The organism is Janibacter cremeus (assembly GCF_013409205.1).
Lineage (GTDB): Bacteria > Actinomycetota > Actinomycetes > Actinomycetales > Dermatophilaceae > Janibacter > Janibacter cremeus.
This window is the reverse complement of the sequence record NZ_JACCAE010000001.1, coordinates 2,095,527-2,152,580: the sequence shown is the minus strand read 5'-3', so window position 1 is coordinate 2,152,580 and position 57,054 is coordinate 2,095,527. Positions and strand designations below refer to the sequence as shown.

The window sequence follows — 57,054 nt, the reverse complement described above, 5'->3', positions numbered from 1 at the left end:
TGAGGTATGCCATCGCCAGGGCAGGCACCCCGGCGAGGAAGACCCCCTGCAGCAGACGCGCGAGCAGGACCAGCTCGAGGGTCGGCATCCACGCCGAGACCAGTCCCAGGACCGTCGCTCCGACCACGGCGACGAGCATCGCGCGCCGACGGCCGTAGCGGTCTCCGGCGAAGGACCACGGCATCACCGCGACGGCCAGGCCCAGCGTCGACGCGGAGATCGTCAGGGCGGCGGTCTCGGCGCCGGTGCCGAGGTCACGGGCGATGTCGGGCAGGACGCCTTGCGGCGAGTAGAGCTGGGCGAACGTGGCCATAGCCGCGCACACCAGCGCGACGACGAGCCGTGCCTGCCGCCTGGTGGTCACCTCGCCATCAGGCGGCGGGTCGGGAGTGCGCACGCACTCGACCCTAGGCCGCCTCGTTGGGACGTACGGGGCCGCTCAGACGTCGGCGCGGTGGAAGTTGGCGAAGGAGCGGCTCGCGGTCGGGCCGCGCTGCCCCTGGTAGTGCGAGCCGTGGATCGCCGAGCCGTATGGGTTCTCGGCCGGGCTGGACAGGCGGAAGAAGCACAGCTGGCCGACCTTCATCCCCGGCCACAGCCGGATCGGCAGGGTCGCGACGTTGCTCAGCTCGAGGGTGACGTGCCCGGAGAAGCCGGGGTCGACGAAGCCGGCCGTCGCGTGGGTGAGCAGACCGAGGCGGCCGAGCGATGACTTGCCCTCCACGCGTGCGGCGAGGTCGTCCGGGAGGGTGACCGCCTCCAGGGTCGAGCCGAGGACGAATTCCCCCGGGTGCAGGACGAAGCCCTCCGTCGAGTCGACCTCGATCAGCCGGGTGAGGTCCGACTGGTCCTGCGCCGGGTCGATGACCGGGTACTTGTGGTTGTCGAAGAGGCGGAACCACTTGTCCATGCGCACGTCGATGCTGCTCGGCTGGACCATGTCGGGGTCCCAGGGGTCGAGCACGACCCGTCCACCATCGATCTCGGCGCGGATGTCCCGATCGGAGAGCAGCATGGGGCGACCCTAGCGCCCGCCCTGATGTGTGTCGGCAGGAACCGTGCGGGGACCGAAGGCCACGGACACCTGCGACGAGGTGGACGATGGGTCCATGCCAGAACCCGTTGCGCTGCTCGAGCGCACGTCCCGGCGCGGACTGCTCACGCTGACCGCGGTGACACTCGGCTCGGGGGTGGCCCTGCTCGACGCGACGATCGTCGGGATCGCGCTGCCGACGATCGGACGCGACCTGGACGCGAGCCTCAGCGGCCTTCAGTGGATCAACAACGGCTACGTCCTCACGCTCGCCGCATTGATCCTCGTCGGCGGCGGACTCGGCGACCGATGGGGTCGGCGCCGGATGTACCTGGTCGGGATGCTCTGGTTCGCCCTCGCCTCGCTGGGGTGCGCTCTGGCGCAGAGTACGGAGTGGCTCGTCGCCGCGCGGATGCTGCAGGGGGTCGGCGCTGCGCTGCTGACACCGGGCGGGCTGGCGATCATCCAGAGTTCCTTCCAGCCGAAGGACCGGCCCTGGGCGATCGGCACGTGGGCCGGAGTGTCGGGGATCGCGACGGCCATCGGGCCCTTCATGGGCGGCTGGATCCTCGACCACCTCACCTGGCACTGGATCTTCGCGGTCAACGTGCCCCTGTGCGCGTTGGTCATCGGGCTGGCACTCGTCGCGGTACCGGAGTCGCGTGATGTCGAGTCGGTCGGCTCCTTCGACCTCGCCGGGGCGGGGACCACGGTGGTCGCGCTGGGCGCCCTGACTTGGCTGCTCACCAGCGGTCCGACAGCGAAGGGGGCCTCCCTCGCCGTCGCCGGGGCGGCCCTCGTCCTCGCGGTGGCCGGATTCGTCCTCGCCGAGACCCGCGTCGGCCGTCCCCTGGTGCCCTTCCCCTTGTTCACCTCGAGAGTGTTCGCCGCGGCCAACCTGATGACCTTCCTCGTCTACGGAGCGCTCGGGGCGATCATGTTCGTCCTCGTCATCCAGCTGCAGACCTCATCCGGGTGGTCGCCGCTGACCTCGGGTCTGGCGACGCTGCCGGTGACCGTGCTGCTCCTGCTGCTCTCACCCCGGATGGCCGAGCTGGCCGACCGCACCGGACCGCGGCTGCCGATGAGCGTCGGCCCCGTGGTGTGCGCCGTCGGGGTGCTCGTCCTCTCGGGCGTGGGCCCGGGCACGGGCTGGGTGCTCGTGCTGTCGGGGACGAGCGTCTTCGCCCTCGGCCTGACGGCGCTGGTCTCACCCCTGACCGCCGCGGTCCTCGCGGCGGCACCGGACCGGCTGGCCGGATCGGCCAGCGGCATCAACAACGCCGTCGCCCGCACCGGCACCCTGCTGGCCGTCGCAGCGATCCCGCCGCTGGTCGGTCTGACCGGTGACGACTACACCGACCCCACCGCCCTGACGCAGGGCTACCGGTTGGCGACCTTCGTCGTCGCCGGCCTGTTGCTGCTGGGTGGCGGCGTCAGCTGGCTCGGTCTGCGGCCCCCTTCGTCCCGCACCGCGTGACCCTCGTACCCCGGGGTGACCGGGCTGCCCGCTCCTGACCGGGTCGTGACGCGGTCCCCCGAGGGTTTCCCGGCCAACTCGAAGGTTCCCGGGCACCGCGACAGACCAGGACCCCCTGAAACGGCTGGGTCAGCGCACCCCGCTCATCAGCTTCTTGATCGACGGCGTCGCGCCGGCGAGCGCCAGGCCGAGCACGATGGCGGTGACTCCGCTGAACGTGAAGTACCCGACCTCGTCGTTCGGGTCGTAGTACCCCGCGAGCACACCGGCCAAGGTCGTGCCCAGCGAGACCGAGAGGAAGAACAGCGCCACCATCTGCGCCCGGAAGGCTGCCGGGGCGAGTTTCGTCGCGACGGACAACCCGACGGGTGAGAGGGACAGCTCGGCCCAGGTGAAGAAGAGCAGCACGATGACGATGCCGTAGAGCGGGGCGCTGTTCGGCGTGTCCGTCGAGAAGGGGATGAAGAGCAGGAAGGCGATGCCCATCAGCACCAGACCGATCGCGAACTTCAGTGGTGAGCTCGGCTGGCGCGGGCCGAGCTTCGTCCACATCGCCGCGAAGACGGCCGCGAAGACGATGATGAAGACCGGGTTGATCGACTGCACGAAGCTCGGGGGCATCGTCCAGCCGAAGATCGTGCGGTCCAGTCGCTGCTCGGAGTAGATCGCGACGACGGTGAACTGCTGCTGGAAGAGTGCCCAGAACGCGGCCGAGGCGATGAAGAGCGGGATGAAGGCCGCGACCCGGCGACGCTCGACGGCGTTGACGCGCGAGTTGGTCAGGAGCAGGACGAAGTAGCCGATGGCGGCGATGATGGCGGCCCCCGCGACGACGGTGGCGAGGTTGGACGCGTTGACCAGGCCCGTGACCAGGAGCACCACGATGACGACGAGCGCAGCCGCGCCGATCCCGAGCCACTTGCCGCGCTCGCTGCTCGGCAGGGGGTTTGGGACGTCGTGCGACTCTGCGGGCAGGTTCTTGCGGGTCAGGCTGTACTGGACGAGGCCGATGGCCATACCGACGGCGGCGGCGGCGAAGCCGAAGTGGAAGCCCCAGGACGTCTGCAGCCACCCGGTGATCAGCGGACCGAGGAGGCCACCGATGTTGATTCCCATGTAGAAGATCGAGAAGCCGGCGTCCCTCCTCTCGTCCCCCTCGGCGTAGAGCGTGCCGACGAGCGCGGTCGCCGTGGCCTTCAGCCCACCGGAGCCGACGGCGACGAGGACCAGGCCCACGGCGAGGCCGACGGCACCGGGCAGCACGGCCAGCGAGATGTGGCCGCACATGATCATGATCGCGGAGTAGAAGAGCACCCGCTCCGAGCCGAGGACCCGGTCGGCCAGCCAGGCGCCGAGGATCGTCGACAGGTAGACGGCACCGCCGTAGGCGCCCACGAGCCCGGTCGCCACTGCCTGGTCGATCCCCAGTCCTCCGTCGGCCACGGAGAAGTACATGTAGTAGAGCAGGATCCCCTGCATGCCGTAGAAGGAGAAGCGCTCCCACAGCTCCACACTGAACAGGTTGGCCAACATCCGAGGCTGGCCGAGGAAGGATCGGTCTTCTTCTCGCGTGTCCACATCGGGGGAAGAGCTCATGCCGCAATGGTCACATGATTCTTCCGGCCGGTCGCGCGGACCCCGATCGCAGGTCGGTCCGCGCAGTCGTGACGTGTCCTAGGGTTCGATCATGGCACTCGACTGGGCGATGGTGGCTGCGATCGTCAGCTGGGTCATCGTCGCGACCAACCTCGCTCTGCGCTTGATCGCCCTGGGTGTCATCCCCGGCAATCGGAAACCGTCCACCGGGGCCGCATGGCTGTTGCTCATCCTGATCGTGCCCATCCTCGGCTTCGTCATCTTCCTGCTCTTCGGGCGCACGGACCTGGGCAAGGACCGCCACGAACGCCAGCTGCGGGCGAAGGCCCGGATCCGGGAACGCACGGGAACGCTCTCGCACGCACAGCCGCCACCCGGCAGTCCCGAGCTCGTGACCTCGGTCGTCTCCCTCAACGACCGGCTCGGCTCACTGCCCCTGGTCGCGGACAACGGCGTCCAGGTCATCGACGACTACGACGAGGTGATCCGCCTGATGACCGACGCGGTCACCCGCGCGCGTTCCTACGTCTACGTCGAGTTCTACATCACGGCCTGGGACGACCTGACGGGGCCGCTCTTCACGGCCATGGCGGATGCGGCCGAGCGCGGGGTGGACGTCAAGCTCCTCTTCGACCACATCGGCTCACGCGGCATCCCGGGATACCAGCAGATGCTCGCCGACCTGGCTGACACCTCGATCCAGTGGCACCCGATGCTCCCGATCATGCCGCTGCGGGGACGCTTCCGCCGGCCGGACCTGCGCAATCACCGCAAGATCCTGGTGGTGGACGGGGTCGTCGGGTTCATGGGCTCGCTCAACCTCACGGAACGCGGGTACAACAAGCCCCAGAACCACAAGCTCGGCCGGCAGTGGGTCGAGTGCATGGTCCGGGTGCACGGACACGTCGTGGCGGAGCTCGAGTCCGTCTTCGCCATGGACTGGTACACCGAGACCGACCAGATCCTCGCGGTGGAGACCCGTGAGGCGGTCTCCGCCAGCGGCCCCGACGTCGTCGACGGCGTCGCGTGCCAGCTCGTGCCCAGTGGCCCCGGCTTCGTCGCGGAGAACAACCTGCGGCTGTTCACCACCCTGATCTACTCCGCCACTCAGCGCGTCTCGATCACCAGCCCCTACTTCGTGCCGGACGAGTCGCTGCTGTACGCCGTCACCACCGCGGCCCAGCGGGGTATCGCCGTGGAGCTGTTCGTCAGCGAGCTGTCGGACCAGTTCATGGTCGGACACGCCCAGGCGTCGTACTACCGCGCGCTGCTGGAAGCGGGGGTGCGGATCCACCTGTACCCGGCGCCCTACATCCTGCACTCGAAGCACTTCTCGATCGACGACTCCGTCGCGGTCATCGGGTCGAGCAACATGGACATGCGCTCCTTCGCCCTCAACTACGAGGTCTCACTCATGATGCTCGGGCCGCAGATCGTGCAGCGGATGCGTCAGGTCGAGGACCACTACCGTGCCGTCTCCCGCGAGTTGCTCCTGGATGAGTGGCTCAGCCGCAAGCCGAGGCTGCGCTACGTCGACAACGTGATGCGCCTGACCGCGGCACTGCAGTGACGCGGAGGGACCATCAGCCTTTCCGTCCGGCTCTGGACCGGACCCCCCGCATCGCCCTGCGCACGGCCTCGTCGAATCCGACGAGGCCCTCGCTCGGCAGCCCCACGTACTGATCTAGATCCCACTCCCGACGCACAACCTCGTGGACCAGGCTGCCGACCAGCGGCTTGGCGACGTCTGCCTCCACGGGCGTGATCAGCCCCACCCAGTGGCTCGCCAACCATGGCGTGAGCACCGGGATGGGCAGGATGAGGCGGCGGCGCAGACCGTTGACCGCGGCGAACCTCTGGATCATCTCCTCGTAGGTCAGCACGTCCGGTCCCCCGATGTCGAAGGTGCGATTGACCTGCGCGGGCAGGCCCGCCGCGCCGACCAGGTAGTGCAGCGCGTCGTCGACGGCGATCGGCTGGATCCGGTTGCGCAGCCAGTGCGGAGCGACCATCGCCGGCAACCGCTCGGTCAGGTAACGCAGCATGTCGAAGGAGACGGATCCGTCACCGAGGATGACCGCTGCCTGGAGCACCGCAGCGGGCACCGACCCGTCGAGGAACACCTGACCGACCTCGACCCGGGAGGCGAGGTGCACCGACAGATCGGCGCCCTCGGGGTGCAGCCCGCCGAGGTAGACGATCCGCCCGACACCCTGGTCCGCTGCGGCCGAGGCAAAGCCCTCGGCCAGCTCGCGATCCCGCCGGGCCAGATCCCCGCCGCCGTCCATGGAGTGGACGAGGTAGTAGGCGACATCGACCCCGGACAACGCCGTCCGCAGGTCCTCGCCAGAGGTGACGTCACCTTCGACGACATCGATCTCGTCGGCCCACGGTCTGGAGCCCACACGCTCGGCCGAACGACTCAGGGCGCGCACGCTCCAGCCGGCCTCCAGCAGCTTCGGCACGAGCAGACCGCCGATGTAGCCGGTGGCGCCGGTGACGAGCACCGTGCCCCGCTCGGAGGAGGTGGAGGAGGTTGGGTCCATGGGATTCACCTGACGAGGTCGAGGACGAGTGGGAGCAGCAAGAGCATGGCAGTGGACCAGATGACGTGCGTGATGATCGGGGCGAGCACGCCGCCGGTGACCCGGCGCTGGGCGCCGGTGAGAACCCCCAGCACCAGAGCGGCGAAGGCGAGCATGAGGTTGCCCGTGGCCAAAGTGGCCAGCGCATAGACGACGGTCGTCACGGTGATCGGGTGGCGACGCCCGACCGCGGCGAAGAGCGCCCCCCTGAAGAACAGTTCCTCCCCGATGCCGTTGATCACGGTGATGGCCCAGACGAGGGCAAGCGAGCCGTAGCGGGCGTGGTCGAGCACGTTGTTGATCGGGCCGGCGAGCCAGTCGACCTGACCGACGACGACCGCTCCGGCAGTGAAGACCGCGACCGCGAGTGCCGCCAGTGCGAGCGGTTGGACGACAGGCCGGGCGAATCCCTCGCCCCGGGTGTGCGCCCAGCCCACGTGCAGCTGACCGGCGGCCAGTCCACCGGCGATCCAGACCGCAGCGAGAGCGAGCCCCCCGAGATAGAACAGGTCGTCGCCCGGAGGGATGCGCAGCGTCCCGCCCAGGACGAGTGACCCCACGAGAAGTGTCACCGCTGTCACGACGCGGCGACGGCGGAATGCGGCGTCGGGCTCGCTGTGGTCGCGCGGCACTGGCTCCACGAGCGCCGCCGCGGCGAAGTTGCGCAGCTCCCTGACCGGCTGGATCACACTCCACCCTCCCGAGTCGACTCGTACCGGTCGAGCGTCTCACGGCGCTCCTGCGCGTGGTCGACGATGCGCTCGGGATACCCGTGGTCATAGCCGTCGGGGTGATCCCAGGGCGTGTGCGCGGCCTTGCCGCCCAGGTGCGCGAGCTCGGGCACCCAGCGGCGCACGTACGCCCCATCGGGGTCGAATCTCTGCCCTTGGGTGACCGGGTTGAACACCCTGAAGTACGGCGACGCATCGGTCCCCGTGCCTGCGACCCATTGCCAGCCGTGGGAGTTCGAGGCGAGGTCACCGTCGAGCAGGTGGTCGAGGAAGTGGCGGGCACCGACCGGCCACCAGACGTGCAGGTCCTTGGTGAGGAAGCTCGCGACGACCATCCGCGCCCGGTTGTGCATGAAGCCTTCGGCAGCAAGTTGACGCATCCCGGCATCGACGAAGGGAAAGCCTGTGCGTCCTTGACGCCACGCCTCGACGAGTCGATCGGTCTCTGGGCCCTCGTCGTAGGGCAGGGCGGCGAGAGCGTCGCGCAGGTCCTGCCACGCGGAGTCTGGTCGGTGCCACAGGACGTCGGCATAGAACTCCCGCCACGCGAGCTCGGTGACGAAGCGGTGCGCCGCGTCGGAGCCCGCCGCCGGGTGCGCCGCGATGTCCGCGAGCATCGTGCGGGGGTGGATCTCACCGTGGGCCAGGTGGATCGACATCCGGCTGGTGGCATCGAGGTCGGGCCGGTCGCGACCGGCGTCGTACTCGGACAAGTGGTCCTCGAGGAAGGTCCGCCAGCGGACCAGTGCCGCGCGCTCCCCGGCGGGACCGTCGACGGCGTCCTGCGCTCCTGCCTGCAGCACCGCGGCCAGGGCGTCCTCGCCGATGCGCGCCACCGCGGCCGAGTCGGGCCGGCGCCAGATGTCCTCGCTCGGGTGATCTGCAGGCTGCGGCCAGCCGTGCTCGCGCCATGCTCGGGCGAAGGGGGTGAACACCTTGTACGGAGTGCCCTCACCGGTGTGCACCAGACCGGGACCGATGGCATGGGGGGTGCCGGCCGTGACCAGTTCGGCCCCGTCCGTCTGCAGCTGGTCGGCGACGTGCTCGTCCCGCTCTCGCCCACCGGGGGTGGTGTCGCGGGAGATGTGCACCCGCTGCGCCCCCAGCGCGGCGGCGGCCTGCGGGACGACCTCCCGGGGGTCCCCGGAGCGCACGAGCAGGGCGCCCCCGGTCGCCTCGTGCAACGCCGCGACCGAACGGAGCATCCGACGGGCCGGACCACGCGTGTCCGTCAGCTGACCGGGCTCCAGCACGACGAGGGGGACGACGCTCCCTTCGCCGGCCGCCGCGAGCAGCGCCGGATGATCACTCAGCCGCAGGTCCTGCCGGAACCACAGCAGGCCGAGCGTCACGACGATCGGGCCATGCGGGCGGTCAGGGCGCTCCACGCGCGCACCGGCAGGAGCCGGGCGACCTTCATCGTCACGGCCATCCGGCGCGGGAAGACGATCTCGGGCCTGTCCGCCGCCAACCCGTCGGCGATGTCCGTGGCCGCCTCGTCGGCGTTGATGATGAAGGGCATCGGGAAGGAGTTGGTCGCGGTCATGTCCGTGCGCACGAAGCCCGGGCACACGGTGGTGACCGCCACCCCCCTCGTCGACAGCGAGGCGCGCATCGACTCGAGCAGGTTGATCTGGGCGGCCTTGGTCGCACCGTAGGCCTCCGCACCGGACAGACCCCGGTAGCCGGCGACCGAGGCGATGCCCACGAAGTGCCCCCGACGTGCCGTCACCATCTGCGGCACGGTCGCGTCGATGACGTTGTTCAGTCCCAGCAGGTTGATCTCGATGTGCCTCGCGAACTCGTCGGCCTGCCAGTCGGTGGCCGCGAAGGTCTGCCAGTAGCCGGCGCACCAGATGACCGTGTCGATCTGCCCGAGCGCGCTGCGCACGTCCTGCGCAGCTGCGCGGGTTGCCGCGCGGTCGATGACGTCGAGCGGCACCGTGGCGAACCGCCCGCGGGAGACCTCGGCGAGACGCTCGGGTCGTCGCGCGCTGATGGCGACCTGCGCTCCGCGGTGGTGGAGCTCCTCGGCCAGAGCAGCACCAATGCCACTGGAGGCACCCACGAGCCAAACACGCTGACCGACGACGCTGCTCACAAGCTCTCCTGTCGTTCCAGGCGGATCTGGGCAACGTCGATGTAGTCGGCGGCGAACCCGGCCTCGCAGTAGGCGAGGTAGAACTCCCACTTGCGCCGGAAGGTCTCGTCGAAGCCGGCGGCCGCGATCGTGGGCCACTCCTGCAGGAAGGTCCGCCGCCATCGGCGCAGCGTCTCGGCGTAGTCGCGACCGAAACGGTGGATGGCACTCACCCGCAGTGACGTGTGCTCGGCAGTGGCTTCCTGGATGGCCTCCTGCGAAGGGATGAGCCCTCCGGGGAAGATGTGCTTCTGGATCCACCCGTAGGAGTTGCGCGTGGCCTGGTAGCGGTCGTGGGACATCAGGATCGACTGGATCGCCGCGACCCCACCGGGGGCGAGCAGCTCCTCGATGGCTCGGAAGTACGTCGGCCAGTACTCCTCACCGACGGCCTCGATCATCTCGACGCTGACGATCGCGTCGAACCGACCGGTGACCTCGCGGTAGTCCTGCAGCCGGACCTCGATCCGCTCTGCCAGACCGGGCTCGTCGACGTCGGCGGCCGCGATGCGCTCGCGGGCCAGGGCGGCCTGCTCGTGGGAGAGGGTGATCGAGGTGACGGTGGCCCCGCGACGAGCTGCGGCGATCGCCAAGGATCCCCAGCCGGTGCCGATCTCCAGCACCTGTGTCCCAGCGGCGACATCGGCCGTGTCGAGCACGGCCTCGATCTTCGACTGCTGCGCCTCCTCGAGGCTCTGCTCGGCCAGCGGGCGGGTGCGGTCGAAGAGCGCGGAGCTGTAGCTGAGGGTGTCGTCGAGGAAGCCCTCGAAGAGGTCGTTGCTCAGGTCGTAGTGGGCCTCGATGTTCTTGCGCGATCCAAAGATCGTGTTGCGAGTGGCCCGTGGGATCCGACGGTTGACGACAGCACGCATGCGGGCGAGCCCTGGTGGCACGAGGCTGGTCAGGCGCTGCGCGAAGGGCAGGAGCGCGTCGGCGAGGTCGGTGCCGGGAGCCGCGTCCCAGTCGCCGGCCATGTAGCCCTCCCCGAAGCCGATCTTCGGGTGGTGGGCCATCCGCTCGAACAGCGCCGTCGGGTGCAGGATGCGCAGGGTGGGGGCATCGGCGTCCCGGCTTCCACCGAGGGTCGTCCCGTCGGGCATGGTCACCCGCACCGGCGCGCGCTCGAGCACCTTGAACAGGATCGGACGCGCGATGTGGGCGCGCAGGCACCACGGGCGAAGGGCTGGGCGACGCAGGCAGATCGGTTCGTCGACGTGGGGGGCGAGTGCGGTCATCGGACGTTCTCCTGCGAGTGGGGGCGGCGGGGTTGGATCGGGAGTCGACGTGCCCACAGCCAGATGCCGTGGACGCGGATCGCGGCGCTGACGCGCCAGGTCATGAGCAGGTGGCGGGCTGCGGTGCGCGCCACGGTGGCATTGGTGGCCGGGCGCGGGACGCCGGTCGTGGTCGCGGTGAGAACACGCTGCCCTTCGCGCTCGAGACCGACGGTGACGGTGACCCGCTTCGGGACGAGCCGCAGGCTGATCGAGTACTCGCCGCTGGTGTCGTTGAAGGGCGAGACGTAGAAGGCCTTGTCCGTGCGCGCCCGGCCGGCCGCATCGACGTCGAGCAGGTAGGCGTGTCGCTCGCCGTAGGTGTTGTGCACCTCGAAGATGCAGGCCCGCAGGCTCCCGTCGGGCGCGAGGCACCAGAAGACGGTGAGCGGGTCGAAGACGTGGCCGAGCACGCGGGCGTTGGCGAGCATGACGACCCGGTCCTCGGGCGCAAGGGTCACGCCCCGGTGGGCCAGGAAGCGCTCGACGTCACCCCGAATCCCACCGCCCAGACGGCCCTCGTCGAGGTGGTCACGTGCCTCGATCCGCGTCACGGCGCGCAGCGGCCACCCGTGCCGCGGCAGGTCATCGACGTCGACGAGCCACTGGTACTGCCGGTTGGTGAAGGCGTGCTTCAGCGGCGTACGGCGCGTGTGGCTCACCTTGCCGACGACCAGGGCCGGCAGGGTGGGCAGCTCGATGGTCTGCGCGCTCGGGACGGCCTCGGAGGTCACTGCGTCGTGGCTCACGCCCATCACCATTTCACCCCGAAGTGCTCCGCGGCCTGGACGCCGGAGCGGCAGCCGTCCTCGTGGAAGCCCCACCCGAGGTGCGCTCCGGCGAAGGCGAGCCGGTCACCACCGGCACTGCGCAGTCGGGTGGCTGCCGCGACCGCCTCCCGGGTGAAGACCGGGTGGGCGTAGTCCATCCGGGCGACCACGTCCCCTTCGTCGATGGGGGTCGGTGAGTTGAGGGTGACGATGAACTGGTCGCCCTCCTCGTCGAAGCCGTGGAGGCGATTCATCCAGTAGCTGACCCGCGGCTCGGTAGCACCGCCGCAGGTGGCGCTGCGGTAGTTCCACGACGCGCGTGCCCGTCGGGCGGTCGGCAAATGGTTGGTGTCGCGGTGCAGGACCGTCGTGTTGCGCGTGTAACGGATCGCCGCGAGGTCCTCCTTCTCCTGCGCAGTCGCGTCGGCGAGGAGTGCCAACGCCTGGTCGGCGTGCGTGGCCAGGACGACCCGGTCGAAGGGGGTGGTCCCGGCGGCAGTGCGCACGTCGACGCCGTCGGAGTGCCGGGTCACGGACGTGACGGTCGCGCTGGTCCGCACGTCCCCCAGCCGCGCGGCGAGCGCGTCGACGTAGGTGGCCGATCCGCCGGTGACGGTGCGCCAGGTCGGTGACCCGGTGACGCTGAGCATGCCGTGGTGCTCGAGGAAGGCGAAGAGGTGCCGGGCCGGGTAGTCCAGGGAGTCCTCGTCCCCGGACGACCACACGCAGGAGACGAGCGGGAGCGCGAAGTGGGCGACGAAGTAGTCGGAGAAGCCGCCCCGCTGCAGGAACTCGCCCCACGTCTGGTCATCCGGGGTATCCCCTTCCACCGGGTCGGCGAGGACCGCCCTGGCGGCCCGGTGGAAGCGCGGGATCTCGACGAGCATTCGCAGGAACCTCGGGTCGAGCAGCCGCCGCGGCTGGGCGAGGACGGCGCCGGCACCGCGCCCCCCGGCCCAGGACAGGCCGCACCCGTCGCAGGTGATGGACATGCTCATCTCGGTGGGCTGGGTCGGGACGTCGAGCTCGCGGAAGAGGCGCAGCAGGTGGGGGTAGGTCCGCTCGTTGTGGACGATGAATCCACTGTCGACACGCACATCCGCCCCGGCGCTGGTGGGCACGGTGTGGGTGTGCGCGTGGCCGCCCAGACGGGAGTCCGACTCGTAGAGCGTGACGTCGTGGGTGCGCGAGAGGACGTACGCCGCGGTGAGCCCGGAGACCCCGGCGCCGACGACGGCGACCGTCGGCCGCACATCGCTCGACCGGGATGGGGTGTCGTGGTGATCGGTCACGTCGGGCGCTCCTGCGGTGGGTACCTGCTGGGGACGGAAGGGGGAACACCAGTAGTTCGGTGCCGTCCCGCCAAAGGATTGTTTAATCTTTGTCTAAACGATAGAGTCGGCAGCACATTTCTGTCAAACGTTTGTCTAAGGTTGGACCAGCATGCGGATCACCCGAAAGGTCACGGTCGACGGAACGTCCCCGGCGGCCGTGTACGCCTACCTCAAGGACTTCACCACCAGCGAGCAGTGGGACCCCGGCACCATCGAGACGACCTTGGTCGAGGGCGACGGCGGAGTGGGCAGCAGATACCACAACCGCTCGGTCTTCCGCGGCCGGGAGACCGAGCTGACCTACGTGACCGTCGACCTCCAGCAGGACCGTCTGGTCGTCATGCATGGCGAGAACAAGACGGTCATCGCGCAGGACACCATGTCCATCAGCCCCGGCGCCGAGGGGCTGGGCACCGTGCTCGTCTACGAGGCGGACTTCACGTTCAAGGGCATCGCCAAGATCGCCACCCCCTTCCTGCGTGGCCAGCTGACGAAACTCGGCGATGAGGCCAAGGCCGCTCTCGACCGGGAGCTGTCACGGCTCTGAGGAGCCGAGGACGACCAGGATGTACACAATCAAGCGCGCAGCCGAGCTGACCGGAGTGCCGGCAGCCACGCTGCGCGCCTGGGAGCGTCGCTACGACGTCGTGGAGCCCCGGCGCACCGACGCCGGATACCGGATCTACGACGAGGAGTCGCTCGAGCGCATCCGCGACATGACCGCCCTGCTCGAGGATGGCTGGAGCGCGAGCAACGCCGCGGCGGAGGTGGAGCGACGACGCCTGGCCGACCACACGCCGACGCGGCAGCCTCCCCCTTCGCCTGCCGCCCCACCCCTCCCCGGCGTGGACCCTTCACCCGCGACGACCGCCGAGCGTGCCGCCGCGACGAGCCGCCTGATCGAGGCGGCCGCCCGGCTGGACCCGGCAGGGGTCGCTCGGGTCCTGGACGAACAGCTCTCCCGCGCCTCCTACGAGCTCGTCGTCGATGACTGGCTCATGCCGGCACTCGAGGAGGTGGGGCTGGCGTGGGCCGACGGACGGATCTCGATCGCCGGTGAGCACCTCGTCGCGCACGCGGTACTGCGTCGTCTGGCAGCAGCCTACGACGCTGCGGGGAACCGGCCCCCGGGCCCGGCGGTCATCGTCGGGCTGCCCGCCGGGGTTCACCACGAGCTGGGCATCTTCGCCTTCGCCGTGGCCCTACGTCGCCTCGGCGTCAACACCGTCCACCTCGGGCCGGACCTCCCGTCACCGGCGTGGAGTGCGGCGCTCGACGCCCACTCCGCGAGGTACGCGGTGCTCAGTGTGCCCGGACCGGAGGACATCCCGGCCGCCCGGGAGCTCGTCGAGATGCTCCGTGCGTCACACGGCGGCGTGTCCGTCTTCGTCGGTGGCGGCCGGCAGGACGACCTCGACGGCCCCGGCGTCACCCGGCTGGGCCACGCCATCGCGCCTGCCGCAGCGGAGGTCGCGGCCATCCTGGTCTGACGTCCGCGGGAGCCCGGCGAGGTCCGTCAGAGCCTCGCTCAGCGCTCGAGGATCCTCGCGGTGCTCTTTGCCGGGGTCAGGTCCAGCCGACGCAGCACCTGCGCGTTCAGGGCCACCACGACCGTGGACGCCGACATGAGGATGGCACCCACGCTCATCGGCAGCACGAAACCGATCGGCGCGAGGACACCCGCGGCCAGTGGTACGGAGATGAGGTTGTAGCCGCCGGCCCACCACAGGTTCTGCTTCATCTTCCGGTAGGAGGCGTGGGAGAGCTCGATGACCGAGAGCACCGAGCGGGGGTCGGAGCCCGCGAGAACCACACCCGCGGACGCGATGGCCACGTCGGTGCCGGCTCCGATGGCGATGCCGACATCGGCCTGCGCCAGAGCCGGCGCGTCGTTGACGCCGTCGCCGACCATGGCGACCCTCCTGCCTTCGTCCTGCAGCTCGGCGACCTTGGCCGCCTTGTCCTGCGGGCGCACGCCGGCGAAGACGCGGTCGATGCCCAGGTCTGCGGCGACGGTCTCGGCCACGGCCCGGGCGTCGCCGGTGATCATCACCACCTGCGTTCCCGCCGCGTGCAGGGCGTCGACGGCGTCCCGGGACTCGGAGCGGATCTCGTCGGCCAGGCGGAGGGCGCCGATCACCTCCCCGTCGGCGACGACATGGAGGATGATCGCGCCCTCGTCACGCCAGTTCGCCGCGATGGGGGCTTCGTCGAGGCCGTGCTTCTCGAGCAGGTACGGGCCGCCGACCTCGGTCACCGTGCCGTCCACGCTCGCCCGGACACCGACCGCCGGCGACGAGGAGAAATCGGCGGCGGCGGGCACGTCGAGACCACGCTCACGTGCGGCACCGACGATGGCGCGGGCCAGCGGGTGCTCGCTGTCGGCCTCGGCGGCCGCAGCCAGCGCGAGGACCTCATCGCGGTCGCGATCCGTGACCGGCGCGACGCCGGTCACGGTGGGCTCGCCCTTGGTCAGGGTGCCCGTCTTGTCGAAGAGGACGGTGTCGATGCTGCGCATCGACTCCAGGGCCAAGCGGTCCTTGACGAGCACTCCGCCCCGGGCGGCCCGCTCGGTGGCGATGGAGACCACGAGTGGGATGGCCAGTCCGAGCGCGTGGGGGCAGGCGATCACCAGGACCGTGATCGTGCGGACCACGGCACTGTCCGGCGTGCCCACCATCACCCAGACGAGCGCCGTGATGACTGCCGCGCCGAGGGCGAACCAGAAGAGCCAGGCGGCAGCGGTGTCAGCAATGCGCTGCGCGCGCGAAGAGGATCCCTGTGCGTCGGAGACCAGCTTCTGGATACCGGCCAGAGCGGTGTCGTCGCCGATGGCGGTGACCTGCACGCGCAGCCCGGAGTCGGTGGCCACGGTCCCGGCGACCACGTTCTCCCCCGTCGTCCGCCGGACCGTCGTGGACTCGCCGGTGACCATGGACTCGTCCATGCTGGCCGAGCCGTCCACGATCTCGCCGTCCGCGGGCACGGACGCACCGGGCCTGACGATGACGACGTCGCCGACCACGAGGTCCGCCGGGTCGAGCGTGACCACGTCCTCGCCCTCGACCTTCTCGGCCTCGTCGGGCAGGAGCGCGGCCAACGAGTCCAACGCGGAGGTGGTCTGGGCCAGCGAGCGCATCTCGATCCAGTGGCCGAGCAGCATGATGACCACCAGCAGAGCCAGTTCCCACCAGAAGTTCAGCCCGTGGTCGAGCACCTGCAGACTCGCACCCCACGATGCGATGAAGGCGACGGTGATGCCCAGGGCGATGAGCAGCATCATCCCCGGCTGGCGGCTGCGGATCTCCGAGACCCCGCCGGTGAGGAAGGGGGACCCTCCCCACACGTACATGACGGTCCCCAGGAACGGGGAGACCCACAGCGCCCACTCGCCTTGCGGCAGCGGGTAGCCGAGGAGGTCGGCGAACATGTCGTTGAAGCCGACGACCGGCACCGCCAGCGCGAGCATGATCCAGAAGAGGCGGCGGAACTGGGCCACGTGGTCACCGTGCCCTGCGTGTCCACCGTGACCACCATGGCCCGAATGGCCCTCTTGCTGGTCCGTGCGGAGCGCCTCGTGGTGGTCGTGGAGCGTGGTCATGACCACCACTTTATACCCTATGGGGGTATCTAGCGAGGCCTCCGTCCACCTCGCGCTGCTTGGGCGTGCGCCTGCGGATGCGTCGCCAGCCACGACTCGAAGGCCTCGGCACTGGTGTGGGTCGGCGCGTAGCCGAAGTCCTCGCGAAGGCGGGTGTTGTCGAGCACGGGCCGGTGCTTCAGGAAGCGGGTCTGCTCCGGCCCGTATCGACTCACGCCCAATGTCGTCCCCACCGCGAGCACGGCCCTCAGCAGCAGGTCGGGCAGCCAGAGGACGTTCTTGCCCAGGCGCTCGGCGATCTGCGTGATCGGTAGGGCGCCGTCGCCGGCGACGTTGAAGGTGCCGGTGACGTCTCCGGTCACCGCCCGCTGCACGATCGCGACGACGTCGGTGTCCCAGATGAAGACGAAGGGGGATCTCGCGCCGCGGATGCCGAGCAGCCGCTTCTTGAGGAACAGGGCCGTGATCTGGTTGTCGACCCGCTCGCCGAGGATCGTGCCGATGCGCAGCACCACCTGCTCCAGCTCGGGGTGCTCCCGGCGCGCAGCGGCCAGCAACTGCTCGACCTGGGCCTTGTGGTCGGAGTAGGCGAATTCGAGGCTGCCGCGCACCGGCTGGTCCTCGGTGATCCAGTCCGGGTTGTCCGGGTGGTATCCGTACGCGGCACCGGAGGAGGAGACGACGAGGCGCCGGACCCCCGCGGCCACGCATCCGGCGATGACGTTGCGGGTGCCCTCGACGTCCACACGCCGTTCGACCTCCCGGCCGGAGTCCTTGCCCGGGGTGACGATGGCGGCCAGGTGGACCACCGCCTCGGGGCGGTGCTCCGTGAGCAGGGCCCGCACGCCGTCCGCGTCGGTGACGTCGAGCGTCACCGAGGTGACGCCGGGGGTCGTCACCGGATGCAGGTCGGCGCTGATGACCGTGTGGCCGGCGTCGGCCAGACCGGCCCCGACCGACGTGCCGAGGAAGCCGCTCCCCCCGGTGATGAGGACCTTCATGCGGCCACCTCGAGGACATGGTCCTTTGTACGCAGTCGCCAGACCGAGGCCACGGTCAAGCCGGCAATGATGTCCCAGATGCCCCACCAGGCCGCGACCAGGGCCATTCCGCCGAGGCCGTCGAAGTAGGTGAAGACCAGCAGCAGGCCCAGGCCCGCGTTGCGGATGCCAACCTCGAAGGTCATGGCCTTGGTGCTGGACAAGGGCAGTCGGGTCGCCTTGGCGATGCCGTACCCCAGAAGCAGCGCGAGGGCGTCGTGGAGGAAGACCGCTACCAGGACGACACCGATGTAGGCGGTGAAGATGTCCCAGTTGTTCATCACGCCGACGACGATCACGGCGGCAAGCGCGAGGAAGGACACCGGTCCGATGATGCGGTGGCCGACCCGGGCCACTCGCGGCCACACCTTGGCGATGGTGATCCCCACGACGAAGGGGAGGCCGATCACGAAGGCGATCTCGGCGAGCATGTCGAGGGCGGACAGCTCAATCGTCTCGAGCACGGCCTTCCCGGTGGGGTGCAGGCCGCCCCAGAACGCCACGTTGAGCGGCATCAGGACGATGGCGAGTACGTTACCGACGGCGGTCATCGAGACCGAGAGTGCGACGTCCCCACCGGCGCGGTGGGTGAGGATGTTGGAGACGTTCCCGGGTGGGCAGCAGGCGACGAGGATCATGCCGAGCGCGACGGACCCTCGTACGTCCAGGGCCAGGGTCAGCAGGAAGGTCAGGGCCGGGAGGAAGAGGAACTGGGCCACCACACCGATCGCGATGACCACGGGTCGCTTGAGCGCGGCGGTGAAGTCCTCCACCCGGGTGTCGAGGGCGATCCCGAAGAGGATGGCCCCGATGACGATCTTCAGGACCGTCAGCGACCCCTCGTCGAAAGCGATCCTGATCGAGTCGACGTCGCCTCCCATCGGCAGCACCCCGATCATCACGACGCGGCCAGCTCGCGGATGGCGGCACCGATGGCGCCACGGTAGGCGTCCTTGTTGACGTAGTAGGCCATCCGGTCGAGGCCGAGGTAGTCGTACCCCCCGGAGAGGTCAGGGTTGGGTCCGGCGATGCTCTCGGCGAATGCGCGGGCCCGGTCGGGGGCATCGGTGCGAGCACGGATGAGTCGCGCGACCAGCTCGGCCTGCTCGTAGCGGCCCTGCCAGCCGATCCCGGAGGCCTCGACCATGCCGACGACGAAGAGGTCGGGGTCCCGTCGGCTGAAGATGTTGAGGTACAGGTCCGGGGCGGGGCCGTTCCAATCGAGCAACTCGCGGTCGACGAAGGGGTAATGCAGCACGTACCCGGTGGCCAGCAGCACCATGTCGTACGGCTCGCGGCGTCCGTCCCGGAATCGCACGTGGCCCCCGTCGAAGGCTTCGATGTCGGCCATCACCCGCAGGTCGCCGTGGCCGAGGTGGTGCAGCACCAGGGTGTTGACGATGGGGTGCGACTCGTAGAGCTTGTGGTCCGGCTCGGGGAAACCCAGTCGAACCGGGTCGCCGGTGAAGATCCTGAGCAATCGGGAGTCGATCACCTGCTTGATCCTGGCGGGCAGGGGCTTGCCCTGGTTGAGGGTGTCGGATGGCCGTCCGAACATGTACTTGGGCACGAAGTGGTAGCCGCGACGCACGCTCATGTCGATGGACTTTGCGTGGTGCACGGCGTCGACGGCGATGTCGCAGCCGGAGTTTCCAGCGCCGACGACCAGCACTCGTTTGCCGGCGAACACGGTCGCAGACGTGTATTCGCTCGAGTGGATGAGCTCGCCGTCGAAGTGCCCGGAGAAGGATGGGATGTTGGGCTCGCTGAGCGTGCCGTTGGCGACGATCACGCCCGCATGCCGATGGGTCACACCATTGGCGACGACCTCCCACTCTCCGTACCCGACCGGTCGGGCGGAGGTGACTTCGGAGCCGAAGATGTAGCCCTCGCGCAGGTTGAAATGGCTGGCGAAGTCATCGAAGTAGCGCTTGAGGTCCCGGTGCGAGGGGTAATCGGCCACCGAGGGGTCCATCGGGAACTCGGTGAACTCGGTTGTGGTCCGCGAGGAGATCAGGTGTGCGGACTCGTACACGGTCGAGCGAGGCGCGTCGATGTCCCAGAGGCCACCGACGTCGTCAGCCAACTCGTAGCCCTGCCACGGGATGTCGAAGCGTTGCAGGTTCCGGGCGGCCGCGAGGCCGGAGGGGCCGGCTCCGATCACGGCGTAGGAGAGCGCAGTCACCCGGCCAGTATGGACAGCCCACACCTTGTCTGTCTGTACGACGACCTGACTCGACCAGTCCCACGTCGACTCTCCGACCATGCGTGAGTTGGGGCCCCGATAGTGAAAGGCGCCAATCCCGTCCGTGGCAGATCTGCGGTGCGCTCTGGATGGGCGCACCGCAGACCGCGAACAACTCGCTCGGTACTACCGGACCGACCCCGAGGACCGGCGCCTGCGGATGACGACAACGGCGCCTGCAGCCAGGACCGAGGTCAGCAAGCCCAGAAGGCCTGCGGTGTTGTTGATTCCTCCCTGGATTAGGCCATCACCCGTCGCGACCGCGCGAGGCACAGCAGGAGCCTCACCATCGACGTCAACGGGCTGCCCTGGCTCACTCGGATCCGCCGGGATCGTCGGGTCGGTCGGGTCCGTCGGGTCCGTGGGGTCCGTGGGGTCGGTCGGATCCGCCGGGATCGTCGGGTCGGTCTGGTCCGTGGGGTCCGTCGGGTCCGTCGGGTCCGTGGGGTCCGTGGGGTCCGTGGGGTCCGTGGGGTCCGTCGGGTCCGTGGGGTCCGTCGGGTCCGTCGGGTCCGTGGGATCGGTCGGGTCCGTGGGATCGGTCGGGTCCGTCGGGTCCGTGGGATCAGTCGGGTCCGTGGGATCGGTCGGGTCCGTCGGGTCCGTGGGATCAGTCGGGTCCGTGGGATCGGTCGGGTCCGTCGGGTCCGTCGGGTCCGTGGGATCGGTTGGGTCCGTGGGGTCCGTGGGATCGGTCGGGTCCGTGGGGTCCGTGGGGTCCGTCGGGTCCGTGGGATCGGTTGGGTCCGTCGGGTCCGTGGGATCGGTCGGGTCCGTCGGGTCCGTGGGATCAACTGCGACCCCGGTACCGCTCAACGCGACCGAGTAATCCACACCGTTGAGCCTGAAACTGGACAACCCAGTCGCCACACCAAGACCAGTCGGAACAAACCGGAAAGAGAAGTCACACGACTCACCAGGAGCCAACGTCACCTGCGCGCACGACTGCCCCCCAACAAAAGGCGCACCAACCCCACCCCCAGCCGCGTCCACATCCACATCCACACCACTGATATTGGTAAACGTCACCGGCAAGGGATCAGAACTGTCACCCACCGGCACCTCACCAAAGTCCAACGCATCAGCACTCGCCTCCAACGCCGACACCCCGGTACCGCTCAACGCGACCGAGTAATCCACACCGTTGAGCCTGAAACTGGACAACCCAGTCGCCACACCAAGACCAGTCGGAACAAACCGGAAAGAGAAGTCACACGACTCACCAGGAGCCAACGTCACCTGCGCGCACGACTGCCCCCCAACAAAAGGCGCACCAACCCCACCCCCAGCCGCGTCCACATCCACATCCACACCACTGATATTGGTAAACGTCACCGGCAAGGGATCAGAACTGTCACCCACCGGCACCTCACCAAAGTCCAACGCATCAGCACTCGCCTCCAACGCCGACACCCCGGTACCGCTCAACGCGACCGAGTAATCCACACCGTTGAGCCTGAAACTGGACAACCCAGTCGCCACACCAAGACCAGTCGGAACAAACCGGAAAGAGAAGTCACACGACTCACCAGGAGCCAACGTCACCTGCGCGCACGACTGCCCCCCAACAAAAGGCGCACCAACCCCACCCCCAGCCGCGTCCACATCCACATCCACACCACTGATATTGGTAAACGTCACCGGCAAGGGATCAGAACTGTCACCCACCGGCACCTCACCAAAGTCCAACGCATCAGCACTCGCCTCCAACGCCGACACCCCGGTACCGCTCAACGCGACCGAGTAATCCACACCGTTGAGCCTGAAACTGGACAACCCAGTCGCCACACCAAGACCAGTCGGAACAAACCGGAAAGAGAAGTCACACGACTCACCAGGAGCCAACGTCACCTGCGCGCACGACTGCCCCCCAACAAAAGGCGCACCAACCCCACCCCCAGCCGCGTCCACATCCACATCCACACCACTGATATTGGTGAACGTCACCGGCAAGGGATCGGAACTGTCACCCACCGGCACCTCACCAAAGTCCAACGCATCAGCACTCGCCTCCAACGCCGGGGCCTCATCGGCCATGGCGGGCACCGAGCTGCCCACAGCACCCGCACTCAGCAGCACGAAGGCCGCTCCCAGAGCGACGATCCGGGAGCGCGCGCCCCTCACGACCCCGCCTCGACCCCAGCGCGCTGAACCTGGCACGTCACGTACAGCCATGAACACAAATTCCCCTCAGAAGCGGTAACACCACTGATCGGCTCACCCAAAGATCGGGTGAGCCGTCACACAATTGAGTGGACCATAGCAGCAGGACCAAACCCGTCGGCCGCATGCCTGGAAGCAGAGGGGGCTCGGAGTAAACCCCGATGACGTGCGGCCTGCACTGGCAATTTGGCAGCGTCGCCTGACCTCGGGCCGGCAAGCATCATCGCTCTAGTTTTACTCATCGATTCCGCCCGCGTACTCACTCATATACGGCGTCGAAGTCCGGAAAGGAAAGCACTGAAAGGCTCGATGAGTACGCCCATTTCCATTCAGTCTCACGAATCGAGCAAGAATTTGCTGCGTTCAGACAAGCCTCAGAAGAGGGGCACTGCTCAAAGATGACGTTGCCCTGCGATCCAGCGAAGACCAGTCGGAGGAAGACCAGACGCAGGGCCGGCCCCCAGCCACGAACTGCTGCACGGTTCGACTCCTGGCGTGACGTCGCCGACCGCAATCACCCGCTCCGGAGGCCTTCGCCGCACCACGAACTGGCACCACGGACTGCTGCTGCAGAAGGGCACGCCACCCTGTCGAAGGAGGGTCCTGGAGCGCCCGCCGCGTCTCCGGGCGGCGACCGATCGCATGGCGATGATCTTCGACCTCTCGGGGATGCTTCTCCAGGCCAACTACAACTTCGAAGGCCCGGGATGCGCGGGCCGCAAGCCGCGCCTGCGGTGCGTCGACAACGCTAGGCGGATGACTGCCGCGAGGCAGTAGCCTCCACAACCGTTCAGGTGATGCGACGGGCGCGAGCTACCCCGGATAACCTAGGCCCGCCAGTAGTTGTTCGCTGCCGCCACGGTGGCGAACTCGATGGCCACGACGTGTCCGGCCGCGGTCAACGAGTCAGGGTTGTTGGCGTACATGGGCCGCAGCCCTGCGCGCACGTCGGGGTCCGTCTGAATCGCGCCGATCGTCTTGCGCGCCAACATGATCGCGAGTTGGCGTCCTTCCTCCGGAGTGGCGGTGATCAGCGTGTTGTCCGGCACCAGTGCCATGGGTGGTCCCTTCACCGAGCGCCGCCCGATGCGGCGGTGTCTCCTCACTGTAAGGCTCCTCGCGGCGACATGGGCTGCGAGCAGCTCGACCTGACCACCGCTGCGGGAACGTCGACAACAACCTGTGCTGGCTCAGGACAGACGTCGACAACAACCCTCGTGAACCTACAAAAAGAGTCCTGAGCCGCGACACCCTGTCAACGATGTCGCGACTCAGGACAAGAGAGCCGGTGACGGGAATCGAACCCGCGTGTCCAGCTTGGGAAGCTGGCGCTCTACCATTGAGCTACACCGGCGCGCGTCCGCGAACGTGCAGCCGACATCGTAACCCACGCGCCTACGACTCCCTGCGACCGGCCCACTGCGGCCCCCGCAATGGCGAAACCCGGACTGGACCAACCCCTTCGGGGATCTGGCCGCAGGAACCCTCTGCACCGCGGGAAGGTGCCCGCACGGCTTGTGGGTCACGTCACCACCCCTCTTGCTTGCTACCGCAAGCAACTACAGGTGAAGATGGGAACGACCGTCGGTAAGCGGCCGCTTACCGACGCCTCCGATGCCGGCCACCCCCGGCACTCGAGCGATATGAACCAGGAGCCGCAGCCATGGGCCACTACAAGAGCAATCTCCGTGACGTGGAATTCAACCTCTTCGAGGTCTTCGGTCGCGGCGAGGTCCTGGGGCAGGGACCGTACGAGGCCGTCGACGCCGACACCGCCCGCGAGATGCTCAAGGAATACTCACGCCTCGCGGAGAACGAGCTCGCAGAGTCTTTCGCAGATGCCGACCGCAACCCGCCGGTCTTCGACCCGACGACCTCGTCGGTGACGATGCCTGACTCCTTCAAGCAGTCCTACAAGGCCTTCCAGCAGGCCGGCTTCTGGTCCCTCGACCTGCCCGCCGAGCTCGACGGCACCGTCGCCCCGCCGTCCTTCCGCTGGTCGATGAACGAGCTCGTGCTTGGCGCCAACCCCGCGATCGGGCTCTACGGAGCGAGCTACTCCTTCGCCAACCTGGTCTATCTGCTCGGCAACGACGACCAGAAGAAGCTTGCCCACTGGATGGTCCAGAAGGGCTGGCACTGCACGATGGTCCTCACCGAGCCCGACGCGGGCTCGGACGTCGGCGCCGGCCGCACCAAGGCCATCGACAACGGCGACGGCACGTGGAACATCGAAGGCGTCAAGCGCTTCATCACGTCGGCGGAGTCCGACATGACCGACAACGTCGTCCACATGGTGCTCGCCCGCCCCGAGGGCGCCGGGCCCGGCACCAAGGGCCTGAGCCTCTATATCGTCTCCAAGTACGACGTGGACCTCGAGACCGGCGAGCTCGGTGAGCGCAACGGCGCCTACGTCACCAACGTCGAGCACAAGATGGGCCTGAAGGCCTCCACGACCTGCGAGCTGACCTTCGGTGAGAAGCACGCCGCTGTCGGCACCCTCTTCGGCGACGTCCACGACGGCATCGCCCAGATGTTCCGCGTCATCGAGAACGCCCGCATGATGGTCGGCACGAAGGCCATCGCCACCCTGTCGACCGGCTACCTCAACGCTCTCGAGTACGCCAAGGAGCGCGTCCAGGGCGCCGACCTGACCACGCCCGCCAAGGACGCCCCGCGCGTCACCATCACCCACCACCCGGACGTGCGCCGCAGCCTGATGCTGCAGAAGGCCTACGCCGAGGGCCTGCGCGCGCTAGTGGTCTACACGGCGACCCAGCAGGACACCGTCGACATCCAGCAGCGCGAGACAGGCTCCGAGGACATCGCCGATGAGTCGCCCGCCGCGATGGCCAACCGGGTCAACGACCTGCTGCTGCCGATCGTCAAGGGTCTGGGCTCCGAGCGCGCCTGGACGCTGCTCGGCACCGAGTCCCTGCAGACCTTCGGGGGCTCCGGCTTCCTGCAGGAGTACCCGATCGAGCAGTACGTCCGCGACGCGAAGATCGACACCCTCTACGAGGGCACCACCGCGATCCAGGGCCAGGACTTCTTCTTCCGCAAGATCGTGCGGGACAACGGCCAGGCGCTGGGCCACCTCGCGATGCAGATCCAGCAGTTCGCCCAGGACGTCGAGGCGCAGGACGGCGCCCTCACGGCCGAGCGCGGGCTGCTGGCCAAGGGCCTCGAGGACGTCCAGGGCATCCTCGGGGCGATGTTCCAGGCGCTGCAGGCCGCGGACCCCAAGGCCGAGGGCTCGGACATCACCAACATCTACAAGGTCGGGCAGAACACCTCCCGCCTGCTGCTGGCCGCGGGTGACCTCGTCGTCGGCTGGCTGCTCCTGCGCCAGGCCGCCATCGCGACCGATGCCCTGCAGGGTGAGGTCTCCGAGAAGGACAAGGACTTCTACACCGGCAAGATCGCCGCGGCAAGCTTCTTCGCCAAGAACGTCCTTCCCCGCCTGGCCTCCGAGAAGGCCATCGCCGAGGCGACCGACAACACCCTCATGGACGTTCCCGAGTCGGCGTTCTGATCGAGTCGTCCACATGACGAAGGCGTCGCACTGAGGTGTGACGGAGGAGGCTCGAAGGGGGCTTCCCGCCGACGGTGGGAAGCCCCCTTCGTCATGCCTCACCTGCTGGTTGTGACGCTGCGGACGAGCCTCGAGACCAGCCTCAGTAGCGGTCGACCGAGCGGCGGCCCGGACGCATGACCATGCTGAGGATGATCGCCAGTGCGCCCAGCCCGATGGCGATCCAGCCGATGGTCACCAGGTCGAAGCCCGCGATCATCATCTCGCCGTTGTAGGCGAAGATGATGATCAGACCGACGAGCAGCAGGAAGATCCCGATTCCGATGTACATGCTCAACTCCGTTCTCCGACCTCGAGGCCGGTGCTCGGTCCTGCAGGTTGACCCCGCGGGAGGCTGTCGGCTCGGGAGCCGTGACAGCCAAGCGTAGCCGCGTCGGGTGGCCAGGAGCCCGGTCTGGCGCCCGCGACACGGAGCCGATGGTTCGCGGCGGAGTTGAGACTACTGCTCGTCGCGACGCGCCAACACGGCCAGTTGCGCGTTGTAGGCCGCCAGCTCCGCGTCGCCGTCACGGTCGACGCGACGGTCGCGGCGTGTGCTCTCCCTGTCGTCCGTCTTCATCCATTGCCAGGCGACGGTGACCGCGAGGACCAGAGTCGGTACCTCGCCGACACCCCAGGCGATGGCGCCGCCAGTGCGCTGGTCTGCGACCGGAGTGGTCATCCAGGGCAGGTCGAGCCGACCGAAGAAGTTGGCCGCCAGCAGCTCGGTGGACTGTGTGATGAGCACCCCGAAGAACGCGTGGAAGCTGATCGTGACGAAGAGGACCACGAGCAGCGCGATGGGCGACCAGCGCTTCGGCCCGGGATCGGTACCGATCAGCACCCACGTGAACATGTACCCGGTCGCCAGGAAGTGGACCATCATCAACACGTGCCCGGTGTGGGTGCGCATCGCCAGCTCGAACAGCGGGCTGTAGTAGAAGATCGCCAGACTGAAGAAGAAGAACGACGCGGCGATGACGGGGTTGGCGAGCACGCGCAGATAGGTCGAGTGCACGGTCGCGAGGATGAACTCGCGCGGCCCCATCGTCTTGTCCTTGCGGGCCGGTAGGGCACGCAGCGCAAGGGTGATCGGGGCACCCGGCACGAGGAGCAGCGGCACGATCATCGCCACGCCCATGTGCTCGATCATGTGCCACGAGAAAAGGATCCTGCCGTAGACGCCGACGCCCCCGGACGTGAAGTACACGAACACCAACCAGCCCAGCACCCAGCTGATCGTGCGCAGGAGCGGCCAGCGGTCGCCGCGGGAGTGCAGACGTACCGCCCAGCGCAGGTAGACGACGATCGCGATCACTGCGACCGTCACCCACAGCCAGTCGGTCTGCCACGCGGTGAGCCAACTCGTGGAGTCCGGCGCGCCCGGGTCGAGGTAGCCGGAGAGGTCGTAGACGATCGAGGTCTCGGGGCGCTCCTCGGACGTCGGCGGCGTCGGGGTGCGGCCAACAGCCGCACCGAGGCCGAAGGCTGCGGCCATGACCGCGACCTCCCCCACGGCGAGCCGGGTGAAGGCGCTGCCCTGAGGTGCGACGGAGGAGCCTCGAAGGGGGGCCATCCCGTTGGCCGTGTCCTGAAGCGCGGCGATGGTGCGGTGACGGTGCCACCAGCCGGCAAGACCGAGGAGGACCGCAGCCACAGACTTGAGGATGAGCAGGACGCCGTAGCGGGAGGCCAGCCCCGACAGGGCGCCGATGTTGATCCACGAGACGAGCAGGCCGGAGCCCACGAGCAGCACGAAGCACCAGCCGGCGATGACCGAGTAGCGCTGCACGGTCACCTGGAGGTGCTTGCCCAACGACGGACGGATGACCACCAGTGCGACGAGACCACCGACCCACAACGTCGCCGAGAGGATGTGGAACGCGAGGCCGTTGACGCCGCCCATGTGGTCCAGGCTCGCCGCGGAGTGGCCGGACAAGGCCAAGGGCAGCAGGGCGAACAGGCTGGCGGCGGCCAGCCAACCGAGGGCGGACTTCGACTCCGCCACCGGCGCGCACAGGGCCACGACCGCGACGACGAGCGCGGAAATCGTCGCGGTGCGGGTGCCGTCGAGCTGCCAGATGAAGGCGGCCAGCTGGGTCAGGTAGTTGGGGTCGGTCAGTCGGATGCCGGCCAAGGAGGCAAAGTTGGTCAGGAGCCCACCCACCCCCGCGAGGAACCAGATGATCGCCGCCCCTCCGGCCAGGTGCGCCAACGTGCGTCGGCGGCTGGTGCGGGTGGTCTCCGGGACGATGAACGCGGCGAGGACGAGCGCGCCGATCGTCACCGCGGCCGCGCCGTCGTGGATGGCGCGCAGCGTCGGGAGGGACCAGCGCACGAAGGGGCCGGGGTCGCCGAGCTCCAGCGGTGCTGCTCCCCCACCGAAGGCGGTGGCGGCGACCACCACGACCACCAGGAGGAGCCCGAAGAGGGCCAGTGGACGCGAGGTGGTGCTGGGGGCACTCGCGGAGCGTGACATGACGTCTAATCTAGGCAACGCACCTGAAGAGTCCGTCCCCGGTGTGCTCCAGCACCGTCAACCAACCGTCAGGAGGCACCGCGTGTCCGTGCCTGCAGGCCAGCTCAGCGTCAGCGTCATCCGAATGTTGCGCATGCTGCACGCCACCCGCGCCCGTGCGCCTCGGGTGCACCCAGCACTCGAGCCGAGCCACCACGCCGTCCTCATCGCGCTCCGCGATGAACCGGCCCGGGTCGGCGACATCGCGGAGCGCAACATCTCCGACGCCTCGACCGTCAGCCGCCAGGTCAGCCACCTGACCGCGCTCGGCCTCGTCGAGAAGGTACCGGACCCGCAGGACAGGCGCGCCCAGCTCGTCGCCCTGTCCGACGAGGGACACGCGGTCCTCGACGAACTGGTCGCCCGCCGCGAGGCATGGTTCGTCGAGCTGCTCTCGGACTGGCCGAATGAGGACGTGGCCACCTTCATCCACTACCTCGACCGCTTCTGCGACACCGTCGCGGCGGACCAGCGCCACCACCCCTGAGCACCGGTCGGCCCGGGAGCGGGCGCAGAGCAGGGGTGGCACGGCTCAGGCCGCCGTCCGCACCCTGCACCCGGGTGAGCGATGCACTCGGCCATGCGGACGGGTGCGCCGAGTGCCACTCCTGTCCTTCGCCAGCACCACCCACGTGAGTCAGCGGACCGACGACGTCACGCCCAGAGGAAGGCCGTGCCCGGGTCGTGCAGCAGCGCCGCAACGTCGGCGAGCAGGATGCTGCCGAGCTCCCCGTCGACGAGCCGGTGGTCGAAGGAGAGCGCGAGCTGGGTGACCCAGCGCGGCTCGATCGACTCGCTCCCGTCGGCAGCGGTGACCACCCACGGCGTCCGCCGGACCGCACCGAAGGCGAGGATGACGGCCTCGCCCGGGTTGAGGATCGGGGTGCCGGTGTCGACGCCGAAGACGCCGACGTTGGTGATCGTCGCGGTGCCACCACCCAGGTCGGCGGGCTGCGTCTTCCCGTCGCGCGCGGTGGCGACGAGGTCACCCAGCGCGCCGGCGAGGTCGTGCAGCGAGAGCCGGTCGGCGGCCTTGATGTTGGGCACGAGCAGCCCACGAGGAGTCGCCGCGGCGATGCCGAGGTTGACGTCGCGGTGGTAGACGATCTCCTGCGCGGCACCGTCCCAGCTGGCATTGGCCTGCGCGTGCCGGCGCAGCGCCAGGGTGAAGGCCTTGGCGACGACGAGCAACGGCGTGACCTTGACGTCCTTGAAGGACCGGTCGCCCTTGAGCCGCTCGACCATCTCCATCATCGCCGTGACATCGACGGTGACGAACTCGCTCACGTGCGGCGCGGTGAACGCCGAGGAGACCATCGCCTCCGCCGTCGCCTTGCGTACGCCCTTGATCGGCACCCGGCTCTGCGCGGGTCCATCGGCGATGGCGGTGTCCTGGGGTGCGACTGCACCGGCCGCGGCGGCACCGTCCCCCGAGGCACCGGAGGACGCCGTCTCCACGTCGGCGCGGGTGACGATGCCCCCTTCGCCGGTCGGGGTGATCGACTGCAGGTCGACGCCGAGGTCCTTGGCGAGCTTGCGCACCGGCGGTTTGGCCAGGGCCCGGGTCGCCTGCGGGCTCAGCGGCTCGGCCGGGGCAGGAGCAGCCGCGGCAGGGGCAGCCGGAGCGGCGGGCTCAGACGTCCCAGGGGCCCCAGCAGCCGGGTCGGCGGTCGCCGGAGCCGAGCCCTTGCGAGCGCGGCGACGGGTGCTGCCGGCCTTGGCGCCGTAACCGACGAGGTTGGGTCCGCTCGACTCACCGGCCTCGTCCGCCTCGGCGGCGGGCGCGTCACCCGTCGGGTCGGCCGCGGGCTCGCTGCCCTCGACCTCGACGCTGATGATCGGGGCGCCCACGTCAACGGTGTCACCCTCGGCGACGAGCAGCTCGGTGATCTTGCCCGCGAAGGGGATCGGCAGCTCGACGAGGGACTTGGCGGTCTCGACCTCGATGATGATCTGGTTGACGGTGACGGTGTCACCGGGCTGGACCTTCCAGGAGACCACGTCGGCCTCCGTCAGTCCCTCGCCGGGGTCGGGCAGGTTGAAGTTCTTCACGGCCACTTCGGTCCTCCTGGTCAGTGCGCGAGCGAACGGTCGACGGCGTCGAGGACACGGTCGAGGGTCGGGAGGAACTCCTCCTCGAAGCGGCTCGGTGGGTAGGGGATGTTGTAGCCCCCGACCCGCAGCACCGGCGCCTCGAGGTGGTAGAAGCACTCCTCCTGGATCCGGGCCGCGATCTCCGCGCCGAGCCCGACGAAGGTCTGCGCCTCGTGGACGATGACCGCGCGCCGGGTCTTCTTCACCGACTCCATGATCGTCGGCAGGTCCAGCGGGCTGAGGGTGCGCAGGTCGATGACCTCGAGGTTGCGCCCCTCCTCCGCGGCGGCCTCGGCCGCCTGCCGGCAGGTCTTGACCATCGGGCCGTAGCACAGCAGCGTCGCGTCCGTGCCCTCTCGGACCACGCGGGCGTCGTACAGACCGAGCTCAGGGGCACCCTCTTCGTCGATCCCGGTCTCGCCGCGCTCGTGGTATCGGCGCTTGGGCTCGAAGAAGATCACCGGGTCGTCGGACTCGATCGCCTGCTGGATCATCCAGTAGCCGTCGGCGGCGTTGCTGCAGGTGACCACCCGCAGGCCGGCGGTGTGCGCGAAGTAGGCCTCGTTGGACTCGCTGTGGTGCTCGACCGCGCCGATGCCGCCGCCGCAGGGGATGCGGATGACCATCGGCAGCTTGAGGTGCCCGAGCGAGCGGGCGTGCATCTTGGCCACCTGGGAGACGATCTGGTCGAAGGCCGGGTAGACGAAGCCGTCGAACTGGATCTCCACGACGGGGCGGTAGCCGCGCAGGGCCAGACCGATCGCGGAGCCGACGATGCCGGACTCGGCGAGCGGGGTGTCCATGACGCGGTGGTCGCCGAAGTCCTTCTGCAGGCCCTCGGTGATGCGGAAGACGCCACCGAGCTTGCCGACGTCCTGCCCCATCAGCACGACCTTGGGGTCCTTGTCCATCGCGCGCCGCAGACCGGCGTTCAGGCCCTTGGCGAGACTGAGTCGGGTGCCGCTCATGCCTGGTCTCCTTCCTCGGCGAAGCCGGCGTGGTAGGCGAGGAACTCCTCGCGCTCGGCCTCCACCAGGGGGTGGTGCTCGGTGTACTGCTGGTCGAACATCGTCGGCAGCTCCGGGTCGGGCATCTCCTGGCAGGCCTTGCGTACGCGGGCAGCGATCTCGTCGGCCTCGGCGTCGATGGCGTCGAAGAACTCCTCGTCGGCGTGGCCGCGCTCGGTCATGAATCCGCGCATGCGCTTGATCGGGTCCTTCTCCTTCCAGATCTCGACCTCGGCGCTGCTGCGGTACTTGCTCGGGTCGTCGGACGTCGTGTGCGCGCCCATCCGGTAGGTGTAGGCCTCGATGAGAGTGGGTCCCTGGCCGGAGCGGGCCTTGTCCAGGGCGTCCTTGGCCACGGCGTAGGTGGCCAGCGGGTCGTTGCCGTCGACGAGCACGCCGGGGAAGCCGAAGCCACGGGCGCGCTGGTACGGCGGGATGATGAACTGCTTCTCGTTGGGCTCGGAGATCGCCCACTGGTTGTTCTGCACGAAGAACACGCACGGCGCGTTGGCCACGGCCGCGAAGACCAGCGCCTCGTTGAAGTCGCCCTGGCTCGTGCCGCCGTCACCGGTGAAGGCCATCACGGCCGCGTCCCGGTCCGGGTCACCGGTGCCCATGTCACCGTCGGCGGCGATGCCCATGGCGTAGCCGGTCGCGTGCAGCATCTGGTTGCCGATGACGATCGTGTACAGGTGGAAGTTGTTCTCGTTGGAGTCCCACCCACCGTGGTTGACCCCGCGGAACATCCCGAGGAGGTTCTCCGGCGGCACGCCGCGGCACCAGGCGACGCCGTGCTCGCGGTAGCCGGGGAAGGCGTAGTCCTGCTCGCGCAGCGCACGGCCGGCGCCGACCTGCGCGGCCTCCTGGCCGAAGAGGCTGGGCCACAGCCCGAGCTCTCCCTGGCGCTGGAGGGCGAAACCCTCGGCGTCGATGCGGCGTACCAGGACCAGGTCGCGGTAGATGATCCGCGCGTCCTCGCTGGTCATCTCCTCGACGATCTTCGCGTAGGGAGCGTTGGTCTCGTTGGTCTCCAGCCGGTTGCCGTCCGCATCGACGAACTGCACCATCTCGGGGTTCTCGTCGGAGAAGTGTCCGTAGATCTGCGAAGGGGGCGTGGGCCCCATCTCGGGTGAGGGCTGGAATGCCCCCTCCATGCGGGACCGGGCGTGCCCGGCGACCTCGTTGTCGCTCAACTGATGCTCCCTTCGCTCCACGTCCCGGGGGGTCGCCCCGTGCCGCGGCGGTGAGGTGCGCCGTCACCGGCGCATCATTCGGCTGCGGGACGGCTTGTGACCGGGACCACAGAATCTTGGCAGTGCCAACCTAGCGTCTCACTGGCTGGACGCCCAAACGCGCGCGGGTGCTCAGCGCCGGAAGGCCGCGGCCACCCCGATCAGTCGGTCGTTGGCCTCGGGCTCCCCGATGGTCACGCGCACACCGTCGGTGCCGTAGGGCCGCACGGACAGACCGGCCGCATCGCACGCCGCGACGAAGTCCGCAGTGCGCTCCCCCAGCGGGAACCACACGAAGTTCGCCTGACTCTGCGGCACGTCCCACCCGGCCGCGCGCAGTGCGTCGACCACCCGGGACCGCTCGGCGACGATCTGCTGGACGCGCTCGTCCAGCTCTCCCTTCGCCGCCAACGACGCCACGGCCGCGGCCTGCGCGAGGTGGTTGACGCCGAAGGGGGTCGCGGTCTTGCGCAGCGCCTCGGCCACCGGCTCGGCCGCCACCGCGTACCCGACCCGCAGGCCGGCCAGCCCGTAGGCCTTGGAGAAGGTCCGCAGGAGGACGACGTTGGGGTGCTCCCGGTGCAGCGCCGGCCCGTCGACCGCGTCCCGGCCGTCGACGAACTCCAGATAGGCCTCGTCGACGACGACCAGCACGTGGGAGGGGACCTTGGCGATGAAGTCCTGCAGCTCGGTGTGGGTGACCGACGGGCCGGTGGGGTTGTTGGGCGTGCAGACGAGGACGACCTTGGTGCGGTCGGTGACCGCGGCCGCCATGGCATCGAGGTCGTGGCGGAAGTCCGCGGTCAACGGCACCTGCACCGACCGGGCTCCGGCGACGGCCACGACGATCGGGTAGGCCTCGAAGGACCGCCACGCGAAGACGACCTCGTCCCCGGCGTCGCACGTGGCATGGATGATCTGGGCCAGCACGCCGACGGAGCCGGTACCGGTCGCGACCTGCTCGCGGGGCACGTCGAGGAAGGCGGCGAGCGCATCCGTCAGAGCGGTGACGCCCATGTCCGGGTAGCGGTTGACCTCGACGGCGCGCTCGCGGATGACCGCCAGGACGGAGGGCAGCGGCGGGTAGGGGTTCTCGTTCGAGGAGACCTTGTACACCGTCTGCCCCTCACGTGGGGTCGGCGGCTTGCCGGCGACGTACGCCGGGACCTGGTCGAGGGAGGAGCGCAACCGGGGGGATTCCATGGAGCGCACCTTAACCACTCACGGGCCCTGGCTGCCCCGGCACCGGCCCGCCCCCGCAGCCACTCAGGCACCAGCGAAGGGGGAGTGACCCGGGTGCGGTCGGGAGGGCTCAGTAGCGCTCCGGCTCGGGCAGGATCCAGCTGAGGACCATCGAGACGATCGTGACGATGAGGGCACCGATGACGGCGTCCCACCAGAAGTCCTTGATGACGAAGCTCAGGCCGAGCGGCGAGGAGATCCACTCCGTCAGCTGCAGCAGGAAGGCGTTGACCACGAAGGTGAACAGCCCGAGCGTCAGCACGATGGCAGGAAACGCGAGCAGCTGGGCAATGGGCTTGACGACGGCATTGACCACACCGAAGATCAGCGCCACGAGGACGATCGTGGCGAACTTCGAGGCGAACGTGGTGCCGTCGTCGGCAAGGACGATGCCGTCGACGAGCCACGCGGCAACCCACAGGGCCACGGCGTTGACGGCCGTTCGGATGAGGAAATTCGTCATGGGAACAGCATGTCAGGTCATCAGCGAATGTGGCGTCTGCCTACGAACGGGTCACAACCAGCGTCACCCGGGCGCTGTTGTCGGCCATACTTGCGCGCGGCTGGTGACGACGACCCGCCGGTGACGAAGGAGAGCAACACATGAGTGCCGAGGACCGCCCCGGTCGGCGACGCGACCTCTGGGACGACGACACCACCACGTCGGCTGCACCGGAGCCGGCCACGTCCGAGCGCTCGTCGCAGGGCGAGCCCGCCGCCGGGGCCACGACCCGCCGCAGTCTGCACCGCGACCGACGCGGCCGGCGGTTGCCCTGGTGGATCGTGCTGGTCGCGGTCCTCCTCGTCGCCGTGCTGTGCCTGGGCGGCGCCTGGGCCGTCCTCGGCAAGGACGAGGGCAGCGCGGCGTGCCCGGAGCCGATCGCCGTGTCCGCTGCTCCGGAGATCGCCGATCCCCTCGAGGACGCGCTGGACAAGGTCACCGGCGAGTGCACCGACTTCCGTGTCGACGCCGCCTCTGCGGCCACCGTGGCCAAGAACGTCAACGAGGGCATGGCTCCCGACGTGTGGGTCCCGGACAGCTCGACGTGGATCGACGCGATCGACCAGGACTCCACGCCCGGCCAGTGGCTGGAGGGCCAGTCCATCGCCTCCTCCCCCATCGTCCTGGCTGCCGGGTCCAAGGCCGAGGGCGCACCGAGCGAGGCGTCGTCCTGGACACGGGTCATCAACGACAAGGGCGACCTGCAGATGGCCAACCCCGACGTCGACACGGCCAGCCGCCTGGCCTTCCACGCCAGCCGCATCGGCCAACCCAGCCGCATCGGCCTGCAGACCGGCGAGCGGCTGATCTTCCTCTCGCGCTTCGCCGCACCGTCGGTCAACAAGCTCCTGGAGGACTACAAGAGCGATCCGAAGGCGAACAAGCCCTTCCCCGCGTCCGAGCAGGAGATCGCCACCTTCAACGAGGAGCACGACGACCTCCCGCCGTTGCGCGCGGTGATGCCCGAGCAGGGCACGCTGTCGCTGGACTACCCGTGGATCACCAACCCGGAGCTGAAGGACGAGTCCCTCGACGCGGCCGACAAGGCACGCACCGAGCTCGGCAGCATCGACGTGCGCAAGTCACTGACGGCGGCCGGATTCCGCGACGCCAACGGCCAGCGTGGCCCCGCGATCGCGGGCCAGGAGGCTGCCCCGGTCGAGCAGCTCGAGGCGCCGGGCCGCAACGAGCGGCTCGCGCTGGTCGAGCAGTGGGACATCATGCGTACGGACATGCGGATGCTCGCCGTCATCGACGTGTCCGGATCGATGCAGTGGTCCAGTCCCACCCCGGGCAGGACCCGCTGGGACGTCACCCAGGGCGCGCTCACCAAGGGCACCGGCCTGCTGCCCGCAGGCAGCGAGGTCGGCGCGTGGGTCTTCAGCACCGACCGCAAGGGCGGCAAGGACTACGAGGAGGTCGCCCCGGTCGCGCCGATGAACTCCGAGCACGGCGACGGCACCCACCGGGAGCACCTTGCCCAGCTCGTCAAGGACGGCGACAAGTGGCTCGGCGGTGACACCGCGCTGTACGACACGATCTGGGCCGCGCACCAGAAGATGGTCGAGGACTACGACCCCGAGTACGTCAACTCGATCGTCGTCTTCACCGACGGGGAGAACGACGACCCCAACGGCGGCCTCTCGCTGAAGCAGCTGCTGGACAAGCTCGACGACAGCTACGACGCCCAGCGCCCGGTCCGGGTCATCACGATCGGCATGGGCGAGGCCGACCCGTCGGCCCTGCAGAAGATCGCCGACGAGACCGGCGGCACCTCCTACATCGCGGAGACGCCGGAGGACATCGAGAGGGTCTTCGTCGGGGCACTGCTCGCCCGCGGCTCGGGCTGATCCACCGGGGTGAAGGGGGCGGTTAGGGTGACGCGGTGCGTCGCCTGAGGGCCCTGCTGGCCGATACCCGCCCCCTGAAGGTCCCGGCGTACCGTCGGCTGTTCAACGCGCAGATCATCACCGTCATCGGCGCCCAGCTGACCATCGTCACGGTGCCGGCGCAGATCTACGCGATGACCGGGTCGAGCGCCTACGTCGGTCTGACCGGCCTCTTCGGGCTCGTGCCACTGGTCGTCTTCGGCCTCTACGGGGGCTCGCTCGCCGACCATTTCGACCGTCGTCGGCTGCTCACCGCGACCACGGCCGGTCTGATCCTCACCTCGGCCCTGCTCTTCCTCCAGGCGGCGATGGGCAACACCAACGTCTGGGTGCTGCTGACGATCTTCTCGATCCAGCAGGCCTGCTTCGGGATCAACCAGCCCACTCGGTCGGCGGTGCTGCCGCGGATCGTCCCGCCCGAGCTGCTCCCGGCGGCGAATGCCCTGAACATGACCGTCTTCACCGGCGGTGCGATCGCCGGACCGCTCGTCGGCGGAGCGCTCATCCCGGTGCTCGGCTTCTCGTGGCTCTATCTCGTCGACACCCTCTTCCTCTTCGCCACGCTCTGGGCGGTGCTCTCCCTCCCTTCGCTCCCGGTCGAGGCGGTGGCCGGCTCCTCTCCCGGCCTGCGCTCGGTGATCGACGGCTTCCGGTACCTCGCGACCCAGCCGGTCCTGCTCATGTCCTTCGTCGTCGACCTCATCGCCATGGTCTTCGGCATGCCCCGTGCGCTCATCCCGGAGATGGCCGACATCAACTTCGGCGGGCCGTCCGAGGGAGGGTTGGCCTTCGCCGTCCTCTTCGCCGCGATGCCGGCCGGTGCCTTCCTCGGCGGAGTGCTCTCAGGGTGGGTCTCCAGGGTCGAGATGCAGGGGCGGGCGGTCGTCATGGCGATCCTCGTGTGGGGCACCGCGATCACCGGATTCGGCGTGGCGGTGGCCCTCGCGGATGGCCGCGCCGGTGGCTGGCTGGCCCTGGCGGCAGTGTTCTTCGCCGCGGGCGGTGCGGCCGACGTGGCATCTGCCGCCTTCCGCTCCACGATGCTGCAGAGCTCGGCGACGGATGCGATGCGCGGTCGGCTGCAGGGCGTCTTCATCGTCGTGGTCGCCGGCGGGCCCCGGTTGGCCGACGTCCTCCACGGGCTCGTCGCGAGCAGCCTCGGCGCGGCCGCCACGACGATCCTGGGTGGCGTGCTCGTCATCGTCCTGACGCTCGCGGTGTCGGCCGCGGTGCCGGCCTTCGTGCGTTACCGGGTGCCGCGCGCCGGGTGAGGTTTTGTCCGGAGCGTGCCGGAAGGAGTAACGTCTACTACCGACTGTCGTACTAACTGACGTAGGAGACATTGTGGACGTGCTGGAGCTCGCCCGGTGGCAGTTCGCGATCACCACCGTGTACCACTTCTTCTTCGTCCCGATCACCATCGGGCTCTCGGCGATCGTCGCCTGGTACCACTCCCGGTGGTTGCGTACCCGCGACGAGTCACACCTGCGGATGGCGAAGTTCCTCGGCAAGCTCTTCACGATCAACTTCGCACTCGGTCTGGTCACTGGCATCGTCCAGGAGTTCCAGTTCGGGATGAACTGGTCCTCCTACTCCCGCTTCGTCGGCGACATCTTCGGCGCGCCGCTCGCGCTCGAGGCGCTGCTCGCCTTCTTCCTCGAGTCGACCTTCCTCGGCCTGTGGATCTTCGGGTGGGGCCGCATCCCGGAGAAGTTGCACGCCGCCTCGATGTGGATCGTCCACATCGGCACCGTTCTGTCGGCGTACTTCATCCTCGCCGCCAACTCCTTCATGCAGAACCCGCTCGGCTACGACATCAACGACGAGACCGGCCGCGCCGAGATGACCGACTTCCTCGCCGTGCTGACCAACAAGGTCCAGCTCGTGGCCTTCCCGCACGTCATCACCGCCTGCTACATGGTCGGCGGCGCCTTCGTCCTGGGTGTGGGCCTGCACAAGATGCGCCAGAGCGCCCGCCTCGCGCAGCAGGCCACCGATGAGGCCGGGACGAAGGGGGGACCCGACCACGCCGTCGACCGTCGGATGTACCGGCACGCAGCCCGCCTCGGCGCCGTCGTCACCCTCATCGCGGGCCTGGGCGTCATCATCAGCGGCGACCTGCAGGGCAAGGTCATGACCGAGGTCCAGCCGATGAAGATGGCCGCCGCAGAAGCCCTCTACGAGACCCCACCCGACGGCCAGTGCGCTCCCTTCTCCGTGCTGACCGTCGCCGGCCTCGGCGGGGAGAACCCCACTCACGTCATCGAGGTCCCTTGCCTGCTCTCCTTCATGGGCACCGGCAGCTGGGACGGCGAGGTCCAGGGCATGACCGAGCTGGAGAACGAGTACCGCGCCTCCTTCGGGGACGGCGAGCTCACCGCCGCGGAGACCTACATCCCGCCGATCGCGATGAGCTACTGGAACTTCCGCCTGATGATGGGCGCCGGCTTCTTCGCGATGGTCGTGGCCGCCTGGGTCCTCGTCGCCACCCGCAAGGACCGGGTGCCGATGGGCCGGTGGGTCGCGCCGCTGCTCGTGCTCACCCCCCTGGCGACGGTCTTCGGGCACAGCTTCGGCTGGATCTTCACCGAGATGGGCCGCCAGCCGTGGGTCGTCTTCGGGGAGATGACGACCAGTCAGGGCGTCTCGCCGTCGGTCGGCACAGCGGACGTGTGGACCTCGATGATCGTCTTCACGCTCCTCTACGGCGGCCTCGCCGTCGTCGAGGTCCGCCTCCTGCTCGACTACATCCGCCGCGGCGCCGAGCCCTTCGAGGAGCCCCGGCTCATCGAAGAGGACGAGCCGCTCGAGTTCGCCTACTGAGACCGGGAGCGCTGTCATGGATCTCATCACCGTCTGGTTCGTCCTGCTGGCCATCCTGTGGACCGGGTACCTCGTCCTCGAGGGCTTCGACTTCGGGGTCGGCATGCTGCTGCCGGTCCTCGACAAGGAGCCCGGGGCCGCCAAGGACCCGACCGCCTCCGACCGGCGCCGGCGCACGATGCTCACGACGATCGGCCCTCACTGGGACGGCAACGAGGTGTGGCTGCTCACCGCGGGTGGCGCGACCTTCGCCGCCTTCCCGCACTGGTACGCGACGATGTTCTCGGGGATGTACCTCGCGCTGCTTCTCCTGCTCGTCGCGCTCATCGTGCGCAACATGGGTCTGGAATACCGACACAAGCGCACCGACGTCACGTGGGTGGCGCGTTGGGACGCGGCGATCATCGGCGCCTCCGTCCTCTCCCCCTTCCTCGTCGGCGTCGCGCTGACGAATCTCGTCGACGGCCTGCCGATGACCGCGCACCTGTCCGGAGCGACGGAGTACACCGAGTTCGACGGCTCCCTCCTGAGTCTCCTGACCCCGATCGGCCTGCTCGGCGGGCTGACGCTGACGGTCCTGTGCCTCACCCACGGGGCCCACTTCATCGCGCTGAAGACGGCCGGCCCGATCCGCGCCCAGGCTCGTGGCGTCGCGACGAGGGCGGGTCTCGCCTCGGCCGTGCTCGCGGTCCCCCTTCTCGTCTCGCTCGGCGTCCAGCGCGGCGGCGGCCTCACCTGGGTCACCAGCGCACTGGCCGCCGTGGCCCTGCTCGCCGCCATCGGCGCCAACACGAAGGGGGCGGAGGGCTGGGCCTTCGCCGGCACCGCGACGACCATCGGGCTGACCGTCGTGACGTACTTCCTCATGCTCTTCCCGAATGCCATCAACGGGCGCGGGGACGGCCCGGCGCTGACGCTCGACGCGGCGGCCAGCTCGTCGCTGACGCTGACGATCATGACGTGGGCCGCGGTGGTCTTCACCCCGATCGTCATCGCCTACACGGTGTGGAACTACTGGGTCTTCCGTCGCCGGCTGGCGGTGGAGCACCTGCCGGAGACCGCGGACGTGCACTGACGATGAAACCCTTCGACCGGCGGATCCTCCAGGCCGTGCCGACGACCCGGAGGGCGGTGACCGTGCTCGGGGTGATCGGCGCGGCCCAGGGAGTCGCGACGATCGGCACCGCCTTCGCCCTCGCCGCGCTCGTCGTCGCGGTCGTGCGGGGCGACCCGCTGCCGGCACCGGCCGCGTGGACCGCCGGGCTGTTCGTCCTGCGTGCGTTGCTCTCCGGGATCGCGGAGCACCTCGCGGCGCGGGCCGGGGCCCTCGTCGCGACGAGCCTGCGCGAGCAGCTCATCGACGCCTGGCTGCAGCGACCGGTCGACGAGCGGCCCTCCCGCGAGCGCGCCCTCACCTTGGCCGCGCAGGGGACGAGCGCCGTCGAGCCGTACATCGCGAAGTACCTGCCCACCCTCATCGCGGCGGCCGTCGTGCCCGCCCTGGCGATCGGCTGTCTCGTCGTCATCGACTGGCCCAGCGCGCTGGTCGTCGTGCTCACGGTCTGGCTGCTGCCCCTCTTCGCCGCTCTCATCGGGGCGACGACCCAGGAGGACACCGACCGTCGCTGGGTGGCTCTGACCGAGCTGTCGGGACACTTCCTCGACGTCATGCGCGGCCTGCCGACGCTCGTGGCCTACGGCCGCGCGGAGCGGCAGGTGAGCGTGATCGAGCAGGTGAGCCACCGACACCGTCGGGCGACGATGCGCACCCTGCGTCTGGCCTTCCTCTCGGCGGCGGCGCTCGAGCTGCTCGCGACGATCTCCGTGGCCATCGTCGCCGTGCTCGTCGGGCTGCGGCTGACGACCGGCTCGATGGACCTGCTCGTCGGCCTGACGGCGATCCTGCTGGCCCCGGAGGCCTACTGGCCGATCCGCCGCGTGGGCACCGAGTTCCACTCCGCCGCAGACGGCGTGGCCGCGCTCGAGGACATCCTCGCCGAGCTCGGGGAACCTCTCGTGCCGGGACATGGCGAGGGGCCGCAATCTGAACCCAGTAGCGGCTACAGCCCATGTCTCGACACCCACGATGACGGGGCAGTCCGGGTGGCCGGCATCCGCTACACGTATCCCGGAGCGACACGCCGGGTGCTCGACGCAGTCGACCTCGTCGCCGACGGCGGCCTGACGGTCATCACCGGGCCCTCCGGGGTGGGCAAGACGACCCTCCTCGAGGTCATCGCCGGCACCCGCCGCCCGGACGCCGGGAGCGTGTGCGCGCCTGCAGTGCACCTCGTGACCCAACGACCCTTCCTCGGGGCAGGCACGCTGCAGGCCAACCTCACCCTCGAGGGGCCGCAGGACCCCCAGCGGCTCTGGTGGGCCCTGCGGGAGACCGGTCTCGACGGCGTGATCGCCGCCCTGCCGACTGGCCTCGACTCCCCGCTCGGCGACGACGGGTTCGGGCTGTCGGCCGGCCAGCGCGCCCGCCTCGTCCTCGCGCGTGCGCTGCTCTCCCCCGCGCCGGTCATCCTGCTCGACGAGCCAACGGCCCACGTCGACCCCGACTCGGCCGCGACGATCGGCGACGTCATCACCCGCCTCGCCGTGACCCGGACCGTCATCGCGGTGAGCCACCAGCCCGACCTCATCGAGCGCGCGGACACCCGGCTCGAGCTGACAGCACCGGCGATGGTGTCTCGATGACCCAGCTGGCGCACCGCCCTTCGCCACCGGCCGTCCCCGACCACCCGGTGACACGGCCGCGGACCCGACCGGTCACCCTCTCCCCCGGGCTGATCATCGCCGGCCTGCTCGGCGGGGTCGCCGCTGCGTCGGGCATCGCCCTGACGACGACCTCCGGCTGGCTCATCGTGCGCGCCGACGAGCAGCCCCAGATCCTGCTGCTGATCACCGCGATCGTCGCCGTGCGCACCTTCGGCCTGGCCCGGCCGGTCTTCCGGTACTGGGAGCGTCTGCGCAGCCACGACGCGGCGCTGACTGACCTGGCCGAGCGACGCACATCGACGTACGCCGTGCTCGTGCCACTGACCCCGGCCCGGCTCGGCGCCCGTGGCCGCTCGGACCTGCTCACCGGCGTCGTCGACGACCTCACCGACGTCGTGGATGCCTCCGTGCGCGTCACCGTCCCCGTCCTCGGCGCGCTCGTCGCCGGCGTCGGGGCCGCCGCGCTCACCGCGCTCGTGCATCCTGGGGCCGGACTCGTCCTCGCCGGGATGCTGCTCGCCGTGGCGGGCGTGGCCTTCGTCGCGGACCGCCTGGAGTCACGCACCCAGCGGGAGGTGCTCGACGCCCGGGCCGAAGCAGCGCGGGTCGCCCAGCTGACGGCGGAGCACGCCGACGAGCTGCGCTCCATCGGCGGCGTCAACACGGCGACCGGGTGGCTGCGCGAAGCGCATCACCGGGTACGGGTCAGCGTTGCTCGCCAGTCCCGGGGTCGGGCACTGTCGGCCGCGGCCGTCCTCGTCATCACGGGTGTCGCGACGCTGACGACCGCCGTCCTCGCCGCCGGATCGGACGCCTCCGGGCCGGTGCGTGGGCTTCTCGTCCTCGCCCCCGTCGCCACCGGCGAGGCGCTCGGCGTGCTCACCGAGGCCACCCGTTCGCTCGCGCGGGCCCGGGCCTGTGGGCAGCGTCTCGACGCACTCCTCGACCAGTCCCCGGCCGTGGTGGAGCCGGCAGCGAACGACGCCACCCCCCTTCGCCCCGGGGGGACTCCACGGCTGGCGATCGACCGACTGTCCGCCGCATGGCTGCCCGGGCGCACCCATCTCGGCCCGCTGGACCTGGTCATCGAGCCGGGCGAGCGGGTGGCCATCACCGGGCCCAACGGGAGCGGCAAGTCGACCCTGCTTGCAGTGCTCGCCCGTCACCTCGACCCCACCACCGGGACGTACACCGTCGACGGCGTCGACGTGACCCGGGTGCCCTTGGAGCACGTGCGCTCCCTCATCGCCCTCGTCGACGACGAACCGCACGTGCTCGCGGCGAGCCTGCGCGCCAACCTGGCCCTCGCCGCCCCCGGCGCCACCGACGACCTTCTCGAGGCAGCCCTGCGCCGGGCGGGGTTGGGGATCTGGTTCGACGGGCTCCCCGACGGGCTGGACAGCCGCCTCGGTGCCGGGGGCCTGGGGATATCGGGGGGCGAGCGGACCCGGCTGGCGATCGCCCGGGCCATCGCCAGCGATCGACCGGTGATCCTCCTCGACGAACCTGTCGCGCACCTCGATCATCCCACCGCCCACGCGGTCATCGATGACCTGGTGCACCATGTCGGTGAAAAATCAGTGATCATGGTGACTCATCACGGAATCGGGCTCGAGCGGATGGACCGCATCGTCTCGATCCCGGGGACGGAGGGCTGAGCGATGCCGAAGAACGCGTCCCTGGGCGGCCTCGAGCGGGCGGTCATGGACATCCTGTGGGCCGATGAGGCCGGCGACGGGCTGTCCGTGCGTGAGGTCCTCGACCGCCTCACCGATCGGGATCTGGCCTACACGACGGTGATGACCGTCCTCAGCCGCCTCGAGACGAAGGGGGTCACCACCCGAGAGAAGCACGGGCGCTCCTGGCGGTACCACCCGAGCTCGACGCGCGAGTCCCTCACGGCCGAGGCGATGCGCAGCCCGCTGGACGACCTGAGCGGAGAAGAGCGGCAGGCGGCGATCCTGCACTTCCTGACCGAGGCGAGCCCGGACGATCTCGCGGCGGTCCGCGAGGCGATGGCCGCCGTGGAGACCAAGGGCGACCGGTCGCGCCGCCGCCGCGGACGTGGCGAGGACTCCGCCGGGTGATCGCCGGGCTGCTGCTGCTCTGCGCGGCGGCGCTCCTGGGCGCACCGCACCTGCTCGTGCGGCTCGAGGGCATGCGGCACAGTCCACGGGCCGCACTCGTCGTGTGGCAGGCGCTGTCGCTGTCGGCCGTGCTCTGCCTCCTCGCCGTGGGGCCCGTCGCACTCATCCAACCTCGGCCGTGGCCGTCACCGGCGGCCCAGCTCGCCGTCGCCGTCATCGCGGCCTTCGCCTCCGTGGCCGTGCTCCTACGGCTGCTGATGAACGGACACCACGTCGGGCGTCGCATCCGGGCTGCCCGCAGTGAGCACCGGGACCTCGTCGATCTCGTGGGCCGTCACGAGGGTGCCCGCACACGGGTGCTGCCCTCCCACCGTCCGGGCGCCTACTGCCTCCCGGGTGCCGGACCGCGTGTGGTGCTGACCGAGGCCACGCTGGCGGCGCTGCCCGAGGACCAGCTGGCGGCCGTCGTGGCGCACGAGGAGGCCCATCTGCGCGAACGGCATGACCTCATCCTCGAGTTCTTCACCGTGCTGCACACCTCGACCCCGCGGCTTCTGCGCACGGACACGGCGCTGCGGGAGGTGGCGCTCCTCGTCGAGGTGCTGGCCGACCGCGCGGCCCGGGAGGAGGTCGGCGAGGTCGCCTTGGGCCGTGCGATCGTCGCCCTCGCGGAGGCCGCGGGCCTGGCGGATCTCACGCCGGGCGCAGGCGCCGGTGCCGGCGCCGCCGTGGCCAGGATCCGACTCCTCGCAGTGGACGACCCGACCCCGGTACGCAGTCTCGCGCTCTACACGGTGGGGGTCGCCGTGCTGGTGCTGCCCCCGGCCCTGACCGCGCTCGCCGCAGCGTCCTGAACGCATGCCGTTCATCCCCCCCCCTCCCGGACCGTCTTCCGCCCTAGGCTGAACGGCCAGTCGTCCACGGGGGCGGCGTGAGACAGAGAGGACACTGCATGCCCATCCACGGCTCGCTCTTCCAGGACTTTCGCGAGGCGGAGACCTCGGACCAGTTCTCGTTGCAGAACAAGAAGCTGCTCAAGATCCAGATGGGGCACGGCCCGGTCCTGGCGAAGTTCGGCTCGATGGTCGCCTACCAAGGCGATGTTCGCTTCGAGAACCAGGGCTCGGGCAGCATGAGCAAGTTCTTCAAGCAGGCCAGGACGGGCGAGGGCGTGAAGATGATGACCTGCTCCGGGCAGGGCGAGCTCTTCGTCGCCGACCATGGCTCCGAGGTGCAGGTCATGTACCTGGAGAACGACATGATCTCCGTCAACGGTCACAGTGTCCTCGCCTTCTCCGCGTCGATCGACTGGGACATCCACCGGATCCAGACGAGCGGCGGCGCGATGACCGGCGGCCTGTACAACGTCGTCCTGCGGGGCACCGGCTACGTCGCCATCACGACGAAGGGGGACCCCGTCGCCCTCGACGTGGCGAGCGCTCCGACCTTCGGCGACGCGGACGCGGTCGTCATGTGGACCGCAGGGGTCACCATGGACATCAAGGTCGACAGCGGCGGCCTGAAGTCGCTCGTGCGCGGCGGCAGCGGCGAGGTCCTGCAGATGGCCTTCGGCGGGGAGGGATACGTCCTCGTCCAGCCTGCGGAGTCGGTGAACCAGCGCGGCGACCAGTCCGCATCGGGCGGTGGCGGCGGACTGAGCGACTTCCTCGGTGGCTGAGCGTCCGCGTCGGTGGCCGGCAGCCGTCGGCGGGGCCATCGCTGCCGCGTTTACGCTTCTGCTGCTCGCCGCTGTCATCTTCGTGGCCGAGACGGTGCTGCTGGGCGGCACCACCCGGCAGTGGTGCGAGGAGTCGCCCACCTTCGAGGTCGGCGGCAAGGTCGCCACGCGGTGCGTCCGCGAGCGCGTCGACACCAACCTCGTCGCGTCGGACGTCCACGACATCGAGTTCTTCCTGACCTTCGACGTGCCGCCGCCCAGCACGCGCTTCCAGCCGGAGCCGTGGCCCCTCGCCGAGTCCGACGTGGAGATCACCTTCACCGACGGCGAGGTGACCGTGGGCAACGCCCGCAGCATGTCCTCGACCTACCCCGACGAGGTCTACGAGGACACCCGCTGAGGCGCTCCCGTCGTCGCGGGAAGGCCCTCAGCGCACGACGACGGTCGAGCCGACCGGCATGAGGCCCTCGGACCAGATGAGGTCCATCGCTGGGTTGCTCACCCGGGCGCAGCCGTGCGAGGCCGGGTAGCCGGGAACCGACCCGAGCCCGTGGACGGCGATGCCGCCATTGAAGTAGCGCGGCCGGTAGAGCGTGCCCAGCTTGGCTTCGTCCCACCCGTCGACGGAGCGAAAGACCGAGAAGCTCCCGGGCGGCGTGGTCGCGATGGCCCGCTTGCCCTGCGATGAGGTGTACGGCTGTCCCGAGCCGGTGCTGGTGTGCAGGACGTACTTCACGGCGCCACCGCGAACGACGACCAGCACCTGTCGGGCGAGGTCGATCTCGATCCGGTTGGCCGGACCACCCTGGACGGGTGGACGGACGCCGCGCTCGAGGGCGGACAGCGTGTTCGGCCCAGCGATGCCGTCGCGTCCCAGACCGGCGGACCCCTGCAGTGCCATGACGGCTTGGACGGTCAGGCCGGCGTAGTCGGAGTCGGGTGCGCCCAGCCAGTACCCGAGGTCGGACAGTTTCTGCTGCAGGTCACGTACGGCGGGTCCGGAGTCCCCTGGCCGAAGGGTGGTGCTTGCCGGCGTCGTCTCCGGAGCCGTCGGCGCGGGAGACGTGCTCGTCGTCGGTTCCTTCGCCTCCTCGGCTGCTTCCGCTTCAGCTGCTTCCTCCGCCTCGGCCTCCGCCGCTGCCTTGGCTTCCGCTTCGGCCTTCTCCTTGGCCGCGGCCTCGGCTTCGGCCCTCGCCTGGGCTTCCGCTGCCTCCGCTTCCGCTTCCGCTTCGGCCTTCGCCTTCGCCTTCGCCTTCGCCTTCGCCTTCGCAGCAGCCTTGGCCTCCTCCTCGGCCTTCTCCCTCGCGTGAGCGTCGGCCCTGGCGTCCGACTTCTCCTGGGAGGCGTCCGCGGATGGGTACGACGGTGCGCCGCTCCCGTCGGGCAGGACGGTCGTGGGTGCAGGCTCCTGCGCCTGTGGCGCCCCCTGCGCGCCACAGGCAGCAAGCAGCCCGGCCACGGTGAGGGCAGTCAGGACGCTGCGAGTCCGATGGATCATGTGAAGTTCCCCTTGACAGAAGTTGGGTGCAGTCTCGTGACCCACGACGCCCTTGGACCACCGGTTGTTGCGTGTCGCCGCAGACTGTGACCGTTGTGTAACCCGTAGGTGCGATCTGCAGGCAATCGAGGGGTGATGTTCATCGCTTTTCCCCGGCGCACTAGTCTGCTCGCGTGCTTGTTGACCTGCAGATGCCACACATCGCCCCGGGGACGCCGTAATGAGCGACCTGCCCACCGCTGGCGACTCCGGCTGGAGCGACCCCGACACGCTCGGCGCGATCCCGCCGGTCCGCACCGTCACCTACTGCGGCTACTGCGGTGAGTCCGCGTCGAAGAAGAGCCACGTGCTGTGCCGCCAGCGTCTCGAGGTGGAGCCGCCGAAGATGTGCACCACCTGCCGGCGTCAGTTGACCGTGGAGAAGACCGCGGACGGCTGGGTCGCCCAGTGCAAGAAGCACGGCGAGACGTCCGGCACGATCACCCGCGCCTGAGTCGACCGCAACAGGGGCGAAGGGGGAACCACCACCCCTTCCCCCTGCCCGTCCACACGGAACAAACTCCCGACGCCCCGGCGTTCGAGTCCAGTGGTTGAACTTTCCACCCCCACCTTTCGGAGCCCAGCATGAACGTCGTCACCCTCGTCGGCAGCCTCCGCGCCGACTCCACGAACCGCCAGCTCGCCCTGAACGCGATCGACCACCTGCCCGAGGGCAGCACGGCCCCGATCTTCGACCGCGTCGCCGAGCTGCCGCACTACTCCGAGGACATCGACGTCGAGGGCCACGTCCCGGCCGTCGCCGAGGAGCTGCGCAGCGCCATCACCGACGCCGACGCGCTGATCGTCGTCACGCCGGAGTACAACGGCACCCTGTCCAGCGTCATGAAGAACGCCATCGACTGGGCCTCCCGCCCCTACGGCATGGCCTGCATCAAGGACACCCCGGCGATCGTGCTCGCTGCCTCCGCCTCCGCCCGTGCCGCCCAGTGGGCTCGCGCCGACGCCGTCCGCACCCTCCAGGTCGCCGGCGCCCGGGTCGTCGAGGACACCTTGGGCGTGGGCAGCTCGCACGAGGCCTTCGTCGAGGGCAAGCTCATCGACCCCGAGGCCGACGCCACCTTGCGGACCCTCGTCTGTCGCCTGGTGCCGGCGCCGGTGCCGGCCGTCTGAACCACCGCACTGGCCGAGGGCCGCCATCCACTGTGGACGGCGGCCCTCGTCGTGTACCCGGCCAGTTGCACGCCCCCTACGAAGTGCAGCCAGCAGCACTTCGTAGGGGAGTGCACGGGCGAAGGGGGCAACCCGCGATTTTGCACCATCGGCCAGATAGTGCAAACTGCAATTAGTGACGAATAGTGCAATGGACAGTCGGCGGACGGCGATCATCGCCGCCGCGCAGCGCCTCGCGGTCAGTTGCGGCTACTCCGGCTTCACCTTCGACGACCTCGCCCAGGCGGTGGGCGTCTCCCGGCGCACCCTGTTCAACCATGTCTCCTCCAAGGAGGAGGCCGTGCTGGGCATGCTGCCCGTGCTCACCGACGAGCAGACCGAGACCCTGCGTGCCGGTGGCCCCACGGGTGACCTCGTGCAGGACCTGGTCATCACCGCCATCGACAGCCTCGGCGGCGACGACGCGACCGCGCAGGACTGGCAACAGCTCCAGGCCGTCATCCGCCGCAACCCCGAGCTGCTCGTGCGCGTGCAGGACCACGTCGACGAGCTCGGCCTGTCCCTGGTCACACACCTCGCCGCCCGTGACGGCGTCGGCGAGGAGCAGGCCAGAGTCGTCTTCACCGTCGTCGGCGGCCTCATCGGCCGCGCCGTCCAGGACCTCATCGACTCCCCCGCCGCGGACCTCCAGTCCGGTGGGCTGACCGCCCGTGTCCACCACAACCTCGCCCTCGCACGGGAGCTCCTCGCCACCCGGCGGTGACCCCCCTTCGCCCGATACCCGGCCCCGACGACGTGGTCGCACACCCACCTCGCCCGAAAGGCACCCCATGGCCCACGCCCTCTACCGGCTCGGCAGGCTCGCGCACCGGCGCTGGTCGGCCTTCATCGTCGGCTGGCTCGTCCTCCTCGTCGCCATCGGCGGCGCCGCAGCGACGATCGCCCAGCCGATGACCGACTCCTTCACCATCCCGGGGATCCCCTCCGAGAAGGCGATGGAGCTGCAGCAGGAGCTCTTCCCCGACGCGAGCGACCCACTCGACACCCCGATGGGCAACGTCGTCGTGGTCGCTCCCGAGGGCCAGCAGCTCTCCGACCCGGCCAATGCCAAGGCCGTTGACAACCTCCTGGCCGAGCTGCGCGAGGTGCCGCAGACCGGGGACCCGGAGCAGTTCGTCAACCCCGTCGCCGCGGACCAGGGCGTGACCCAGCAGTACCTGTCGATGGCGCAGGAGAACGGCACCCCCAAGGACGTCGCGAAGGCCAACGCCGCCGCGGTCTCCCCGTTGTCGCAGGACGGTCGCGCCGGCCTGATCCAGTGGACCTTCGAGGGTGACTCGATCACCGATGTCGAGCCGGCCACCAAGGATGCCGTCCACGCCGCCGTCGAGGACGCCCGCGACGCGGGTCTCGACGCCGCCGCAACCGGATCCGGCATGCAGGGCATGCCCGACATCGGCGTGACCAGCGAGCTCATCGGCATCGCCGTCGCGCTGCTGGTGCTCGTGCTGACCTTCGGCTCGCTCGTCGCCGCCGGACTGCCGATCCTCACCGCACTCGTCGGCGTCGGCACGGGCGCGCTCGGCGTCACCGCGGCGACCGCCTTCTTCGACCTGTCGACGACGACCCCGATCCTGGCCACGATGCTCGGCCTGGCCGTCGGCATCGACTACGCCCTCTTCATCCTCTCGCGCTACCGCACGGAGCTGCGCGGCACCAGCGACCGCGAGCACGCGATGGGCCTGGCCGTCGGCCGCGCCGGCTCGGCCGTCGTCTTCGCGGGGCTGACCGTGATCATCGCGCTCGTCGCGCTGTCGGTCGTCAACATCCCCTTCCTGACAGCCATGGGTCTGGCCGCCGCGGGCACCGTGCTCGTCGCCGTGCTCGTGGCGCTCACCCTGCTGCCGGCGATCCTCGGCGCGCTGGGCGGGCGCGTCTTCGCCGGACAGATCCGCAAGAACCGGATCGTCGACGAGGGGGCGCACACCGAGAACGGTGGCACCCGCTGGGCCCGCGCCATCGGCGCCCGCCCGGTCGTGGCCGTGCTCGTCACCGTCCTCGCCCTCGGCGCCCTGGCCATCCCGGCCAAGGACCTCAACCTCGCCCTGCCGACCGACTCGACCGCCGCGCAGGGCACCCCCCAGCGCGAGGCCGGCGACCTCATCGCCGAGCACTTCGGCGAGGGCCAGGAGGCCCGCATGTCCGTCGTCGTCGACGCCCGCGAGGTCCAGGACCCGCGTGCGGCCGGTGCCGCCTTCGGCGAGGTCACGAAACAGCTGGGCGCGCTCGACGGCGTGGCCAACGCCCAGATCGTGGGCACCAACAAGGCCGGCGACGGCGGTCAGGTGCTCGTCACCCCGGCCACGTCGGCGTCCGACCCCGCGACCGAGGAGCTGCTGCACGAGGTCCGCGACCTCACGTCCGAGCTCGAGGAGGAGACCGGCACCACGATCGGCGTCACCGGCCTCAACGCGATCCAGACCGACGTCTCGGAGAAGCTCCAGGACGCACTGGTCCCCTACCTCGCGGTCGTCGTGGGCCTGGCCTTCATGCTGCTCATGCTCGTCTTCCGCTCGGTCCTCGTGCCGCTCACCGCGACCCTGGGCTTCGTCCTGTCGACGGTGGCGACGCTCGGTGCGACCGTGCTGGTCTTCCAGGAGGGGCTCTTCGGGCTCGTCGACGGCGCCCCGCTGATCAGCTTCCTGCCGATCCTGATGATCGGGATCGTCTTCGGACTGGCGATGGACTACCAGGTCTTCCTCGTCACCCGGATGCGTGAGGCGTACGTCCACGGGGAGAACGCCCGCGAGGCGGTCGTCGACGGGTTCCGCCACGGGGCTCGGGTCGTCACGGCGGCCGCGGCGATCATGATCTCGGTCTTCGCCGCTTTCGTGCTGCAACCGGACAACCTCATCAAGTCGATGGGCTTCGCGCTGGCGACCGCCGTGCTGCTCGATGCCTTCGTCGTGCGGATGGTGCTCATCCCGGCACTGATGTACCTGCTGGGTGACCACGCCTGGGCCATGCCGAAATGGCTGGACCGCCTGCTGCCCAACGTCGATGTCGAGGGCGAGGCGCTGACCCGGGACACCGCTGCGGGAGCACCGGCAGAGACGGTCTCGGCCTAGACCTCCCTTCGCCCCCCGCCGCGACATGCGCAGGTGAGGGGCGAGGGGAGGCCCACTGTCGGCGCCGACGTGGATACGATCGGGGCGAATGACCACAGGGGCTGCCACGGCCAGAGGGGGTGAGGCGGTGCGTCGCACGCAAGTGGCGATCATGGGCGCCGGGAGCATCGGGTGCCATCTTGGGGGCTGGCTCGCCTCCAACGCCGAGGTCACCCTCATCGGACGCGCCCCGATCATCGACGCCATCGAGGCTCAGGGGCTGACGGTCAGCGACCTGGATGGCCACCGCCGCACCGTTGCGCCCACGAGCCTGACCCTGGCGACCGAGGCCAGCGCCGTCGTCGACGCCGACTACGTGTTGATGACGACCAAGAGCAACGGCACCGCCAGGGCGACTCGTCAGATCGCGCCCTATCTCGACCCGGACTCGGTGGTCGTCTCCTTCCAGAACGGCTTGCGCGCCGCCTCGATCATCGACGAGGCGCTCGGGTCGGCCTTCCCCAGCCGCGCGTCGCGGCCACTCGCGCTGTCGGGGATGGTCCCCTTCAACGTCGTGCGTACCGGTGATACCCACTGGGCGCAGACGGTGAGCGGGCGGATGAAGGTCAAGGACCACCCGCGCATCGACCCGTTCATCCGGGCGGCTCACGGCGCGGGCCTGCAGATCGGGGTCGAGCCGGACATGCGCGCCGTCCTCTTCGGCAAGCTCCTGCTCAATCTCAACAACGCCGTCAACGCCCTCACCGGCCAGCCCCTGGCCATCCAGCTGCGCGACCGCGACTGCCGCACCGTCCTGGCGGCCTGCCAGGACGAGGCGCTCGTGCTCGCTCGGCGCCTCGGCGTGAGCCCGGCACGGATGACGCCCCTGCCGCCCGCGCTGGTGCCCTCGCTGCTGCGCTCCCCCAACCCGGTCTTCACCACCCTCTCCCGCGCCTCCCTGAAGGTCTCGCCGCAGGCCCGCTCGTCGATGGCCGACGACCTGTCCGCCGGACGCTCCACAGAGATCGACGAGATGCAGGGCGCGATCGTCGCCCTCGGGCGGACCCACGGCACCTCGACCCCCGTGTCCTCTCGGATCGTCGACCTCGTCCGCGAGGCCGAGGAGGCCGGCGCGGACCGCCGTCGTTGGACCGGAGCGCAGCTGCGCGACGCGGTCGGCCTGTGACCGCGATGCCCACCACCCTCGAGGACCTGTCCCTCCCCCGCGCCGTACTCGTCAGCGGCAGCGGGACTCACGTCGGCACGAGCGTCGTCACGGCCGCGCTCGCCGCGGCCCTGACGGCTCGGGGTTCCGACGTCGGGCTGGTCACGCCGGTCCGGCCAGACCACGCCCCGGCCGATGCTCCTGTCGTCACGCACGCCAAGCGCGTGGCCGGACTCGATACCGGACTCGTCCTCGTCGAGGGTGCCGGCGGCCTGCTCGTACGCCTCGACAAGCGGGGCGGGACGCTCGCGGACGTGGGCACTGCCCTGCGCTACATGGGCGTCTCCACTGGTGTCGTGGTCGTCGCCTCCACCGGCCCCGGCGCCGTGAACTCGCTCGCGCTGACCGCCGAGGCACTGGCGACACGCTCCCTCCCCCTGCTCGGTGTGATCGTCGCCGACTGGCCGCACGAGTTCGGCCCGGCGGAGCTCGCCGATCTCGAGGAGTTGCCGCTCGCGGCGAGGGCGCCACTGCTCGGTGTCCTGCCCCACGGGGCCGGCTCCCTTGCGCCGCAGGAGTTCACATCGCGGACCCCCGAGTGGTTCTCTCCGGTGTCGTGGGCGACGATGCAGGCATGACTTTTCGGATCACAGTCGTCTGCACCGGCAACATCTGCCGGTCGCCGATGGCTGAGTTCGTCCTGCGGGAGCGAATCGACGAGGCCGGGCTCGCCGACCAGGTCGTCATCAACTCCGCCGGGACGACCACGTGGGAGGAGGGCAACCCGGCCGACCCACGCACGATCAGCGCACTGCAACGCCACGGCCACACCGGCGACTACTCGGGTCACCGCGCTCGCGTCTTCGATCGGCGCTCCTTCGCCGACGACGACCTCGTCCTGGTCGCCGACCACGAGCACTACGCGGTGCTGCGCCGCCTCGCCGCGGTCCCCGAGGCCCAGGACAAGATCCGCATGCTGCGCTCCTTCGACCCCTCCGGGCCCAAGGGTGGTGCTCTGAGCATCGACGACCCCTGGTTCGGCGACGACTCCTCCTTCGACCGCACCTACGCCGAGGTTGCCGCGGCCGCCGACGGCGTCGTCGACTTCGTCCGCAAGCAGCTCGCGTCCGCCGACTGACGGACCGCTGGTGAGTACACCTCGCGCGCAGGGGGCCTCCCAGTTTCGTGTCAGACAGGGCGGGTACCCTCCCCGCATGCCTCGCCCCCGTCGCACCGCCGCGCTCGCCAGCGCGCTGCTCGCGGCGACGGCCATGACGGTCGCTGCGTGCGGCGGCGGCGCCAACGGCGACCCCTCGTCGACTTCCGGGGCCAGCTCGTCCTCGGCGTCCACGAGCAGCTCGACCTCCCCCTCCGAGACGTCGACCTCCCCGACCGAGTCGCCGACGCCGGACCCCTACGCGATCAACTGCAAACTGGTCACGCAGCGGGTCGTCGACCAGTGGACGGGGGACGGCCAGCCCTCGCACGTGGAGGCGACCGAGGACGGCTGCCGCGTCGTCAGCTCCGACGCCAAGGGCGCCCTGATCATCGCGTGGCGCTATCTCGACGTGCGCTCCGACTCCGGCGACCAGGGCGAGGTGCGCGAGGTCAGCAAGAACAGCCGGGCGGTCGAGATCGAGGAGGGCCTGACTGCCGTGCGCAGCGAGTCCGACGTCGACCCGACTCGCAAGACACGGCTCTACGTCACTTTCGACAACGGACGCACCCTCTACGCGGAGGCGACGGCGACCCTCGACCGGCCGCGGACCATGCCGGAGCTGGAGGACATGACCGCGACGGTCGTCAAGGCCTATGCCGACCAGCCGCCGCTACCGAGCCCGCCGGTCGAGCCGGAGACCTCCTCGACGTCGAGCTGACCAGCGGCGAAGGGAGCCGCGCAAGACCGGGGCGGGGACCCCCCTTCGCCTGATGGGAAGATGTGCGCATGCAGAGCCTCGCTGACGCCACTCCCCAGATCGCCCTCGGCGCGCTCGACGGCCGATACCGGCCGGCCATCGCCCCACTCATCGACCACCTGAGCGAGCCCGCACTGAACCGCATGCGCGTGCACGTCGAGGTCGAGTGGCTGATCCACCTGACGACCCACCGGGTCGTGCCGGGTGTGCGCGCCCTCACCGAGGACGAGCAGCGGCAGCTGCGTCAGGTCGTCGAGGACTTTGGTCCCGAGGACATCGCCGAGATGGCCGCGACGGAGAAGGTCACGCAGCACGACGTCAAGGCCGTCGAGTACTTCCTCAAGCAGCACCTGTCGCGGATCGCGCCGGATGCCCGGGACGCCGGACTGGCCGAGCTGATCCACTTCTGCTGCACCAGCGAGGACATCAACAACCTCGCCTACGCGCTCATGGTCCAGGGCGCGGTCGAGCAGGTCTGGCTCCCGCGCGCCGACGAGCTCGCCAAGAGCGTGGCCGCCATGGCCGAGGATCTGCGGGACGTTCCGCTCCTCGCCCACACCCACGGCCAGCCCGCGACGCCGACGACCATGGGCAAGGAGCTGGCAGTACTCGCCCACCGTCTGCTCCGCCAGGTGCGGCGCATCGCCGCCGACGAGTACCTCGGCAAGCTCAACGGTGCGACCGGCACCTACGGTGCCCACCTCGCAGCAGTGCCCGAGGCGGACTGGCCGCAGATCTCGCGCACCTTCGTCGAGCACCTGGGCCTGACGTGGAATCCCCTCACCACGCAGATCGAGTCCCACGACTGGCAGGCCGAGGTCTACGCCGACATCGCCCGCTTCAACCGCGTGCTGCACAACCTCTGCACCGACATGTGGAGCTACATCTCGATGGGCTACTTCGCCCAAGTGCGCGGACAGGGGACGGTCGGCTCGAGCACGATGCCGCACAAGGTCAACCCGATCCGATTCGAGAACGCCGAGGCCAACCTCGAGGTGAGCAACGCCCTGCTCGACGTGCTCGCGACGACGCTCGTGCAGTCCCGCCTGCAGCGCGACCTCACCGACAGCTCGATGCAGCGCAACATCGGCACCGCCCTCGGTCACTCGCTGCTCGCCATCGACAACGCCGGCCGGGGCCTGGCCGGGCTCGACGCCGTGCCAGAGGCGATGGCAGCCGATCTCGACGCCAACTGGGAGGTGCTCGGCGAGCCCATCCAGTCGGTGATGCGTGCCCTGGGTGCCGGCGGTGTCGAGGGGATGGACGAGCCCTACGAGCGGCTGAAGGAACTCACTCGCGGGCGTCGCATCGGCCAGAGCGACCTGGTGGAGTTCGTGCGCGGCCTCGGTCTGCCGGCCGATGTCGAGGAGCGCGTGGCCGCGATGACCCCGCAGACCTACATCGGTCTGGCCCCGAGCCTCGTCGACGCACTCCGACAGGACGGCCAGTGAGCGCATCACCGCAGACAGGCAGCGACTCCGCCGTCAGGGAGATCGCCTATGTCGCCGTCTTCGCGGCGTTGATCGTCGCCCTCACCCTCTTCCCGGCGCTCGACATCGGCCCGGTGCCGATCACGCTGCAGACCTTCGCCGTCGCGCTGGCCGCGATGGTCCTGGGTGCCCGTCGCGGGGCGCTGACGGTGCTGACCTACTTGGCGCTCATCGCGATCGGCCTGCCCGTCGCGGCGGGGTACGTCGGTGGGCTCGGGGTCTTCGCCGGCCCGACCGGTGGCTTCCTCATCGGCTTCGTCCCGCAGGCGCTCGTCGTCGGCGGTCTGGCCACGTGGGCTGTGCGCAAGGACGTCTCCGTGCTGCGGCTGGTCCTCGCCGGCATCGCCGGGATGCCGGTCCTCTACGTCATCGGCACCGCGTGGCTGATGGCCGTCACCGGAATGGGTCTCGGCGCGGCGCTGGGCGCGGCGGTACTGCCCTTCCTCGTCGGCGACGTGGTCAAGCTCGTCCTCGCGGCGATCGTCGCCGCGGGCGCCATGCGCGCGCTGCCCGGCCTGCGCCGCCGCTGAGTCGGTTGGTCGGCACCGATGAGCATCCGATTCGAGGAGGTTCACCTCGATCTCGGGGACCGCACGGTCCTGCGCGGTGTCGACGCCGAGCTCACGCAGCGACGCGTCGGCATCATCGGCGCCAACGGCTCCGGCAAGTCGAGTCTGGCGCGCACGATCAACGCGCTCGTGCGGCCGACCCGTGGCCGGGTGCTCCTGTCGGGCCGCGACGTCGCGCAGGACCCGAAGGGGGCCCGTCGTGCCGTGGGATTCCTCTTCCCCGACGCGACTTCGCAGATCGTCATGCCGACGGTGCGTGAGGACCTGGAGTTCTCGGTGCGTGGCCTGCCGCGGGCGCGGCGCGAGGCGAAGGTCGAGGCGGCCCTGGTCGACTCCGGTCTGGCCGACCACGCCGACCACCCCTGCCACCTGCTCTCCTCGGGCCAGCAGCAGCAGTTGGCCCTGGCTGCGGTGCTGCTCGTCGACCCCGAGATCGTCGTCGCCGACGAGCCGACGACCCTTCTCGACCTGCGCAACCAGCGTGCGGCCCGGGAGCGCTTCACCGCGCTGCGCCAGCAGCTCGTGCTCGTCACGCACCACCTGGAGCTGCTCGAGGACTTCGACCGGGTGCTGCTCATCGCCGACGGGGTGATCGCCGCCGACGGTGCGCCGGCCGAGGTGATCGACCACTACGAGCGGATGATGGCGTGAACCTCGTCGGGGTCTACCGGGCCGGTGACTCGTGGGTGCACCGGTTGCCCGCCGGCGCCAAGGTCCTGGCGTTGGTCGTCATCACCATCGCTGCGCTGCTGATCTCCTCCCCCCGGATCGCGCTCG

52 protein-coding genes and 1 tRNA gene (2 of these 53 running past the window's edge) are annotated in these 57,054 nt (G+C 69.7%); 28 read left to right on the top strand and 25 right to left on the bottom strand.

The features are described 5' to 3' along the window. Both BJY20_RS10215 and dcd read right to left on the bottom strand, forming a co-directional pair. A protein-coding gene (locus tag BJY20_RS10215; RefSeq protein ID WP_343062850.1) for an MFS transporter crosses the window boundary here: on the bottom strand, window positions 1-397 show its 5' portion. Its footprint begins 806 nt before the window's first position; only the first 397 of its 1,203 coding nucleotides appear in the window; the start codon lies at window positions 395-397; the stop codon falls past the left edge of the window. A 42-nt stretch (window positions 398-439) separates the two neighbouring features. Continuing rightward, the gene (gene dcd / locus BJY20_RS10210; protein ID WP_185991431.1) at window positions 440-1,015 is read right to left on the bottom strand and encodes a dCTP deaminase; all 576 of its coding nucleotides are present in this window, start codon (window positions 1,013-1,015) and stop codon (window positions 440-442) included. 94 nt (window positions 1,016-1,109) lie between these two features. On the opposite strand from dcd, the gene BJY20_RS10205 reads away from it, so the two are divergent. Continuing rightward, a complete protein-coding gene (locus tag BJY20_RS10205) occupies window positions 1,110-2,513 on the top strand; it encodes an MFS transporter (RefSeq protein ID WP_185991430.1) in 1,404 nt (467 codons plus the stop codon). A gap of 129 nt (window positions 2,514-2,642) precedes the next feature. On the opposite strand, the gene BJY20_RS10200 is transcribed toward BJY20_RS10205, so the two are convergent. Further along, window positions 2,643-4,109, bottom strand: coding sequence for a peptide MFS transporter (locus tag BJY20_RS10200; protein WP_185991429.1), 1,467 nt, complete (start codon window positions 4,107-4,109; stop codon window positions 2,643-2,645). 91 nt (window positions 4,110-4,200) lie between these two features. Between BJY20_RS10200 and cls the strand changes: the two genes are divergently transcribed. After that, on the top strand, window positions 4,201-5,679 hold the full coding sequence (cls, locus tag BJY20_RS10195; RefSeq protein WP_185991428.1) for a cardiolipin synthase: 1,479 nt from the start codon (window positions 4,201-4,203) through the stop codon (window positions 5,677-5,679). 13 nt (window positions 5,680-5,692) lie between these two features. Here the strand turns inward: cls and BJY20_RS10190 are convergent, their stop codons facing one another. From BJY20_RS10190 to BJY20_RS10160, 7 genes are read right to left on the bottom strand one after another with little or no spacing between them, the layout of a single operon-like run. Next, the gene (locus BJY20_RS10190; RefSeq protein WP_185991427.1) at window positions 5,693-6,655 is read right to left on the bottom strand and encodes an NAD(P)H-binding protein; all 963 of its coding nucleotides are present in this window, start codon (window positions 6,653-6,655) and stop codon (window positions 5,693-5,695) included. A 5-nt stretch (window positions 6,656-6,660) separates the two neighbouring features. Next, window positions 6,661-7,383, bottom strand: coding sequence for a CPBP family glutamic-type intramembrane protease (locus BJY20_RS10185; RefSeq protein WP_185991426.1), 723 nt, complete (start codon window positions 7,381-7,383; stop codon window positions 6,661-6,663). After that, complete coding sequence (locus tag BJY20_RS10180) at window positions 7,380-8,813, bottom strand: cryptochrome/photolyase family protein (protein ID WP_343062849.1); 1,434 nt, start codon at window positions 8,811-8,813, stop codon at window positions 7,380-7,382. The genes BJY20_RS10185 and BJY20_RS10180 overlap by 4 nt, the downstream gene beginning before the upstream one ends. Then, the gene (locus BJY20_RS10175; RefSeq protein WP_343062848.1) at window positions 8,774-9,526 is read right to left on the bottom strand and encodes an SDR family NAD(P)-dependent oxidoreductase; all 753 of its coding nucleotides are present in this window, start codon (window positions 9,524-9,526) and stop codon (window positions 8,774-8,776) included. Before BJY20_RS10175 ends, BJY20_RS10180 begins: the two co-directional genes overlap by 40 nt. Then, window positions 9,523-10,800 carry an SAM-dependent methyltransferase gene (locus BJY20_RS16065; RefSeq protein ID WP_246297142.1) on the bottom strand — a complete coding sequence of 426 codons (1,278 nt, stop codon included), beginning with the start codon at window positions 10,798-10,800 and terminating at the stop codon, window positions 9,523-9,525. Before BJY20_RS16065 ends, BJY20_RS10175 begins: the two co-directional genes overlap by 4 nt. After that, window positions 10,797-11,594: a DUF1365 domain-containing protein gene (locus BJY20_RS10165; protein ID WP_185991424.1), complete on the bottom strand. Its 798-nt coding sequence runs from the start codon at window positions 11,592-11,594 to the stop codon at window positions 10,797-10,799. The genes BJY20_RS16065 and BJY20_RS10165 overlap by 4 nt, the downstream gene beginning before the upstream one ends. Beyond that, entirely contained in the window at window positions 11,594-12,901 is a 1,308-nt protein-coding gene (locus tag BJY20_RS10160) for an NAD(P)/FAD-dependent oxidoreductase (protein ID WP_343062847.1), read from the bottom strand. The genes BJY20_RS10165 and BJY20_RS10160 overlap by 1 nt, the downstream gene beginning before the upstream one ends. 151 nt (window positions 12,902-13,052) lie before the next feature. On the opposite strand from BJY20_RS10160, the gene BJY20_RS10155 reads away from it, so the two are divergent. Further along, on the top strand, window positions 13,053-13,490 hold the full coding sequence (locus BJY20_RS10155; protein WP_185991423.1) for an SRPBCC family protein: 438 nt from the start codon (window positions 13,053-13,055) through the stop codon (window positions 13,488-13,490). Window positions 13,491-13,509: 19 nt separating this feature from the next. Further along, window positions 13,510-14,433 carry a MerR family transcriptional regulator gene (locus BJY20_RS10150; RefSeq protein WP_185991422.1) on the top strand — a complete coding sequence of 308 codons (924 nt, stop codon included), beginning with the start codon at window positions 13,510-13,512 and terminating at the stop codon, window positions 14,431-14,433. Between the two features lie 38 nt (window positions 14,434-14,471). Here BJY20_RS10150 and BJY20_RS10145 read toward each other — a convergent pair whose 3' ends face one another. The 7 genes from BJY20_RS10145 to BJY20_RS10115 form a co-directional block, all read right to left on the bottom strand. Continuing rightward, a complete protein-coding gene (locus tag BJY20_RS10145; protein ID WP_185991421.1) occupies window positions 14,472-16,544 on the bottom strand; it encodes a heavy metal translocating P-type ATPase in 2,073 nt (690 codons plus the stop codon). Between the two features lie 29 nt (window positions 16,545-16,573). Then, the gene (locus BJY20_RS10140; RefSeq protein ID WP_185991420.1) at window positions 16,574-17,545 is read right to left on the bottom strand and encodes an SDR family oxidoreductase; all 972 of its coding nucleotides are present in this window, start codon (window positions 17,543-17,545) and stop codon (window positions 16,574-16,576) included. Next, window positions 17,542-18,465 carry a bile acid:sodium symporter family protein gene (locus BJY20_RS10135; protein WP_221935303.1) on the bottom strand — a complete coding sequence of 308 codons (924 nt, stop codon included), beginning with the start codon at window positions 18,463-18,465 and terminating at the stop codon, window positions 17,542-17,544. Before BJY20_RS10135 ends, BJY20_RS10140 begins: the two co-directional genes overlap by 4 nt. A 17-nt stretch (window positions 18,466-18,482) precedes the next feature. Beyond that, window positions 18,483-19,769: a flavin-containing monooxygenase gene (locus tag BJY20_RS10130; RefSeq protein ID WP_343062846.1), complete on the bottom strand. Its 1,287-nt coding sequence runs from the start codon at window positions 19,767-19,769 to the stop codon at window positions 18,483-18,485. Window positions 19,770-19,955: 186 nt separating this feature from the next. Next, window positions 19,956-21,866: a choice-of-anchor D domain-containing protein gene (locus tag BJY20_RS10125; protein WP_185991417.1), complete on the bottom strand. Its 1,911-nt coding sequence runs from the start codon at window positions 21,864-21,866 to the stop codon at window positions 19,956-19,958. A gap of 953 nt (window positions 21,867-22,819) precedes the next feature. Beyond that, entirely contained in the window at window positions 22,820-23,050 is a 231-nt protein-coding gene (locus BJY20_RS10120) for a hexameric tyrosine-coordinated heme protein (protein WP_185991416.1), read from the bottom strand. Window positions 23,051-23,275: 225 nt separating this feature from the next. After that, window positions 23,276-23,346: transfer RNA gene (locus BJY20_RS10115), tRNA-Gly, on the bottom strand. 309 nt (window positions 23,347-23,655) lie between these two features. Between BJY20_RS10115 and BJY20_RS10110 the strand changes: the two genes are divergently transcribed. Then, window positions 23,656-25,527: an acyl-CoA dehydrogenase gene (locus BJY20_RS10110; RefSeq protein ID WP_185991415.1), complete on the top strand. Its 1,872-nt coding sequence runs from the start codon at window positions 23,656-23,658 to the stop codon at window positions 25,525-25,527. Between the two features lie 142 nt (window positions 25,528-25,669). Here the strand turns inward: BJY20_RS10110 and BJY20_RS10105 are convergent, their stop codons facing one another. Further along, window positions 25,670-25,858: a DUF6458 family protein gene (locus tag BJY20_RS10105; protein WP_185991414.1), complete on the bottom strand. Its 189-nt coding sequence runs from the start codon at window positions 25,856-25,858 to the stop codon at window positions 25,670-25,672. A 168-nt stretch (window positions 25,859-26,026) separates the two neighbouring features. Further along, window positions 26,027-28,045, bottom strand: coding sequence for a bifunctional copper resistance protein CopD/cytochrome c oxidase assembly protein (locus tag BJY20_RS10100; RefSeq protein WP_185991413.1), 2,019 nt, complete (start codon window positions 28,043-28,045; stop codon window positions 26,027-26,029). Between the two features lie 82 nt (window positions 28,046-28,127). On the opposite strand from BJY20_RS10100, the gene BJY20_RS10095 reads away from it, so the two are divergent. After that, window positions 28,128-28,571, top strand: coding sequence for a MarR family transcriptional regulator (locus BJY20_RS10095; RefSeq protein WP_185991412.1), 444 nt, complete (start codon window positions 28,128-28,130; stop codon window positions 28,569-28,571). Between the two features lie 167 nt (window positions 28,572-28,738). On the opposite strand, the gene BJY20_RS10090 is transcribed toward BJY20_RS10095, so the two are convergent. The 5 genes from BJY20_RS10090 to BJY20_RS10070 form a co-directional block, all read right to left on the bottom strand. Next, window positions 28,739-30,136, bottom strand: a complete 1,398-nt coding sequence (locus BJY20_RS10090) for a dihydrolipoamide acetyltransferase family protein (protein ID WP_425484139.1) — start codon at window positions 30,134-30,136, stop codon at window positions 28,739-28,741. Between the two features lie 20 nt (window positions 30,137-30,156). Further along, window positions 30,157-31,146, bottom strand: a complete 990-nt coding sequence (locus BJY20_RS10085) for an alpha-ketoacid dehydrogenase subunit beta (RefSeq protein WP_185991410.1) — start codon at window positions 31,144-31,146, stop codon at window positions 30,157-30,159. Next, window positions 31,143-32,378, bottom strand: coding sequence for a pyruvate dehydrogenase (acetyl-transferring) E1 component subunit alpha (gene pdhA / locus BJY20_RS10080; protein WP_185991409.1), 1,236 nt, complete (start codon window positions 32,376-32,378; stop codon window positions 31,143-31,145). Before pdhA ends, BJY20_RS10085 begins: the two co-directional genes overlap by 4 nt. A gap of 171 nt (window positions 32,379-32,549) precedes the next feature. Continuing rightward, window positions 32,550-33,620 carry a histidinol-phosphate transaminase gene (gene hisC / locus BJY20_RS10075; protein ID WP_185991408.1) on the bottom strand — a complete coding sequence of 357 codons (1,071 nt, stop codon included), beginning with the start codon at window positions 33,618-33,620 and terminating at the stop codon, window positions 32,550-32,552. A 109-nt stretch (window positions 33,621-33,729) separates the two neighbouring features. Next, complete coding sequence (locus BJY20_RS10070; protein WP_185991407.1) at window positions 33,730-34,122, bottom strand: phage holin family protein; 393 nt, start codon at window positions 34,120-34,122, stop codon at window positions 33,730-33,732. 140 nt (window positions 34,123-34,262) lie between these two features. Here BJY20_RS10070 and BJY20_RS10065 point away from each other — a divergent pair, with 140 nt between their 5' ends. The 10 genes from BJY20_RS10065 (at window position 34,263) to BJY20_RS10020 (ending at window position 45,762) form a co-directional block, all read left to right on the top strand. Further along, window positions 34,263-36,011: a VWA domain-containing protein gene (locus tag BJY20_RS10065; protein ID WP_185991406.1), complete on the top strand. Its 1,749-nt coding sequence runs from the start codon at window positions 34,263-34,265 to the stop codon at window positions 36,009-36,011. A gap of 35 nt (window positions 36,012-36,046) precedes the next feature. Then, on the top strand, window positions 36,047-37,321 hold the full coding sequence (locus BJY20_RS10060) for an MFS transporter (RefSeq protein ID WP_343062845.1): 1,275 nt from the start codon (window positions 36,047-36,049) through the stop codon (window positions 37,319-37,321). A 73-nt stretch (window positions 37,322-37,394) separates the two neighbouring features. Continuing rightward, complete coding sequence (locus BJY20_RS10055; protein ID WP_185991405.1) at window positions 37,395-38,873, top strand: cytochrome ubiquinol oxidase subunit I; 1,479 nt, start codon at window positions 37,395-37,397, stop codon at window positions 38,871-38,873. A 16-nt stretch (window positions 38,874-38,889) separates the two neighbouring features. After that, window positions 38,890-39,948 carry a cytochrome d ubiquinol oxidase subunit II gene (gene cydB, locus BJY20_RS10050; protein WP_185991404.1) on the top strand — a complete coding sequence of 353 codons (1,059 nt, stop codon included), beginning with the start codon at window positions 38,890-38,892 and terminating at the stop codon, window positions 39,946-39,948. A 2-nt stretch (window positions 39,949-39,950) separates the two neighbouring features. Beyond that, window positions 39,951-41,576, top strand: a complete 1,626-nt coding sequence (cydD, locus tag BJY20_RS10045) for a thiol reductant ABC exporter subunit CydD (RefSeq protein ID WP_185991403.1) — start codon at window positions 39,951-39,953, stop codon at window positions 41,574-41,576. Then, window positions 41,573-43,255, top strand: coding sequence for a thiol reductant ABC exporter subunit CydC (cydC, locus tag BJY20_RS10040; protein WP_185991402.1), 1,683 nt, complete (start codon window positions 41,573-41,575; stop codon window positions 43,253-43,255). The genes cydD and cydC overlap by 4 nt, the downstream gene beginning before the upstream one ends. A 3-nt stretch (window positions 43,256-43,258) precedes the next feature. Beyond that, window positions 43,259-43,684, top strand: coding sequence for a BlaI/MecI/CopY family transcriptional regulator (locus BJY20_RS10035; protein WP_185991401.1), 426 nt, complete (start codon window positions 43,259-43,261; stop codon window positions 43,682-43,684). After that, window positions 43,681-44,538, top strand: a complete 858-nt coding sequence (locus BJY20_RS10030; RefSeq protein WP_185991400.1) for a M48 family metalloprotease — start codon at window positions 43,681-43,683, stop codon at window positions 44,536-44,538. The genes BJY20_RS10035 and BJY20_RS10030 overlap by 4 nt, the downstream gene beginning before the upstream one ends. Window positions 44,539-44,636: 98 nt before the next feature. Continuing rightward, window positions 44,637-45,362: an AIM24 family protein gene (locus BJY20_RS10025; protein ID WP_185991399.1), complete on the top strand. Its 726-nt coding sequence runs from the start codon at window positions 44,637-44,639 to the stop codon at window positions 45,360-45,362. Then, window positions 45,355-45,762 carry a hypothetical protein gene (locus BJY20_RS10020; protein WP_185991398.1) on the top strand — a complete coding sequence of 136 codons (408 nt, stop codon included), beginning with the start codon at window positions 45,355-45,357 and terminating at the stop codon, window positions 45,760-45,762. Before BJY20_RS10025 ends, BJY20_RS10020 begins: the two co-directional genes overlap by 8 nt. Before the next feature lie 27 nt (window positions 45,763-45,789). Here the strand turns inward: BJY20_RS10020 and BJY20_RS15715 are convergent, their stop codons facing one another. Continuing rightward, on the bottom strand, window positions 45,790-46,860 hold the full coding sequence (locus BJY20_RS15715) for a L,D-transpeptidase family protein (protein ID WP_221935302.1): 1,071 nt from the start codon (window positions 46,858-46,860) through the stop codon (window positions 45,790-45,792). Between the two features lie 220 nt (window positions 46,861-47,080). Here BJY20_RS15715 and bsaP point away from each other — a divergent pair, with 220 nt between their 5' ends. The 12 genes from bsaP to BJY20_RS09955 form a co-directional block, all read left to right on the top strand. After that, window positions 47,081-47,353, top strand: a complete 273-nt coding sequence (gene bsaP / locus BJY20_RS10010; RefSeq protein ID WP_185991397.1) for a biotin synthase auxiliary protein BsaP — start codon at window positions 47,081-47,083, stop codon at window positions 47,351-47,353. A 131-nt stretch (window positions 47,354-47,484) separates the two neighbouring features. Then, window positions 47,485-48,030, top strand: coding sequence for an NAD(P)H-dependent oxidoreductase (locus BJY20_RS10005; protein WP_185991396.1), 546 nt, complete (start codon window positions 47,485-47,487; stop codon window positions 48,028-48,030). Window positions 48,031-48,205: 175 nt separating this feature from the next. Continuing rightward, window positions 48,206-48,793, top strand: coding sequence for a TetR family transcriptional regulator (locus BJY20_RS10000; protein WP_185991395.1), 588 nt, complete (start codon window positions 48,206-48,208; stop codon window positions 48,791-48,793). 67 nt (window positions 48,794-48,860) lie between these two features. Continuing rightward, on the top strand, window positions 48,861-51,158 hold the full coding sequence (locus tag BJY20_RS09995; protein WP_185991394.1) for an MMPL family transporter: 2,298 nt from the start codon (window positions 48,861-48,863) through the stop codon (window positions 51,156-51,158). An 88-nt stretch (window positions 51,159-51,246) separates the two neighbouring features. After that, the gene (locus BJY20_RS09990) at window positions 51,247-52,323 is read left to right on the top strand and encodes a 2-dehydropantoate 2-reductase (protein WP_185991393.1); all 1,077 of its coding nucleotides are present in this window, start codon (window positions 51,247-51,249) and stop codon (window positions 52,321-52,323) included. Between the two features lie 5 nt (window positions 52,324-52,328). After that, the gene (gene bioD / locus BJY20_RS09985) at window positions 52,329-52,940 is read left to right on the top strand and encodes an ATP-dependent dethiobiotin synthetase BioD (protein WP_185991392.1); all 612 of its coding nucleotides are present in this window, start codon (window positions 52,329-52,331) and stop codon (window positions 52,938-52,940) included. Then, window positions 52,937-53,440, top strand: a complete 504-nt coding sequence (locus BJY20_RS09980) for a low molecular weight protein-tyrosine-phosphatase (RefSeq protein ID WP_185991391.1) — start codon at window positions 52,937-52,939, stop codon at window positions 53,438-53,440. Before bioD ends, BJY20_RS09980 begins: the two co-directional genes overlap by 4 nt. Before the next feature lie 76 nt (window positions 53,441-53,516). Further along, window positions 53,517-54,179, top strand: coding sequence for a hypothetical protein (locus BJY20_RS09975; RefSeq protein ID WP_185991390.1), 663 nt, complete (start codon window positions 53,517-53,519; stop codon window positions 54,177-54,179). A 68-nt stretch (window positions 54,180-54,247) separates the two neighbouring features. After that, complete coding sequence (gene purB / locus BJY20_RS09970) at window positions 54,248-55,669, top strand: adenylosuccinate lyase (RefSeq protein WP_185991389.1); 1,422 nt, start codon at window positions 54,248-54,250, stop codon at window positions 55,667-55,669. Further along, window positions 55,666-56,238, top strand: a complete 573-nt coding sequence (locus BJY20_RS09965) for a biotin transporter BioY (protein WP_185991388.1) — start codon at window positions 55,666-55,668, stop codon at window positions 56,236-56,238. Before purB ends, BJY20_RS09965 begins: the two co-directional genes overlap by 4 nt. 18 nt (window positions 56,239-56,256) lie before the next feature. Next, window positions 56,257-56,928: an energy-coupling factor ABC transporter ATP-binding protein gene (locus BJY20_RS09960; RefSeq protein ID WP_185991387.1), complete on the top strand. Its 672-nt coding sequence runs from the start codon at window positions 56,257-56,259 to the stop codon at window positions 56,926-56,928. Next, a protein-coding gene (locus tag BJY20_RS09955; RefSeq protein WP_185991386.1) for a CbiQ family ECF transporter T component crosses the window boundary here: on the top strand, window positions 56,925-57,054 show its 5' end (the start). Its footprint extends 494 nt past the window's final position; the window shows 130 of its 624 coding nt (coding positions 1-130); the start codon lies at window positions 56,925-56,927; its stop codon lies off the right edge, out of view. Before BJY20_RS09960 ends, BJY20_RS09955 begins: the two co-directional genes overlap by 4 nt.

What these genes read in the sequence shown, in the direction of transcription:
- BJY20_RS10145 (WP_185991421.1), bottom strand. Translation starts at nt 16,544, where the DNA reads ATGACCACGCTCCACGACCACCACGAGGCGCTCCGCACGGACCAGCAA.
- BJY20_RS10120 (WP_185991416.1), bottom strand. Translation starts at nt 23,050, where the DNA reads ATGGCACTGGTGCCGGACAACACGCTGATCACCGCCACTCCGGAGGAA.
- BJY20_RS09975 (WP_185991390.1), top strand. Translation starts at nt 53,517, where the DNA reads ATGCCTCGCCCCCGTCGCACCGCCGCGCTCGCCAGCGCGCTGCTCGCG.
- BJY20_RS10205 (WP_185991430.1), top strand. Translation starts at nt 1,110, where the DNA reads ATGCCAGAACCCGTTGCGCTGCTCGAGCGCACGTCCCGGCGCGGACTG.
- purB (WP_185991389.1), top strand. Translation starts at nt 54,248, where the DNA reads ATGCAGAGCCTCGCTGACGCCACTCCCCAGATCGCCCTCGGCGCGCTC.
- BJY20_RS16065 (WP_246297142.1), bottom strand. Translation starts at nt 10,800, where the DNA reads ATGACCGCACTCGCCCCCCACGTCGACGAACCGATCTGCCTGCGTCGC.
- BJY20_RS10005 (WP_185991396.1), top strand. Translation starts at nt 47,485, where the DNA reads ATGAACGTCGTCACCCTCGTCGGCAGCCTCCGCGCCGACTCCACGAAC.
- BJY20_RS10025 (WP_185991399.1), top strand. Translation starts at nt 44,637, where the DNA reads ATGCCCATCCACGGCTCGCTCTTCCAGGACTTTCGCGAGGCGGAGACC.
- BJY20_RS09960 (WP_185991387.1), top strand. Translation starts at nt 56,257, where the DNA reads ATGAGCATCCGATTCGAGGAGGTTCACCTCGATCTCGGGGACCGCACG.
- BJY20_RS09990 (WP_185991393.1), top strand. Translation starts at nt 51,247, where the DNA reads ATGACCACAGGGGCTGCCACGGCCAGAGGGGGTGAGGCGGTGCGTCGC.
- BJY20_RS10155 (WP_185991423.1), top strand. Translation starts at nt 13,053, where the DNA reads ATGCGGATCACCCGAAAGGTCACGGTCGACGGAACGTCCCCGGCGGCC.
- BJY20_RS10065 (WP_185991406.1), top strand. Translation starts at nt 34,263, where the DNA reads ATGAGTGCCGAGGACCGCCCCGGTCGGCGACGCGACCTCTGGGACGAC.
- cls (WP_185991428.1), top strand. Translation starts at nt 4,201, where the DNA reads ATGGCACTCGACTGGGCGATGGTGGCTGCGATCGTCAGCTGGGTCATC.
- bioD (WP_185991392.1), top strand. Translation starts at nt 52,329, where the DNA reads ATGCCCACCACCCTCGAGGACCTGTCCCTCCCCCGCGCCGTACTCGTC.
- bsaP (WP_185991397.1), top strand. Translation starts at nt 47,081, where the DNA reads ATGAGCGACCTGCCCACCGCTGGCGACTCCGGCTGGAGCGACCCCGAC.
- BJY20_RS09995 (WP_185991394.1), top strand. Translation starts at nt 48,861, where the DNA reads ATGGCCCACGCCCTCTACCGGCTCGGCAGGCTCGCGCACCGGCGCTGG.
- BJY20_RS10035 (WP_185991401.1), top strand. Translation starts at nt 43,259, where the DNA reads ATGCCGAAGAACGCGTCCCTGGGCGGCCTCGAGCGGGCGGTCATGGAC.
- BJY20_RS10110 (WP_185991415.1), top strand. Translation starts at nt 23,656, where the DNA reads ATGGGCCACTACAAGAGCAATCTCCGTGACGTGGAATTCAACCTCTTC.
- dcd (WP_185991431.1), bottom strand. Translation starts at nt 1,015, where the DNA reads ATGCTGCTCTCCGATCGGGACATCCGCGCCGAGATCGATGGTGGACGG.
- BJY20_RS10165 (WP_185991424.1), bottom strand. Translation starts at nt 11,594, where the DNA reads ATGGGCGTGAGCCACGACGCAGTGACCTCCGAGGCCGTCCCGAGCGCG.
- BJY20_RS10125 (WP_185991417.1), bottom strand. Translation starts at nt 21,866, where the DNA reads ATGGCCGATGAGGCCCCGGCGTTGGAGGCGAGTGCTGATGCGTTGGAC.
- BJY20_RS10085 (WP_185991410.1), bottom strand. Translation starts at nt 31,146, where the DNA reads ATGAGCGGCACCCGACTCAGTCTCGCCAAGGGCCTGAACGCCGGTCTG.
- cydB (WP_185991404.1), top strand. Translation starts at nt 38,890, where the DNA reads ATGGATCTCATCACCGTCTGGTTCGTCCTGCTGGCCATCCTGTGGACC.
- BJY20_RS10100 (WP_185991413.1), bottom strand. Translation starts at nt 28,045, where the DNA reads ATGTCACGCTCCGCGAGTGCCCCCAGCACCACCTCGCGTCCACTGGCC.
- BJY20_RS10200 (WP_185991429.1), bottom strand. Translation starts at nt 4,109, where the DNA reads ATGAGCTCTTCCCCCGATGTGGACACGCGAGAAGAAGACCGATCCTTC.
- BJY20_RS10190 (WP_185991427.1), bottom strand. Translation starts at nt 6,655, where the DNA reads ATGGACCCAACCTCCTCCACCTCCTCCGAGCGGGGCACGGTGCTCGTC.
- BJY20_RS10135 (WP_221935303.1), bottom strand. Translation starts at nt 18,465, where the DNA reads ATGGGAGGCGACGTCGACTCGATCAGGATCGCTTTCGACGAGGGGTCG.
- BJY20_RS10070 (WP_185991407.1), bottom strand. Translation starts at nt 34,122, where the DNA reads ATGACGAATTTCCTCATCCGAACGGCCGTCAACGCCGTGGCCCTGTGG.
- cydC (WP_185991402.1), top strand. Translation starts at nt 41,573, where the DNA reads ATGACCCAGCTGGCGCACCGCCCTTCGCCACCGGCCGTCCCCGACCAC.
- BJY20_RS10140 (WP_185991420.1), bottom strand. Translation starts at nt 17,545, where the DNA reads ATGAAGGTCCTCATCACCGGGGGGAGCGGCTTCCTCGGCACGTCGGTC.
- BJY20_RS09980 (WP_185991391.1), top strand. Translation starts at nt 52,937, where the DNA reads ATGACTTTTCGGATCACAGTCGTCTGCACCGGCAACATCTGCCGGTCG.
- BJY20_RS10150 (WP_185991422.1), top strand. Translation starts at nt 13,510, where the DNA reads ATGTACACAATCAAGCGCGCAGCCGAGCTGACCGGAGTGCCGGCAGCC.
- BJY20_RS15715 (WP_221935302.1), bottom strand. Translation starts at nt 46,860, where the DNA reads ATGATCCATCGGACTCGCAGCGTCCTGACTGCCCTCACCGTGGCCGGG.
- cydD (WP_185991403.1), top strand. Translation starts at nt 39,951, where the DNA reads ATGAAACCCTTCGACCGGCGGATCCTCCAGGCCGTGCCGACGACCCGG.
- BJY20_RS10105 (WP_185991414.1), bottom strand. Translation starts at nt 25,858, where the DNA reads ATGTACATCGGAATCGGGATCTTCCTGCTGCTCGTCGGTCTGATCATC.
- hisC (WP_185991408.1), bottom strand. Translation starts at nt 33,620, where the DNA reads ATGGAATCCCCCCGGTTGCGCTCCTCCCTCGACCAGGTCCCGGCGTAC.